General features: G+C 71.1%; 51 protein-coding genes and 1 riboswitch (2 of these 52 only partly in view). Of the genes, 31 read left to right on the forward strand and 20 right to left on the reverse strand.

The window, feature by feature from the left end; all coding sequences use genetic code 11:
* The 3 genes from sucB to OG276_RS27375 all read right to left on the reverse strand — a co-directional run.
* Positions 1-686, reverse strand: partial view of a 2-oxoglutarate dehydrogenase, E2 component, dihydrolipoamide succinyltransferase gene (sucB, locus tag OG276_RS27365; protein ID WP_266909355.1) — the start only. It extends 1,060 nt beyond the left edge of the window; 686 of the gene's 1,746 nt are visible here — the first part of the coding sequence; the start codon lies at positions 684-686; its stop codon lies beyond the left edge, outside the window.
* A gap of 54 nt (positions 687-740) precedes the next feature.
* On the reverse strand, positions 741-2,129 hold the full coding sequence (lpdA, locus tag OG276_RS27370; protein ID WP_250742547.1) for a dihydrolipoyl dehydrogenase: 1,389 nt from the start codon (positions 2,127-2,129) through the stop codon (positions 741-743).
* A 305-nt stretch (positions 2,130-2,434) separates the two neighbouring features.
* A complete protein-coding gene (locus OG276_RS27375) occupies positions 2,435-3,964 on the reverse strand; it encodes a leucyl aminopeptidase (RefSeq protein ID WP_266909356.1) in 1,530 nt (509 codons plus the stop codon).
* 344 nt (positions 3,965-4,308) lie between these two features.
* Here OG276_RS27375 and OG276_RS27380 point away from each other — a divergent pair, with 344 nt between their 5' ends.
* The 5 genes from OG276_RS27380 to OG276_RS27400 all read left to right on the forward strand — a co-directional run bounded on the left by OG276_RS27380 (position 4,309) and on the right by OG276_RS27400 (position 11,227).
* Positions 4,309-6,333 carry a hypothetical protein gene (locus OG276_RS27380; protein ID WP_266909357.1) on the forward strand — a complete coding sequence of 675 codons (2,025 nt, stop codon included), beginning with the start codon at positions 4,309-4,311 and terminating at the stop codon, positions 6,331-6,333.
* A 122-nt stretch (positions 6,334-6,455) separates the two neighbouring features.
* Complete coding sequence (gene pelF / locus OG276_RS27385) at positions 6,456-7,970, forward strand: GT4 family glycosyltransferase PelF (RefSeq protein WP_266909358.1); 1,515 nt, start codon at positions 6,456-6,458, stop codon at positions 7,968-7,970.
* Positions 7,967-9,601, forward strand: coding sequence for a hypothetical protein (locus OG276_RS27390; protein WP_266909359.1), 1,635 nt, complete (start codon positions 7,967-7,969; stop codon positions 9,599-9,601). The genes pelF and OG276_RS27390 overlap by 4 nt, the downstream gene beginning before the upstream one ends.
* A gap of 88 nt (positions 9,602-9,689) precedes the next feature.
* Positions 9,690-10,352 carry a spherulation-specific family 4 protein gene (locus OG276_RS27395; RefSeq protein ID WP_266913145.1) on the forward strand — a complete coding sequence of 221 codons (663 nt, stop codon included), beginning with the start codon at positions 9,690-9,692 and terminating at the stop codon, positions 10,350-10,352.
* The gene (locus OG276_RS27400; protein ID WP_266909360.1) at positions 10,349-11,227 is read left to right on the forward strand and encodes an endo alpha-1,4 polygalactosaminidase; all 879 of its coding nucleotides are present in this window, start codon (positions 10,349-10,351) and stop codon (positions 11,225-11,227) included. The genes OG276_RS27395 and OG276_RS27400 overlap by 4 nt, the downstream gene beginning before the upstream one ends.
* A 62-nt stretch (positions 11,228-11,289) precedes the next feature.
* On the opposite strand, the gene OG276_RS27405 is transcribed toward OG276_RS27400, so the two are convergent.
* Entirely contained in the window at positions 11,290-12,285 is a 996-nt protein-coding gene (locus OG276_RS27405; RefSeq protein ID WP_266913146.1) for a helix-turn-helix transcriptional regulator, read from the reverse strand.
* A 342-nt stretch (positions 12,286-12,627) separates the two neighbouring features.
* Between OG276_RS27405 and OG276_RS27410 the strand changes: the two genes are divergently transcribed.
* From OG276_RS27410 to OG276_RS27420, 3 genes are all read left to right on the forward strand, one after another.
* The gene (locus tag OG276_RS27410; RefSeq protein ID WP_266909361.1) at positions 12,628-12,813 is read left to right on the forward strand and encodes a hypothetical protein; all 186 of its coding nucleotides are present in this window, start codon (positions 12,628-12,630) and stop codon (positions 12,811-12,813) included.
* A gap of 59 nt (positions 12,814-12,872) precedes the next feature.
* On the forward strand, positions 12,873-13,157 hold the full coding sequence (locus tag OG276_RS27415) for a hypothetical protein (RefSeq protein WP_266909362.1): 285 nt from the start codon (positions 12,873-12,875) through the stop codon (positions 13,155-13,157).
* A 103-nt stretch (positions 13,158-13,260) separates the two neighbouring features.
* On the forward strand, positions 13,261-14,757 hold the full coding sequence (locus OG276_RS27420; RefSeq protein ID WP_266909363.1) for a VCBS repeat-containing protein: 1,497 nt from the start codon (positions 13,261-13,263) through the stop codon (positions 14,755-14,757).
* Positions 14,758-14,819: 62 nt separating this feature from the next.
* Here the strand turns inward: OG276_RS27420 and OG276_RS27425 are convergent, their stop codons facing one another.
* The 5 genes from OG276_RS27425 to OG276_RS27445 all read right to left on the reverse strand — a co-directional run bounded on the left by OG276_RS27425 (position 14,820) and on the right by OG276_RS27445 (position 21,230).
* The gene (locus tag OG276_RS27425; protein ID WP_266913148.1) at positions 14,820-16,001 is read right to left on the reverse strand and encodes a sensor histidine kinase; all 1,182 of its coding nucleotides are present in this window, start codon (positions 15,999-16,001) and stop codon (positions 14,820-14,822) included.
* Between the two features lie 71 nt (positions 16,002-16,072).
* The gene (locus OG276_RS27430; RefSeq protein ID WP_266909364.1) at positions 16,073-16,816 is read right to left on the reverse strand and encodes a hypothetical protein; all 744 of its coding nucleotides are present in this window, start codon (positions 16,814-16,816) and stop codon (positions 16,073-16,075) included.
* Complete coding sequence (locus OG276_RS27435; RefSeq protein ID WP_266909365.1) at positions 16,813-18,741, reverse strand: phosphatidylglycerol lysyltransferase domain-containing protein; 1,929 nt, start codon at positions 18,739-18,741, stop codon at positions 16,813-16,815. Before OG276_RS27435 ends, OG276_RS27430 begins: the two co-directional genes overlap by 4 nt.
* An 82-nt stretch (positions 18,742-18,823) precedes the next feature.
* Entirely contained in the window at positions 18,824-19,885 is a 1,062-nt protein-coding gene (gene cobT / locus OG276_RS27440; RefSeq protein ID WP_266909366.1) for a nicotinate-nucleotide--dimethylbenzimidazole phosphoribosyltransferase, read from the reverse strand.
* 139 nt (positions 19,886-20,024) lie between these two features.
* A complete protein-coding gene (locus OG276_RS27445) occupies positions 20,025-21,230 on the reverse strand; it encodes a bifunctional adenosylcobinamide kinase/adenosylcobinamide-phosphate guanylyltransferase (protein ID WP_266909367.1) in 1,206 nt (401 codons plus the stop codon).
* A gap of 104 nt (positions 21,231-21,334) precedes the next feature.
* Here OG276_RS27445 and OG276_RS27450 point away from each other — a divergent pair, with 104 nt between their 5' ends.
* Positions 21,335-21,547, forward strand: coding sequence for a hypothetical protein (locus OG276_RS27450; RefSeq protein WP_266909368.1), 213 nt, complete (start codon positions 21,335-21,337; stop codon positions 21,545-21,547).
* Between the two features lie 137 nt (positions 21,548-21,684).
* Here the strand turns inward: OG276_RS27450 and OG276_RS27455 are convergent, their stop codons facing one another.
* Positions 21,685-22,407: a bifunctional 2-polyprenyl-6-hydroxyphenol methylase/3-demethylubiquinol 3-O-methyltransferase UbiG gene (locus tag OG276_RS27455; protein WP_266913150.1), complete on the reverse strand. Its 723-nt coding sequence runs from the start codon at positions 22,405-22,407 to the stop codon at positions 21,685-21,687.
* A gap of 89 nt (positions 22,408-22,496) precedes the next feature.
* Positions 22,497-23,096 (reverse strand): DUF3043 domain-containing protein, encoded by a 600-nt coding sequence (locus tag OG276_RS27460; RefSeq protein ID WP_266909369.1) that lies wholly within the window; start codon positions 23,094-23,096, stop codon positions 22,497-22,499.
* A 241-nt stretch (positions 23,097-23,337) separates the two neighbouring features.
* On the opposite strand from OG276_RS27460, the gene OG276_RS27465 reads away from it, so the two are divergent.
* Together OG276_RS27465 and OG276_RS27470 are read left to right on the forward strand one after the other, a co-directional pair.
* Positions 23,338-24,132 (forward strand): PspA/IM30 family protein, encoded by a 795-nt coding sequence (locus tag OG276_RS27465; protein WP_266909370.1) that lies wholly within the window; start codon positions 23,338-23,340, stop codon positions 24,130-24,132.
* 13 nt (positions 24,133-24,145) lie between these two features.
* Entirely contained in the window at positions 24,146-24,424 is a 279-nt protein-coding gene (locus OG276_RS27470) for a hypothetical protein (RefSeq protein WP_266909371.1), read from the forward strand.
* 81 nt (positions 24,425-24,505) lie between these two features.
* Here OG276_RS27470 and OG276_RS27475 read toward each other — a convergent pair whose 3' ends face one another.
* Entirely contained in the window at positions 24,506-25,273 is a 768-nt protein-coding gene (locus OG276_RS27475; RefSeq protein ID WP_266909372.1) for a hypothetical protein, read from the reverse strand.
* Between the two features lie 70 nt (positions 25,274-25,343).
* On the opposite strand from OG276_RS27475, the gene OG276_RS27480 reads away from it, so the two are divergent.
* From OG276_RS27480 to OG276_RS27490, 3 genes are all read left to right on the forward strand, one after another.
* Entirely contained in the window at positions 25,344-26,165 is an 822-nt protein-coding gene (locus OG276_RS27480; protein ID WP_266909373.1) for an adenosylcobinamide-GDP ribazoletransferase, read from the forward strand.
* 62 nt (positions 26,166-26,227) lie between these two features.
* Positions 26,228-26,944: a response regulator transcription factor gene (locus OG276_RS27485; RefSeq protein WP_266909374.1), complete on the forward strand. Its 717-nt coding sequence runs from the start codon at positions 26,228-26,230 to the stop codon at positions 26,942-26,944.
* 210 nt (positions 26,945-27,154) lie between these two features.
* Positions 27,155-30,286 (forward strand): efflux RND transporter permease subunit, encoded by a 3,132-nt coding sequence (locus OG276_RS27490; protein ID WP_266909375.1) that lies wholly within the window; start codon positions 27,155-27,157, stop codon positions 30,284-30,286.
* A gap of 80 nt (positions 30,287-30,366) precedes the next feature.
* On the opposite strand, the gene nadA is transcribed toward OG276_RS27490, so the two are convergent.
* The gene (nadA, locus tag OG276_RS27495) at positions 30,367-31,569 is read right to left on the reverse strand and encodes a quinolinate synthase NadA (RefSeq protein ID WP_266909376.1); all 1,203 of its coding nucleotides are present in this window, start codon (positions 31,567-31,569) and stop codon (positions 30,367-30,369) included.
* A gap of 318 nt (positions 31,570-31,887) precedes the next feature.
* Between nadA and erpA the strand changes: the two genes are divergently transcribed.
* Positions 31,888-32,244: an iron-sulfur cluster insertion protein ErpA gene (gene erpA, locus OG276_RS27500; protein WP_243330017.1), complete on the forward strand. Its 357-nt coding sequence runs from the start codon at positions 31,888-31,890 to the stop codon at positions 32,242-32,244.
* A 99-nt stretch (positions 32,245-32,343) separates the two neighbouring features.
* On the opposite strand, the gene OG276_RS27505 is transcribed toward erpA, so the two are convergent.
* The 3 genes from OG276_RS27505 to OG276_RS27515 all read right to left on the reverse strand — a co-directional run bounded on the left by OG276_RS27505 (position 32,344) and on the right by OG276_RS27515 (position 35,250).
* Entirely contained in the window at positions 32,344-33,846 is a 1,503-nt protein-coding gene (locus OG276_RS27505; protein ID WP_266909377.1) for a hypothetical protein, read from the reverse strand.
* Positions 33,847-33,941: 95 nt separating this feature from the next.
* Complete coding sequence (locus tag OG276_RS27510) at positions 33,942-34,925, reverse strand: IS481 family transposase (protein WP_266909378.1); 984 nt, start codon at positions 34,923-34,925, stop codon at positions 33,942-33,944.
* Positions 34,926-35,031: 106 nt separating this feature from the next.
* A complete protein-coding gene (locus tag OG276_RS27515) occupies positions 35,032-35,250 on the reverse strand; it encodes a hypothetical protein (RefSeq protein ID WP_266909379.1) in 219 nt (72 codons plus the stop codon).
* 131 nt (positions 35,251-35,381) lie between these two features.
* Here OG276_RS27515 and OG276_RS27520 point away from each other — a divergent pair, with 131 nt between their 5' ends.
* Positions 35,382-36,359, forward strand: a complete 978-nt coding sequence (locus tag OG276_RS27520; protein WP_266909380.1) for a carbohydrate kinase family protein — start codon at positions 35,382-35,384, stop codon at positions 36,357-36,359.
* Between the two features lie 182 nt (positions 36,360-36,541).
* On the opposite strand, the gene OG276_RS27525 is transcribed toward OG276_RS27520, so the two are convergent.
* Positions 36,542-37,924, reverse strand: coding sequence for a cysteine desulfurase/sulfurtransferase TusA family protein (locus OG276_RS27525; RefSeq protein WP_266909381.1), 1,383 nt, complete (start codon positions 37,922-37,924; stop codon positions 36,542-36,544).
* Positions 37,925-38,218: 294 nt separating this feature from the next.
* Here OG276_RS27525 and coxB point away from each other — a divergent pair, with 294 nt between their 5' ends.
* The 4 genes from coxB to OG276_RS27545 all read left to right on the forward strand — a co-directional run bounded on the left by coxB (position 38,219) and on the right by OG276_RS27545 (position 42,701).
* Positions 38,219-39,193, forward strand: coding sequence for a cytochrome c oxidase subunit II (coxB, locus tag OG276_RS27530; protein WP_266909382.1), 975 nt, complete (start codon positions 38,219-38,221; stop codon positions 39,191-39,193).
* A complete protein-coding gene (gene ctaD / locus OG276_RS27535) occupies positions 39,190-40,920 on the forward strand; it encodes a cytochrome c oxidase subunit I (protein WP_266909383.1) in 1,731 nt (576 codons plus the stop codon). The genes coxB and ctaD overlap by 4 nt, the downstream gene beginning before the upstream one ends.
* On the forward strand, positions 40,917-41,315 hold the full coding sequence (locus OG276_RS27540; protein WP_266909384.1) for a cytochrome c oxidase subunit 4: 399 nt from the start codon (positions 40,917-40,919) through the stop codon (positions 41,313-41,315). Before ctaD ends, OG276_RS27540 begins: the two co-directional genes overlap by 4 nt.
* A 138-nt stretch (positions 41,316-41,453) precedes the next feature.
* A complete protein-coding gene (locus OG276_RS27545) occupies positions 41,454-42,701 on the forward strand; it encodes an Ig-like domain-containing protein (RefSeq protein WP_266909385.1) in 1,248 nt (415 codons plus the stop codon).
* A 147-nt stretch (positions 42,702-42,848) separates the two neighbouring features.
* On the opposite strand, the gene OG276_RS27550 is transcribed toward OG276_RS27545, so the two are convergent.
* The gene (locus OG276_RS27550) at positions 42,849-43,250 is read right to left on the reverse strand and encodes a hypothetical protein (RefSeq protein WP_250742508.1); all 402 of its coding nucleotides are present in this window, start codon (positions 43,248-43,250) and stop codon (positions 42,849-42,851) included.
* Positions 43,251-43,474: 224 nt separating this feature from the next.
* On the opposite strand from OG276_RS27550, the gene OG276_RS27555 reads away from it, so the two are divergent.
* The 6 genes from OG276_RS27555 (at position 43,475) to OG276_RS27580 (ending at position 50,810) form a co-directional block, all read left to right on the forward strand.
* The gene (locus OG276_RS27555; RefSeq protein WP_008738823.1) at positions 43,475-44,095 is read left to right on the forward strand and encodes a heme-copper oxidase subunit III; all 621 of its coding nucleotides are present in this window, start codon (positions 43,475-43,477) and stop codon (positions 44,093-44,095) included.
* Between the two features lie 76 nt (positions 44,096-44,171).
* Positions 44,172-44,981, forward strand: a complete 810-nt coding sequence (locus OG276_RS27560; protein ID WP_243330033.1) for a c-type cytochrome — start codon at positions 44,172-44,174, stop codon at positions 44,979-44,981.
* Positions 44,978-46,039 carry a Rieske 2Fe-2S domain-containing protein gene (locus tag OG276_RS27565; protein WP_266909386.1) on the forward strand — a complete coding sequence of 354 codons (1,062 nt, stop codon included), beginning with the start codon at positions 44,978-44,980 and terminating at the stop codon, positions 46,037-46,039. The genes OG276_RS27560 and OG276_RS27565 overlap by 4 nt, the downstream gene beginning before the upstream one ends.
* On the forward strand, positions 46,036-47,664 hold the full coding sequence (locus OG276_RS27570; protein WP_266909387.1) for a cytochrome bc complex cytochrome b subunit: 1,629 nt from the start codon (positions 46,036-46,038) through the stop codon (positions 47,662-47,664). The genes OG276_RS27565 and OG276_RS27570 overlap by 4 nt, the downstream gene beginning before the upstream one ends.
* A gap of 212 nt (positions 47,665-47,876) precedes the next feature.
* Positions 47,877-48,941 (forward strand): anthranilate phosphoribosyltransferase, encoded by a 1,065-nt coding sequence (trpD, locus tag OG276_RS27575; RefSeq protein ID WP_266909388.1) that lies wholly within the window; start codon positions 47,877-47,879, stop codon positions 48,939-48,941.
* A 115-nt stretch (positions 48,942-49,056) separates the two neighbouring features.
* Positions 49,057-49,173, forward strand: a riboswitch (SAM riboswitch).
* Between the two features lie 251 nt (positions 49,174-49,424).
* A complete protein-coding gene (locus OG276_RS27580) occupies positions 49,425-50,810 on the forward strand; it encodes an aminotransferase class V-fold PLP-dependent enzyme (protein WP_266909389.1) in 1,386 nt (461 codons plus the stop codon).
* A gap of 218 nt (positions 50,811-51,028) precedes the next feature.
* Here OG276_RS27580 and OG276_RS27585 read toward each other — a convergent pair whose 3' ends face one another.
* Positions 51,029-51,310 carry an Lrp/AsnC family transcriptional regulator gene (locus OG276_RS27585; RefSeq protein ID WP_266909390.1) on the reverse strand — a complete coding sequence of 94 codons (282 nt, stop codon included), beginning with the start codon at positions 51,308-51,310 and terminating at the stop codon, positions 51,029-51,031.
* Positions 51,307-52,041 (reverse strand): rhomboid family intramembrane serine protease, encoded by a 735-nt coding sequence (locus OG276_RS27590; protein WP_266909391.1) that lies wholly within the window; start codon positions 52,039-52,041, stop codon positions 51,307-51,309. Before OG276_RS27590 ends, OG276_RS27585 begins: the two co-directional genes overlap by 4 nt.
* A gap of 135 nt (positions 52,042-52,176) precedes the next feature.
* Here OG276_RS27590 and OG276_RS27595 point away from each other — a divergent pair, with 135 nt between their 5' ends.
* From OG276_RS27595 to OG276_RS27615, 5 genes are all read left to right on the forward strand, one after another.
* Positions 52,177-52,416 carry a hypothetical protein gene (locus OG276_RS27595; protein ID WP_008738811.1) on the forward strand — a complete coding sequence of 80 codons (240 nt, stop codon included), beginning with the start codon at positions 52,177-52,179 and terminating at the stop codon, positions 52,414-52,416.
* A 40-nt stretch (positions 52,417-52,456) separates the two neighbouring features.
* Entirely contained in the window at positions 52,457-53,821 is a 1,365-nt protein-coding gene (locus OG276_RS27600; RefSeq protein WP_266913152.1) for an NYN domain-containing protein, read from the forward strand.
* Positions 53,822-54,074: 253 nt separating this feature from the next.
* Positions 54,075-55,106 (forward strand): C40 family peptidase, encoded by a 1,032-nt coding sequence (locus tag OG276_RS27605; RefSeq protein WP_266913154.1) that lies wholly within the window; start codon positions 54,075-54,077, stop codon positions 55,104-55,106.
* Positions 55,107-55,355: 249 nt separating this feature from the next.
* The gene (locus OG276_RS27610) at positions 55,356-56,408 is read left to right on the forward strand and encodes a C40 family peptidase (protein ID WP_266909392.1); all 1,053 of its coding nucleotides are present in this window, start codon (positions 55,356-55,358) and stop codon (positions 56,406-56,408) included.
* 103 nt (positions 56,409-56,511) lie between these two features.
* A protein-coding gene (locus tag OG276_RS27615) for a hypothetical protein (RefSeq protein WP_323182366.1) crosses the window boundary here: on the forward strand, positions 56,512-57,455 show its 5' portion. 184 nt of this gene lie beyond the right edge of the window; 944 of the gene's 1,128 nt are visible here — the first part of the coding sequence; its start codon is at positions 56,512-56,514; its stop codon lies off the right edge, out of view.

Raw genomic sequence — 57,455 nt, forward strand, 5'->3', positions numbered from 1 at the left:
ACGGGAGCCGGAGCGGCGACCGGAGCCGGGGCAGCGGCCGGAGCCGGAGCAGCGGCGGCCGGAGCGGCCGCGGGAGCCGCGCCCGCCGCGCCGATGACGGCCAGACGCGCGCCGACCTCGGCGTTCTCGTCCTCGGCGACCAGGATCTCCAGCAGGACGCCGGCGACCGGGGCGGGGATCTCGGTGTCGACCTTGTCGGTCGAGACCTCCAGCAGCGGCTCGTCGGCCTCGACCGACTCGCCGACCTGCTTCAGCCAGCGGGTGACGGTGCCCTCGGTGACGGACTCGCCCAGGGCGGGGAGCACGACATCGGTACCGGCCGTGGCCGGTGCGGCGGCGGCCGGGGCCGCGGGGGCCTCGGCGACGGGGGCCGGAGCGGCCGGAGCCTCGGCGACCGGGGCCGCGGGGGCCTCGGCGGCCGGAGCCGCGGCAGCGGCCGGCGCGCCCGAACCGTCGTCGATGACGGCCAGCTCGGCGCCGACCTCGACGGTCTCGTCCTCGGCGACCTTGATGGAGGCCAGGATGCCCGACACGGGGGACGGGATCTCGGTGTCGACCTTGTCGGTCGAGACCTCGAGCAGCGGCTCGTCGGCCTCGACGCGCTCGCCCTCGGCCTTCAGCCAACGGGTGACAGTGCCCTCAGTGACGCTCTCACCGAGCGCCGGAAGGGTTACGGAAACCGACATGGTTTCAGTTGCTCCTAACGAATGTGCGGAAGTGGTCGTCGCGCCCAGTGACGATTAGTCGTGTGCGTGCAGGGGCTTGCCGGCGAGTGCCAGGTGAGCCTCGCCCATCGCCTCGTTCTGCGTCGGGTGCGCGTGGATGAGCTGCGCGACCTCGGCCGGCAGGGCTTCCCAGTTGTAGATCAGCTGGGCCTCGCCGACCTGCTCGCCCATCCGGTCACCGACCATGTGGACGCCGACCACGGCACCGTCCTTGACCTGGACGAGCTTGATCTCGCCCGCGGTCTTCAGGATCTTGCTCTTGCCGTTGCCCGCCAGGTTGTACTTGAGGGCCACGACCTTGTCCGCGCCGTAGATCTCCTTGGCCTTGGCCTCGGTGATGCCGACGGAGGCGACCTCGGGGTGGCAGTACGTGACGCGCGGGACGCCGTCGTAGTCGATCGGGACGGCCTTGAGGCCGGCCAGACGCTCCGCGACCAGGATGCCCTCGGCGAAGCCGACGTGCGCGAGCTGCAGGGTCGGGGCGAGGTCACCGACGGCCGAGATGGTCGGCACGTTGGTCTGCATGTACTCGTCGACCACTACGTAGCCGCGGTCCATCGCGACGCCCTGCTCCTCGTAGCCCAGGCCCTGGGAGACGGGGCCGCGGCCGATCGCGACCAGCAGCACCTCCGCCTCGAAGGTCTTGCCGTCGGCCAGGGTGACGCGTACGCCGTTCTCGGTGTACTCGGCCTTGTCGAAGAAGGTGCCGAGGTTGAACTTGATGCCCCGCTTGCGGAACGCGCGCTCCAGCAGCTTGGAGCTGTTCTCGTCCTCCACCGGCACGAGGTGCTTGAGACCCTCGACGATGGTGACGTCGGTGCCGAAGGACTTCCACGCCGAGGCGAACTCGACGCCGATGACGCCGCCGCCCAGGACGATGGCGGACTCCGGCACGCGGTCCAGGACCAGCGCGTGGTCCGAGGAGATGATGCGGTTGCCGTCGATGTTCAGGCCCGGCAGCGAGCGCGGCACGGAGCCGGTCGCCAGGAGCACGTGGCGGCCCTGGATGCGCTGGCCGTTCACGTCGACGGACGTCGGCGAGGAGAGGCGGCCCTCACCCTCGATGTAGGTCAGCTTGCGGGAGGCGACCAGACCCTGCAGGCCCTTGTACAGGCCCGCGATGATGTCGTCCTTGTACTTGTGCACACCCGCGATGTCGATGCCCTCGAAGGTGGCCTTGACACCGAACTGGGCGGCCTCGCGAGCCTGGTCCGCGATCTCACCCGCGTGCAGCAGAGCCTTCGTGGGGATGCAGCCGTTGTGCAGGCAGGTGCCGCCGAGCTTGTTCTTCTCGATCAGGGCAACGTCCAGACCCAGCTGGGATGCGCGCAGCGCCGCGGCGTAACCGCCACTGCCGCCGCCGAGGATCACTAGGTCGAAAACGGTGCTGGCGTCGTTCGCCACGTCACGTCCTCCATGCATGTGCGCCGAGCACCGGTCCTCTGTGACCGGGCGGCGGCTGGTATACGGCCGCTTTTTCTTCGGCCCTGTGGTGGGGGCCCTGTCCTGCCGAGAACCCATCTTCGCATTTGTCGGCGGAACGCGGGACGCCGGGCCTGCCCTGGGGCAGGTCGTTCTGCCCGAACCGGGGGTTACCGCAGCGTAGAAACCTACGGATTTCGTTGTCAGTGAACAGGCCCCGGGCATGATCAGAAAAACTGATCATGCCCGGGGCCCGTGGATGCCGGTGCCCGGCTACGCCCTCGGCGTCAGCCCAGGTCGCCCGTGGCGGTGCGCTCGGCCAGTCGCACCAGGGTGCGTACGGCCGATCCGGTGCCGCCCTTGGGGGTGTAGCCGTACGGGGCGCCCTCGTGGAAGGCGGGGCCCGCGATGTCGAGGTGGGCCCAGGTGATGCCCTCGCCGACGAACTCCTGGAGGAAGAGGCCGGCCACCAGGCCGCCGCCCATCCGGACACCCATGTTGGCGATGTCGGCGGTGGGGGAGTCCATGGACTTGCGCAGGTCCTCGGGGAGCGGCATCGGCCAGGAGGCCTCGCCGACCTCCTCGGCGATCTCGTGGATCGAGGTGCGGAAGGCGTCGTCGTTGGCCATGATGCCGAAGGTGCGGTCGCCCAGGGCCATCACCATGGCGCCGGTCAGGGTCGCCACGTCGACGATCGCGTCCGGGTTCTCCTCGGAGGCCTTGGTCAGCGCGTCGCCCAGGACCAGGCGGCCCTCGGCGTCCGTGTTGAGCACCTCGACGGTCTTGCCGCTGTACATGCGCAGCACGTCGCCGGGCTTGGTGGCCGAGCCGGAGGGCATGTTCTCCGCGAGGGCGAGCCAGCCGGTGACGTTGACCTGGAGGCCGAGCTTGGCGGCCGCGACGACGGAGGCGAAGACGGCGGCGGCGCCGGCCATGTCGCACTTCATCGTCTCGTTGTGGCCGGCCGGCTTCAGGGAGATGCCGCCGGAGTCGTAGGTGATGCCCTTGCCGACGTAGGCGAGGGTCTTCTCCGCCTTGGGGTGGGTGTAGGAGAGCTTCACCAGGCGCGGCGGGTTCTCGGAGCCCTTGCCGACGCCCATGATGCCGCCGTAGCCGCCCTTGATCAGGGCCTTCTCGTCCAGGACCTGGACCTTGATGCCGTTCTCCTTCGCGGCCGCGCCGGCGACTGCTGCGAAGGCCTCGGGGGTGAGGTCGTTCGGCGGGGTGTTGACCAGGTCACGGGCGATGTTGATCTCGGTCGCGACGATCGTGGCGCGCTCGGCCGCGGCCTTGTGCTCCTTGTCGCGCGGCTTGGCGCCGAGCAGGGCGATCTCGGCGAGCGGCTGCTTCGGTCCGCCGTTCTTGGAGGCCTTCTTCTCGCCGCCCTGGTACGCGGTGAACGCGTACGCGCCCAGCAGGGCGCCCTCGGCCACGGCCGTGACGGCGGAGGCGTCGTCCAGGGGGAGCGCGAAGGCGGCCTTCTTGGTGCCGTGCAGTGCGCGGGCGGCGGCGCCGGCGGCGCGGCGCAGCGCCTCCTCGTCGTAGGACTCGTCCGTGTCGGGAAGGGCGCCCAGCCCGACCGCCAGTACGACCGGGACCTTGAGGCCGTCCGGGGCCGGCAGCTTGGTGGTCTCGCCTTCGGCGCCCGAGGCACCGAGCGCGTCGAGCACGGCGGCGAGCTTGCCGTCGTACGCCTTGTCCACGGCCTCGGCGCCCGCGGCGACGACGGGGCCCTTGGGGCCCTTCGCCACGCCGACGACGAGGACGTCGGCGCGCAGCGTCGCCGGTCCGGCAGTGCTGAGAGTCAGAGCAGTCACGGTGGTGAATTCTCGCTTCCGTTTTGGTGGTGTGGGCCGAGTGGGTGGACGGCCGTCCGTAGCGATCGTATTCGGGCCCGATGGCCGCCGGAAATGAGCCTACGCGCACGCACTCGTCCGCACGTCACTCGAAGGTTTGGCAAGTTGTTCGATCAAGAGGCGGGCAGGTTCACCCATCTGTGGCTTCTGCTCCAGGTTTGCCTCTTAGACCTGACGAGGTCCGAAACACTCGGACCACTCTCGCAAGGGGACGCGGGGTCCCTTTGCATCATTTCCACAGAGCCTCCCCGGTCTGGCCCAACGCCACAGGCCGAAGTCGAGGATCTGCGGGGGGAAAGGCCGAAATGGTCCACAAGAACCGGATGAACAGGCTCGCCGCCGTCTGCCTCGCGGCCGCCATAGCATCCGTCGCGGTACCCGGAGCGGCCGCGCAGGCGGCGGTCGCTCCGCGAGTCGACCTGCGGGTCCTCGTCGTCGACGACGGCGGGAGCTCGGTCGAGGCGATCACGGCGGAACTCCGCGACACGGGGGTTCCGTACACCCGCATCGACCTGGGCAGCGGGAGCCGTCCGGTCGTCAACGCGGCGTTCCTCGCCGACACGGTCGACGGGCGGCCGCGCGCCAAGTTCCAGAGCGTGGTGCTGCCGAACGAGAACCCGTTCGGGGCGGGCTCGGCCGAGATGGCGGCGCTCGCCGCGTACGAGACGACGTACGGGATCCGCCAGGTCGACGCCTACACCTGGGCGCACCCGGGCGTAGGCCTGGAGTACACCGACAACGGCGGCTACAGCGGCACCCTCGACGGCACCCAGGCCGCCGTCACCGCCGCCGGCCAGGCGGGCCCCTTCGCCTACCTCGGGGGGCAGGTGGCCTTCGAGGACAACTCGCCGCTGATCCCCGAGAGCTACGGGTTCATGGCCAAGCCGCGGCCGGGCTACACCAGCTACCTCGACGCCCCGGTCGGCTCCGGACGGGCCTCGCTCGTCGGCGAGTACACCCACGACGGGCGCAGCGAACTGGTCGTCACCTTCGGCTACAACCAGTACCAGCAGCAGTTCCGGCTGCTGGCCCGGGGCATCGTCGAGTGGATGACCCAGGGCGTCCACCTGGGCCAGGAGCGCAACTACTTCGCGGTCCACGTCGACGACGTCTTCGCCCCGGACGCCCGCTGGAACAAGGACCTCAACTGCACCCCGGGCGACTACGCCTGCGCCGGCGGCGAGGGCCAGGAGTCCACGATCCGGATGACGGCCGCCGACGCCGTGTACGCGGCGCAGTGGCAGACGTCCAAGAACTTCAAGCTCGACATGCTCTTCAACGGCGGCGCCGGTGAGGAGTGGAAGGCGGAGCACGGCGGGGTCGACGCCCTGACCGCCCAGCTCGTCGCCGACCGGGCGAAGTACCGGTGGATGAACCACACCTACACCCACCCCTTCCTCGGCTGCGTCCAGGACACCACCACCGTCCCGTGGACCTGCACGAAGAACAGCGCCGGCGCGATCAACTACATGAGCCGCGCCGAGATCTCGGCGCAGATCCGGGACAACAACAACTGGGCCGCCGCCAAGGGCATCACCACCGACCGCACCGAACTGGTCACCGGTGAGCACTCCGGCCTCAAGACGCTTCCGCAGCAGCCCCAGGACAACCCCAACCTGGCCGGCGCGCTCGCCGACAACGGCGTGAAGTGGGCGGGCAGCGACAACTCCCGCGAGCCCGCACAGCGGGCGGTCGGCGCCGCGCTGACCGTCCCCCGGCACCCGATGAACGTGTACTACAACACGGGCACCAACGCCGAGATGGCCGACGAGTACAACTGGATCTACACCAGCCGGGCCGACGGCGGCAGCGGCATCTGCGAGGACAACCCCGGCACCTCCACCTGCCTGCCGGCCCCGCTCGACGCCACCACGGGCTACCTGAACTACATCGTCCCGGCCGAGGCCAGGACCGCCATGCGGCACGTCCTGAACAACGACCCGCGCCCGCACTACGTCCACCAGTCCAACCTCGCCGAGGACCGCACCCTTTACCCGGTGCTCAACCAGGTCCTCGACACCTACCGCACCCTCTACGCGCCCTCCGCGCCGATCGTGAACCAGAGCATGAAGGACACCGGCGTCGAGCTCCAGCGCCGCGCCGCCTGGAACGCGGCCGTGGCCGCCAACCAGGTCACCGCCTACCGCATCGGCAAGGTCGTCACCGTCAAGGCGCCCTCCGGAGTCGTGGCCCCGGTCACCGTGCCCACCGGCACCAAGAAGCAGCTCCTGCTGGGCACCGCGGACTTCGGCACCGCCTACGCCGGATCCCGCTCCACCTGGACGGCTCCCGAACTGCTGCAGAGCGCCGTCACGCTCAACACGCCCTGACGTTCCACCTGCCCTGACCAGCCGGGCGGGCACGTACAAGACAGCCACGCGTACCACCTAGCGCCGGCGCTCCGCGAACCACGGGCGCCGGCCCCTTTTCCGTCCTTGGGGGGACACACCGCATGAGCCATGGGCGCCATGTCACCATGCTCACCGAAGGCACCTACCCGCACGTCCACGGGGGCGTCAGCACATGGTGCGACCAACTGGTCCGCGGCATGCCGGAGGTCGACTTCAACGTCATAGCCCTGACCGGCTCCGGACGCGAGCCGGTCACCTGGGAGTTGCCGCGCAACGTCTACCGCCACACCAGCGTTCCCCTCTGGGGTGCCCCGCCGGCCCGCAGACTCCGCTCCGGACTGCGGGGCAAGGCCCGGCGCGGTTTCGCCGAGACCTACGAGACCTTCCTGCTCTCCCTGCTCGACCCCGCCCGCGGCGGATTCTCCGAATCCCTGCGCGAACTGGCCCGCCTCGCCCGCTCCGGGCGGCTCGCCGCGGCCCTGCGCTCCGAATCGGTGCTGCGCCTGCTGATGACCGTCTGGACCCGCCCCGGCCTGGTCACCGCCGACGCCGAGCCCACCATCCACGACGCGCTCACCGCCACCGACCTGCTGGAACACGCGCTGCGCCCGCTGTCCGTGCGGATCCCGCCCGACAGCGTCGCCCACGCGGTGAGCAGCGGACTGGCCACCCTCCCGGCGCTCGCCGCCAAGTACCTCGACGACGTGCCCTTCCTCCTCACCGAGCACGGCATCTACCTGCGCGAGCGCTACCTCGGCTACCGCAGCGCCGAACAGCGCTGGCCCGTCAAGGCGCTCATGCTCGGCTTCTACCGCGAGCTCAACACCGAGGGCTACCGGCAGGCCGACCTGATCACCCCGTGCAACCAGTACAACCGCCGCTGGGAGGAGCGCGGGGGCGCCGACTCCGAGCGGATCCGCACCGTCTACAACGGCGTCGACCCGCACGCCTTCCCCGAGGCCGGTCCCGAACCGGAGGTCCCCACCCTCAGCTGGTGCGGACGCATCGACCCCATCAAGGACCTCGAAACCCTCATCCGCGCCTACGCGTTCATGCGCGAGGAGCTCCCCGCCCTGCGGCTGCGCCTCTTCGGCCCGGTCCCGGCCGGCTGCGAGGAGTACAAGCTGCGGCTGGAGAAGCTCGCCGCCGAACTGGGCGTGAGTGACGGGATCTCCTACGAGGGCCGCATCGAGCAGGTCGCGCAGGCCTACGCGGCCGGCTCCATCGTGATGCTCTCCTCCATCAGCGAGGGCTTCCCCTTCTCCATCATCGAGGCCATGTCCTGCGGCCGCACCACCGTCTCCACCGACGTGGGCGGGGTCCGCGAGGCCGTCGGCGACACCGGTCTCGTCGTCCCGCCGCGCGAGCCCGAGACCATGGCCCGCGCCACCCTCGCCCTGCTCCGCGACGACGAACGCCGCGCGGAACTGGGCCGGATGTCCCGCAAGCGGGTGGTGGAGAAGTTCACGCTCCACCAGTCCGTGGACGGCTTCCGCCACATCTACCGCGAGCTCGCCGGCCAGCCCGTCCTGCCCGTCCACGTGGGCGACGAGTGGACCCAGCGCCTCGCCGACCCCTGGTACAAGGAACTCGCCGCCGACGGGAGCATGTGGTGAGCGGATCCCTGTGGCTCAAGCCGCCCGGCCCGGACGGGACCTGGGTGCCGGTCGGCCACGCCGCGGCTGCCGGGCGCGGTACGGCGCCCGCCGCGGACGCGGCCGACGCCCTGCCCGGCATCCCCCGGCCGCGCCGCGAAGGGCGCGACGGGCGCGACGGGCGCGGCGATCTCGTCGGACCGGCCGCCGACCCGATGGACGAACTCGCCGAGCGCCTCGACGTGTTCATCGCCGCCGCCGTCCACCCCGACGAGATCGCCGCCGTCCTGGAATCCGACGGCATGACCGACGAGCACATCCGCCTCGCCTACGGACGCCAGGACTCCTTCGGCCTCGCCGAGGAGCTCTACGCCCGGGTGCCGCGCTCCTTCCCGGAACCCGACCGGGTCCCCGACCCCTGGAAGGTCCCCCTCACCGCCTGCCTCCTGCGCGGGGTGATCTTCGCCCTGCCCGGGCTCGCCTATCTGCTGGGCGCGCCCCTGCTGGACGGGCCCCAGGACCGGCTGGGGCTGCCCGCCGGGACGCTCACCCTGCTCGCCGGGGCGCTCATCGGCTGGGTCTGGGACCAGACCCTGTCCCACCGGGCGTACTCCTGGCTGGGCCTCGGCGACCGGGCCGCCGCCGGGCGGACCCTGCTCGCCGGAGCTCCCGCGGGGGCCCTCCTGGGCACCGCCGCCGCGCTCGCGGTACCCGGCGGGCCCCCCTTCTCCTACGCCTTCGCCGCCGGTCAGGCCCTCTACGTCGGGGCCGCCACCGTGCTGCTCGTCCTCGGGCGGGAGCGGCTGCTGCTGGCCGCGCTCGCACCGATGGCCGCCGGGGCGCTGCTCTCGCTCTTCCTGGAACTTCCCATCCCGGTCCGGGTGTTCCTGCTGACGGCCTCCCTCCTGGCCGCCTGCGTCCTGGCCGGACGGGAACTGCCGCTGGCCGACGGCCTACGGGCCCTCGCGCTCCGCGTCCGAGGCTGGACGGAGCACCGGCCGGGCCAGCGGGGCCCGGTGCGCTGGCAGATGCTGCGCGGCGCCGAGGAGGAGTACGCGCCGCGCGGGCCCCGGCTCGGGGACTCCGTCCCGTACGGGGTGTTCGGCCTGGGCACCGGTCTGCTCGTGCTGTACGCGGCCCTGGGGGAGGTGCTCGCCGGCGGCCCCGCCGAGGCGGTCGCCGCCCCCTCGGCGGTGGCGCTCACCCTCAGCATGGGCCCCGCCGAATGGCTGCTCCACCGGTTCCGCAGCGGCAGCCTCGCCGGGCTGCGGGCGGCCCGCTCGCCCCGGCAGTTCCGACTGCGCATGCTCTCCACCCTGGCCCGGTGTCTCGCCACCTACCTGGCGGTGCTGCTGGCCCTCGGCCTCACCGGAACCCTGCTCTGGCCCGGTGCGCCCGGCCTGACCGGGGTCCGCGTTGCCACCCTGCTGCTCCTCGGGGCCGTGATGTGGACCGGGCTGCTCCTGCAGTCCTTCGGGGCGGTCCGGCCCGCCGCCGTGGTCTGCGCCTCGGCCGCCGTCGCGCAGAGCCTGGCCCTGCTCCTGGACCTCGGCCGGCCGCGCGCCGTGCAACTGGCCGTCGCCGCAGCCGCGGCCCTCGCCCTGGGCGCGCTGGTCTGCCTGCTGCTCGGCCGCGCGACGGCACACCGCTGACCCCCGCTGCCCGGGCCGCCCCCTTGAAGCGCCGCCCCGCCGTGCGTCACCGCCGCCGCACGTGACCCCGTACGAGAAGAAGGACCTCATGCTCCTGGTGCCCCTCTACGAGCACCCCGCAGACCGCCCCGAGTACTGGGAGCGGCTCATCCGCGCCGCGGGCCGGCTGCACTCCGTGGTGCTCAACCCCGCCAGCGGGCCCGGCGAGGCCCCCGACGAGCGGTTCGCCGCCGTCGCGGAACGGCTCCGCGGGGCCGGGGTGCCCGTCCTGGGGTACGTCGACACCGACTACGGGCGCCGCCCGCACGCCGCCGTGGTGCAGGACCTGCTGCGCCACCGCGACTGGTACGGCACCGACGGGACCTTCCTGGACCAGGCCGCGGCCGGTCCGGAGTTCCTGCCGCACTACCGGCGGCTCGGCGTCGCGGCGCGGGCCGCCGGGGCCCGTACCGTCGTCCTCAACCACGGAGTGCACCCGCACCCGGGCTACGCCGAACTCGCCGACCTGCTCGTCACCTTCGAGGGACCCTGGGACGCCTACCGGGACGCGGCCGCCGTTCCCCCGTGGACCGCGGACCACCCCGCCCACCGGTTCTGCCACCTCGTCTACGCCGTCCCGCCGGGCGCCCCGGCCGCCGAACTCGCCGAGCGGCTGGCGGCGCAGCGGGGGGCGGGGGTGCACTGCGCGGTCCCGGGGACCGGCGCGCACCCGTGGGGGACCCTGCCGTACGCCCTGGAGGCCGCCGGATGAGACGCCCGTCCACCCACTCGTCCACCCGCCCGTCCTGCGGCCGGTCCGTCCGCCGCCGCCTGCTGTTCCTCGTACCCCTCCTGCTGCTCGCGGCCTGCACTTCCGGACCGGACGGGGACGGGGACGAGGAAGCCCGCCCCGACGACCTCTCGCCCGCCCCCGCGCCGGGGGAGCGCTGGCAGCCGGCCCCCGGGGTCAGCTGGCAGTGGCAGCTCACCGGGAAGCTCGACACCTCGGTGAAGGCGGCGGTCTACGACATCGACGGGTTCACCACCACCAAGGAGCAGGTCGCCGAGCTGAAGGCGGCCGGCCGGCGGACCATCTGCTACCTCTCCACCGGCGCCTGGGAGGACTTCCGGCCCGACGCCGGGGCCTTCCCGGCGTCGATGCGCGGGGAGGGCAACGGCTGGGAGGGCGAGCGCTGGCTCGACATCCGGCGGCTCGCGGAACTGGAACCGCTGATCGCCAAGCGGTTCGACATGTGCCGGGACAAGGGCTTCGACGCGGTGGAGCCGGACAACATGGACGCCTACCGCAACACGTCCGGCTTCCCGCTCACCGCCGGCGACCAGCTGAACTACAACCGGCTCATCGTGCGGCTCGCCCACGACCGGGGCCTGTCGGTCGGGCTGAAGAACGACCTGGACCAGATCCCGGAGCTGGTGGGGGACTTCGACTTCGCGGTCAACGAGCAGTGCGCCCAGTACGACGAATGCGGACGGCTGACCCCGTTCATCGCGGCGGGCAAGGCGGTCTTCCACGTGGAGTACGAGCTCCCGGCGAGCCGGTTCTGCGAGGCCACGCGGGAGCTGAAGCTCAGCTCGCTGGAGAAGAAGTACGACCTCGGGGTCTGGCGCCGGACCTGCCCGGCCTAGGGCGAAAGGGACGCCCTGGGCGGTCCCTTTGCAACAGGACCGCGGAGGCCCGTCGGGCACGGTCAAAGCCAGCCGCGCTGGGCCGCCTTGAGGCCCGCTTCGAAGCGGCTCGTGGCGTTCAGGCGTTCCATCAGGGCAGCCATCTGCCTGCGCACCGTGCGCAGTGACACGTTCAGCCGCTTGCCCGCCGCCTCGTCCGTCAGACCGGAGGCCAGCAGTTTGAGGAGTTCGCGTTCGGTCAGGGTGAGGCCGTCGTTGCCGTCCGGCGCCCGGTGGGGCCGGTCCGCACCGAGCGGGACGGCGGCTTCCCAGGTCTGTTCGAAGAGAGCGGTCAGGGAGGCCACGACGCCCGGTGCGCTGGTGCACAGCGCACCCAGGCGGGTGTTGGCCGGGTCGATGGGCACGATCGCGGTCCGTCTGTCGATGATCACGAGCCGGGGCGGCAGCATGGGGCTGCTGCGCACCTCGCCGCCGTTCTCGCTCATCCAGCGGGCGTAGGCGAGGGTCGCGGGGTCGTTGCGCGCGCTGTCCTGATAGACCGACAGGAGCTTGATGCCCCGGCTCATCGCGTCGCTGTCGAGGGGGCGCGAGGCATCCATGCTGCTCTGCGACTGCGCGCCGCCCGGCATGATGGACAGGCACTCGCCGGTGAGGCTTCTGCCGAGGTCTTCCAGCCGGCTCTGGATGGCGTCGAGGCCGACCAGCCGTTCGGTGCCGTCCACGCTGGTGTTGGGCCGCAGCGTGGCGTACTCGGCGACCGTGCGCGCCATCGCCTCCTTGCTCTGGAGCAGTTCCTGCTGGCGCTTGAGGAGGTCGGCCTCCTGACGGCGCACGATTACCTGGAGCCCGACCTCGGGGCTCACGGCGCGCAGCAGCCCGGAGCCCTCGCGGGACGGCTGCAGCAACCCCAGGTCGAGCAGCCGGTCGAGGCCGTCGCGCACCCGCGTCTCCGGCAGGGCGAGGTGTTCGCTCAGCTCGGCCACGCCCGCGTTGGACCGGGTCAGCAGCGCCCGGTAGACGGATTCGACCTCCGGATCGAGCCCCAGTGCTTCCAGCATGCAGTCCCCCCGGACCTTGGGCTCCGTCACGGAACGCCCACTTGGCTCACACGGATCGTGTACCCCCTGCGCATCCTCGACGAAGACCAGATCAACTCGCAAGCGCGAAGGCCGGTGGCCGGGGCCCGCCGGGTGCGGGTGCGCCGGGACGGCTCTGGCACCAAGAGGCCAGCCACCTTGGTGCCACCCGCAAGGGCTTCCGGGGGTGTGGGCGCCCGGACAGGATGGTGCTCACCGCAAGGGCGGCGAAAGCAACGACCGCCCACCAACGGGGCAAGGGCTCCGAACCATCCACATCGGCCGAAAGTGCCGACAGTGCTGTCGCCGACCAGGGGGAACGCCATGTCCACGACTGCCCGTCTCATCGCCACCGCAGGTCTCGCACTCGTGGCTTCGGTGGCCGGCTTCGGCGCACTGGCGCAGCAGGCCGGGCACCCGGCCGGGCACCCGGACCACGTGAACGTGGCAGGTCTCGCATGGGACTCCGCAGGTGCCCGTGACGCATCCGCCCCGGCCCCCCGGCACTGAGCCGCCGCAACCGGGCCACCTGCTCCCGGCTCCCGGCCTGACCCGACGGGCTGATCAGGATGTACATCGTCCGCGTACTGCTCATCGACTCCCGGCCGCACGGCGCCGCGCGGGTTGCGGACCGTCCCCCAGGACTCCTCGGTGACCTGCTGTGGGCGCACGCCCGGCCGTCGGACCGGTTCGAGCACATCTCGATCCGCTCCACGGGAACCGGCCTGGAGGCCGTGATCTTCCTGCGGGCCACCTCCGAGAGCTCGGCTCTCACCGGCGTACGCGAGTTCTTCCTGCGGGTACGGGGACCGCTGGCCGCCCACGACTACGCGCCCGTGGTGCCCACCTTCTGACACCGCGCCCGCTCGTCCCTCAACTCCCCTGTCGCGCGGCAGTGTTGTTCACCGACCCCCTGTCGCCATCCCAGGCCTGCCCGCACAACTTGGAGACGCCTTCATGTCCCGCGTACCCCGTCGTACGGCCGTCGTACGTGCCACCCTGCTCGCCACCTCGCTGGCCTCGGTCGTCCTCGGCGTGACCGTCCCGGCGGGCGCCGCCGAGCCGACCCCGGTCGCCCCGCTCTCGGCGCCGGCCGCGGACCTGAGCGGCATCACGCCGTTCACCCCGACGGTGCCCAACCCGACCAACGCCACGCGGGCCGAGCTGGACGCCGCGGCGAAGAAGAACGGCCTGGCCGCGGCCCCCCAGGCGAACACGCTGGCCGCGAGCGCGGTGGGCGGACGGATCAGCCGTGCCGAAGTCATAGCCCGGGCCAAGACGTGGACCGATGCCGGCGTCCCCTACAGCCAGACCTCCTACCTGACGTCCTTCGGTCAGCGCTACCGCACGGACTGCTCGGGCTTCGTCTCGATGGCCTGGAACCTCGCCACCTCCGCGTCCAACAACTGGGGCGAGACCACCCCCACGCTGCCGAGCTTCTCCTCCTCGATCTCGAAGTCGGAGCTGAAGCCGGGCGACATCCTGCTGAACCCCTCGCCGGGCAACGACGGCCACGTGGTGATCTTCAACGGGTGGGCCAACGCCGAACGCACCAAGTACCACGGCCTGGAGGAGGCCGGTGGCCGGGGTGCCGTCGCACGCACCGTCGACTACCCGTACTTCGCCGGTCACGGCACCTTCAGCCCCCGCCGCTACGACAACATCACCGACTCGACGGGCGGTGACCTGACGGGTGACGGCAAGGCCGATCTGGTGGCTCTGGAGTCGGACGGGTCGATCACCGCCGCCGATGGCACGGGCAATGGGTTCACGAACTATCACAAGATCGCGAGTGGTTTCGGTCTGCACATGACTGCCGACCGGCTGAACTACGTGGACGCGGACGGTGATGGCAAGGCGGATCTGATCGGTCTGGAAACCAATGGGACGATCACCCTTGCCAAGGGCACGGGGAGTGGTTTCACCAACTACCACACCATTTCCAGCGGTTACGGCGAATACGTCAACAACAGCCGGCTCAAGGCCGCCGACATCACCGGTGACGGCAAGGCCGACCTGCTGGCGGTGGAGAGCGATGGATCGCTGACCCTCGCGGTGGGTACCGGCAACGGCTTCACCAACTTCCACAAGGTGGCCTCTGGCTTCGGCGAGTACGTGACCGGCAGCCGGCTCAAGCTCGCCGATATCACCGGTGACGGCAAGGCGGACCTGATCGCCCTGGAGAACAACGGATCGCTCACCCTCGCCGTCAGCAATGGCGATGGCTTCTCCAACTACCACACGATTTCCAGCGGATACGGCGACTACGTCACCATGGACCGCCTCCGCTTCGGTGACATCACCGGTGACGGCAAGGCCGACGTCCTCGCGGTCGAGATGGACGGCAGCCTGACCCTCGGCGTCGGGACCGGGAACGGCTTCAAGGACTTCCACAAGGTCGCCACCGGCTTCGGCACCTTCGTCAACGACCACCGCCTCCAGCTCGCCGGCTGACCCTCAAGGCATTCAGCCCACACGCCCCGCCGCACCTCGCCGGCGGGGCCTGAGGCGTCGGCCTAGCCCACCGGCAGGATCGCGTGCACCCGGTAGCCGCCCCCGAAGCGGGGCCCGGCGAAGCAGGAGCCGCCCAGGGCCACGGCCCGTTCGCGCATGCCGAGCAGGCCGTGCCCGCCGCCGGGATCGCGGGGTTCCGGCGAGGGGTCGGCCGCGGAGCCGCCGTCGTCCAGCACGGTCACCTCCACCGAGCCGCCCACCCGCACCACGCTGACCTCGGCTCCGGCCCCCGGACCCGCGTGCTTGCGGACGTTGGTCAGCGCCTCCTGGATCACCCGGTACGCCGCCAGGTCCACGGCGGCCGGCAGCGGAACCGCGGCTGCCGGGCCCAGCTGGACCATCACCTTCACCGGGAGCCCGGCGTGCCGGAAGGTGCCCACCAGATCGTCGAGGACGGCCAGACCGGGCGCCGGTTCGGTCGGAGCCTCCGGGTCGCCGGACTGGCGCAGCAGGCCCAGGGTCGCCCGCAGCTCGTTCAGGGCCGAGCGGCTGGCGTCCCGTACGTGTGCCAGGGCCTCCTTGGCCTGGTCCGGGCGCTTGTCCATGACGTGCGCGGCCACCCCGGCCTGCACGTTGACCAGGGCGATGTGATGGGCCACCACGTCGTGCAGGTCCCGGGCGATCCGCAGCCGCTCCTCGGCGACCCGGCGCCGGGCCTCCTCCTCGCGGGTCCGCTCGGCGCGCTCGGCCCGCTCCTGGATGGCGTCGATGAAGGCCCGGCGGCTGCGCACCGCGTCCCCGGCGGCCGCGGCCATGCCGGTCCAGGCGAAGATGCCGAGGTTCTCCTGGGAGTACCAGGGCAGCGGCCCGGCCAGCATGGCCACGCCCGTCAGCCCGGCCATGGTGAGCAGGCCGAGCTTCCAGGTGGTGGGCCGGTCGGTGCGGGAGGCCACCGTGTACAGGGCGATCACCGTGCACATGGCGACGGGCGCCCGCGGCTCCCCGGTGGTCAGTTCCAGCAGCGAGAGCCCGACGGCCACGGCCAGCACCGCGCGCGGCCGCCGGCGCCGCAGCACCAGGGTGGCCGCGCCGAGCACCATGAGGACCAGCGAGAACGGCTCGGGGGTGCGGGTCCCGAAGGTCGGCCCGTACTCCCCGTGCGGGTCGGCGAAGGACGCGACGACCATGGCGACGAGCGCCCCGAACGCCAGTACGGCGTCGGTGGCCAGCGGATGGTCCCGCATCCACTGCCGTGTGGGGGCGAACGGCCCGAGGTCTGTCGTCACCCCGATACGGTACGGCCCCGCGCGCGTTCTCAGACCCGGGGCGGCGCCGCGGGAGGCGTCCCGGGCGGAGCCGGAGGCTGGCTCGCGGCCGGGGGCCGCCCCAGCGGGGCGCGGGAGCGCTCCGGGCCCCACTTGGCGCGGACCAGGCAGATCAGCATCACCGAGGCGATGGCGGCCAGGTGCTCCTTGCCCGCCAGGTTGTCCTTGAAGAGCAGTTCGCCGATCATGACCAGGATCACGACGGAGCCGGTCAGGTACGCCCGGTAGCGCCAGCAGACGTACACGGCGAGCCCGACCACCGCCGCCGAGGGCCCGGTGTCGTTGACGATCCGGTCCGACGCGGGCAGGCCGAAGGGGTGGTCCGGGCCCAGCGAGAGCCCGATCCGCGCGTACGTGGTCCCGGCCAGGGTGGCCACGTAGCCGATGAGCAGCGTGCGCCACCAGCCGATGCAGATCTCCGAGATCCCGAAGACGAGCAGGATCTGCGCGAGCGCCCCCCACACCGGCAGGTCCAGCGCCGGGACGAACAGCGACAGCGGGGTCCGCAGCAGGGCCAGCCAGAACGGGTCGACGGCCTTGACCGACCCGAGGTCCTGGACCGGCTGGAAGCCCCACGAGGTCTGCTGCACGATCTGGAAGACCGCGGTCAGGCAGACCGCGCCGAGGGTCATCGGGATCGCCCGCCACTTGTCGCGGACGAGCGCGTCCCGGACCGTCCGGTAGAGGGGTCCCCACTCGCGGCGGGCGAACCGCCGCAGTGAGCCGGTGCTCAACGCTTGCTCTCCAGATGTCTGCGGTGCATCCACTTCGGCAGCCCGGGTGCTTCCAGGAAGCCCTCGGCCCGGCCCGCCGCGATTCCGATCCGCAGCAGGTCCGAACTCTTCTCGAAGAGCATGAACCGCGGTTCCCAGATCGGCCGGTATTTGGCGTTGGCCCGGTAGAGGGACTCGATCTGCCACCAGCGCGAGAAGAAGCTCAGCAGCGAGCGCCACAGACGCAGCACCGGACCGGCGCCGAGCTTCGACCCGCGCTCGAATACGGACCGGAACATCGCGAAGTTGAGCGAGACCTGGGTGACCCCGATCTCCTTGGCGCGTTCCAGGAGTTCGATGACCATGAACTCCATCAGGCCGTTCTCGGAGTCCCGGTCACGGCGCATCAGGTCCAGCGACAGACCCTTGGGGCCCCAGGGCACGAAGGACAGCACGGCGCGCAGTTCGCCCTCGCCGTCGAAGCACTCCAGCATCACGCACTGGCCGTCGTCGGGATCGCCCAGCCGGCCCAGCGCCATCGAGAAGCCGCGCTCGGTCGCGCCGTCGCGCCAGTCGTCGGCGCGCACCAGGAGCACGTCCATCTCCTCGGCGGGGATGTCGGCGTGGCGGCGGATGCGGACGGTGTACCCGGCCCGCTTGACCCGGTTGTACGCCTGGCGGACGGTCCGCATGGCGCGGCCCTCCAGGGTGAACTCGTCGGTCTCGACGATGGCCTCGTCGCCCAGCTCCAGCGCGTCCAGTCCGTGCCGGGCGTAGATCTGCCCGGCTTCCTCGCTGGCGCCCATGACGGCGGGGACCCAGCCGTGCTCGCGGGCCTCGGCCAGCCAGGGTTCGATCGCGCCGGGCCAGGCCTCGGGGTCCCCGATCGGGTCGCCGGAGGCCAGGGAGACCCCGCCGACGACGCGGTAGGTGACCGCGGCCTTGCCGGTGGGGGACCAGATGACGGACTTCTCGCGGCGCAGCGCGAAGTAGCCCAGCGAGTCGCGGTCGCCGTGCCGGGCGAGCAGCAGGCGCAGCTTCTCCTCGTCCTCCTCGCCGAGCGGGTCCACGGCGCGGCGCGAGCGGAAGGCCGCGAACAGCACGGCGAGCAGCAGCAGCGTCGACATCACGTTGATCGTCACGTCCACCCAGCCCGGGGTGGTGATCGTGTTGTACGCCTTGTCGTCCGGGGCCAGGGTGACCAGCCGCATCACGCCGTACCGCCAGCGGGCCAGGAACGTGGCGTCCGCGGCGTCCGGGTCGGTGTTGGTCGCGCCGACGAGCAGGGCGGCGACCAGCGAGGTCACCAGCAGGCCGACGGAGGCGACCAGGCTGGCCAGCAGCGGGTTGGAGCGGTCGCCCTTGGCGTAGAACTCCCGGCGGCCCAGCAGGAGGGCGCCGACGAAGAGCGCGGTCAGCCCGAAGGCCACCCAGTTCTGGGGGTGGACGCGGAACTCCGGGTAGCAGAACTCGTGGGAGCCCCCCGAGCACGGGGTGAAGGAGGCGACGGCGGCCATGGCGAAGGCCGCCAGGAGCAGCCCGCTGAGCACGAGGTTGAGGATCCACGCCGCGCGTTTGCGGCGGCCCATGGTGACGGTGAGCAGCAGCGAGAACGCCGCGGAGGCGAAGCCCGCCGTGAGCAGGTACGGGGTGTAGAAATCGGCGGTGCTGTGCCGGCGCAGGTCCTGGCCGAGCGAGAACCACACCGCGCTGAGCAGGTTGACGAAGGTGACGGCACGCAAGTACCACACCGCGAAGGCGGCGCCGCGCCGCGAGCGGGCGCTTCCCCGGCCGGTCTCCCGGGTGTCCCCCTGGGACTTCTCCTGGGTGCCGGCCTGGGCGTTCCCCCGCCCGCCCCCCGGATTGTTTCTGCCGTTCGGATCCCCACCGGTTCCTCGGTCGGTCTTCCGATCGGTCTCTGCGCTGGTCAAACGGACCTCTCCCATAAAAAGCGATCATATGGGGCATTGCAGTCCGTGGTGATGTCCGGAGGGCCGCGGCCTGGTCAGGGCCGCGGACCCCGGCGACTCATTCGGTGGGCTCGACCACTCGTTCGGGGAGTTCCGCCGCGAGTGCGGCGGCCGCCTGGACGAGGGGAAGAGCCAGCAGGGCCCCGGTTCCTTCTCCCACAGTGACGCCGTGATCGAGCACGGGGTTGAGCGCCATCCGGTCCAGTGCCTTGGCCTGGCCGGGCTCGCCGCTCGCCTGTCCGGCCAGCCACCAGTCCGGGGCCCGGAAAGCGGCCCGCTGGGCCACCAGCCCGCAGGCCGCCGAGACGACCCCGTCGAGGATCACGGGGGTACGGCGCACCGCGCACTGGAGCAGGAAGCCGGTGATCGCGGCCACGTCGGCGCCGCCGACGGTGGCGAGCAGCGCGACCTGATCCCCGAGGACGGGCCGGGCGCGTCGCAGCGCGTCGCGGATCGCCGCGCACTTGCGCATCCAGGTCAGGTCGTCGATCGGCATGCCGCCGCGGCCGGTGACCACGGAGGCGTCGGTGCCGCACAGGGCGGCGACGAGGGTCGCGGCGACGGTGGTCCCGCCGACGCTCAGGTCGCCGAGGACGACCAGGTCGGTCCCGGAGTCGGCCTCCTCGTCGGCGATCTGGATCCCGAGGCGCAGCGCGGCCCGGGCCTCCTCGGTCGTCAGCGCGTCCTCCACGTCGATCCGCCCGCTGCCGCGCCGGACGCGGTGCTTGGTGATCTCCGGAGGCAGCAGGTCGAGATGACAGTCCAGGCCGGCGTCCACGATCCGTACGGAGGCGCCGAGCCGCGCGGCCAGGATCGCCACCGGGCTCCGGCCGTCCAGGACGGCCCGCACCAGCTCGTGGGCGCTGCCGGCGGGACGCACGGAGACCCCCTCGGAGGCCACTCCGTGGTCGGCGGCGAACAGCACGACGCGGGGCCGCTCGATCGGCTTGACCGGCACATGGCCCTGCGCGGCGGCGAGCCACTCGGCGAGTTCGTCGAGCCGCCCCAGCGCCCCGACCGGCACGGCCAGCCGTTCACGGCGTTCCTCGGCGTCACGCCGGACGCCCCCGTCGGGGCGCTCGATCAGATCGGAGAAGTCGTCGAGATTCAGCGTGGTCATTTGCCAGAGGGTACAGCGGCCCCTAGGGCCTGTCGTCAAACCCCCGTCTGCCCCGCGACGCCTGGCACGCGAGTTTGACGACAGGCCCCAGCGGCGCCCGAACGGTCCGTGCGCCGCGTTTCGTTGCAGGTGCCCGCGGCTACTGCTTCAGGACCAGCGCCTGCCCCGCCACCACCAGGAGGACGTGCTCGCACTCCCCGGCGACCCCCGCGTTCAGCCGCCCCAGCTCGTCGCGGAACCGGCGCCCCGACGCGGTCGCGGGGACCACGCCCGAGCCGACCTCGTTGCTCACCAGCACCACCGGCCTGCGGGTCGCGCGGACGGCGGCCACCAGCGCTTCGGTCCGTTCCCGCAGCTCCGCGGCGCCCTTGTCCGCCCAGACCGCGTCCTCCCAGGCACCGGCCCGGTCCATCGCGTCCGTGAGCCACAGCGCCAGGCAGTCGATGAGCAGCGCCGGGCCCTCCTGTTCCAGCAGCGGCACCAGATCGCAGGTCTCCACCGTCCGCCAGGACGAGGCCCTGCGCTCGCGGTGGAGCCCGATCCGTGCGGCCCATTCCGCGTCGCCCTCGCGCGTACCGCCCGTGGCCACGTAGACGACCTCCGGGTAGCCGGTCAGCCGGCGCTCGGCCTCGTACGACTTGCCGGACCGGGCCCCGCCCAGGACCAGGGTCCGCCGCGGCACTTCGGGCGCCGGCCGGTACTCCCCGGCCGCCACCGTGGTCCCGTCCGCCACCGTCCGCGCGCCCGCGGCGGCGCACCGGCGCTCCAGTTCCGCGCCCGGCGGGGTGTCGTGGTCCAGGTGGACGGCGATCACGTCCGTCGCCGGGCCCACCGCCCCGCTGGCCCGCAGCCGCGCCAGCGCCTCCGGCCGGCCGAGCACGTCCGCGAGGACCACGTCGTACGGACGCCGCCCGCTGGTGCCCGAGGTCCCGGCCGGGGCGCCGCCCGGCGGCAGGTACAGCATCCGGGCACCGTCGGGCCCGGTCACCTCGTACCCGGTGCCCGGCGCGTCCATCGGCACGGCCCGCACCCGGTGCCCGGAGATCACCGCGAGCTCCCGCCCGTCCGGCACCCGCCCGGCCGCCGGCAGCCCCGGCGGCAGCTCCACGGGGGGCCCGTCGTGCGGGTGGGTCAGCAGGACCTGCCGTACGGCGGCCAGCGAATGCCCCGCCCGGGCGCCGGCGAGCACCGCCCCGGGGGTCAGGTCCAGCAGCAGCGCCCCGTCCACGAGCACGGAGGTGGCGGCGCGCGCCCGGGGCCCCACGGAGAGCGCGCAGGCGGCGCAGGGACAGCCGGGGCGGGGCAGTCCTTCGGGTGTGCCGGTGCCGAGCAGAGTGAGTTCCACAGGATGATCCTCCCGCGTCGCCGGGACTGCTGCGCGCCCGGTTAGTCTGCGGGCACACTCAAGGCGAGAAGCGTGTGAGAAGCGGACGAGCAACGGAGGCGGACATGGCGTGGACGTGGCGGTTCGAGACGGCCGACGGCGATGAGACGAGCCCGTCGGTGGTGCCGGAGGAGTTCACCACGCAGGGGGACGCCGAATCCTGGATCGGCGAGTACTGGAAGGACCTGCTGGAGGGCGGTACCGAACAGGTGAAGCTGTCCGACGACAACGGGGTCCAGCTCTACACGATGAGCCTGCGCGAGGCCGCGGAACTCTAACCGGCGCGGACCGGCGCCGACCGGCGCTGACCGGTCAGGCCGGATCAGGCCGGATCAGGCCGGGGCGCGCGAGAGCCCGGACCCCTCAGGGGGTCCGGGCTCTGCCGTGTCGTGGTGCCCGGGGGCCGCCCGGGCGCTCAGCCCCGTACGCCGCACAGGTGCAGCAGCGCGGCGACCCCGCGGTAGGGGTCGGTCCGCCCGGCGCGGTCCTCGGCGGCGAGCAGCCCCTCCAGTTCCGCTTCGTCGGGGAGCTTGTCACCGGCCTCGGTGCCGTCGGTGAAGACGCGTACGCCGTACCAGGTCTGCAGCGGGGCGCCGATCCCCGACAGGGTCGCGGTCAGCGTGGCCAGCCGGTCGGCGCGTACGTCCAGGCCCAGCCGGTTCGTATAGTCGACGCCGTCGAAGGCGGCCAGCGCGGCCGTCCAGTCGCCGTGCAGGCCGGGCCGCATCGCGAGGGCGTCGCCGTTGCGCACCAGCAGGGACAGCAGTCCGCCGGGCGCCAGCATCCGGGCGAGCCCGGCGACCATGGCGTCCGGCTCGGGCAGGTACATGAGGACGCCGTGGCAGAGCACGACGTCGAAGCTGCCCGGCAGGAAGTGCGCGCCGGTCTCCCGGCCGTCGCCCTCCATGAGGCGGACGCGGTCCCGGATCCCGGGGGGCTCGGCGGCCAGCACCTCACGGGCGACGGCCAGCATGGCCGGGTCCTGCTCCAGACCGGTCACCATGTGCCCGGCGCGGGCCAGGCGCAGTGCCTGGGTGCCCTGGCCCATGCCGACGTCGAGGACGCGCAGCCGCTGCCCCACGGCGAAGCGCTGCGCGATCTGCTCGTCGACCTGACGGCCGACGAGCTCTTGGCGCACCACGTTGCGGAGCCCGCCCAGGCCTTCGAGCCAAAGACGGGCCCCGTCCGTGAAGCCACCCCCGCCGAACGCTCCGGGCGTTCCTCGGCTCAGGGCCGTTCCCCGCGCTTGACCTGCGGCTTCGGCAGACGCAGCCGGCGCATCTGGAGGGTGCGCATCAGGCCGTACGCGACGGCGCCGCGCTTGGGCTCGTTCGGGAAGCGCTCGTTCAGGGCCTTGCGCAGGCGGATGAACATGCCGACGGAGTCGACGATGATCAGCGCGATCACGCCGAGCCACAGCAGGAGCGCGATGTTCTGGATGGACGGAACCCGCACCATGCTCAGCACCAGGATGATCACGGCCAGCGGCAGGAACATCTCGGCGACGGAGAAGCGGGAGTCCACGAAGTCGCGCACGTACCGGCGCACGGGACCCTTGTCGCGGTTGGGCAGATAACGCTCGTCGCCATTGGCGAGGGCCTCGCGCTGCTTGGTCATCTCGACCCGGCGGCGCTCACGAGCTCGCTTGGCATCCTCCTTGCGGTTGCCGGTCGAGGCCACCACGGCCTTGCGCTGCGACTGGGCCACAGCACGCTTCGGCGTCGGGCGGCCCTTCGGGGCCTGAGGGTCACGGGACTGCGAGAGGTCGGCGCTCACCTTGTCGGTGGCGGCGTCCTTCTCTTCCTTGGAGGATCGGCTACCAAACACAAACCCAAGGGTACGTGGTTGTGGCCACGCGCCCCATCCCGGCGGGGAACGATCCGGCAACGGCGGGCGTCCTTACCTGGGGGAGCACCTACTCCTTACGCCTGACACGGAGGACGAGCAGTCGTCCTGGAGGAGGAGCGCATCCCCGCTCGAACAGTGCGGTAATAGAGACAGGGCCCGTACTGTGGGTCTTGTTGGTGACCTGGAGCACAGTCCGTCTAGAAGGGGGCGCGCGAAGCCCATGAGCGGTGTCATGAAGCGTATGGGGATGATCTTCCGCGCGAAGGCGAACAAGGCCCTGGACCGGGCCGAGGACCCGCGCGAGACCCTCGACTACTCGTACCAGAAGCAGCTGGAGCTGCTTCAGAAGGTGCGCCGCGGCGTTGCCGACGTGGCGACCTCCCGCAAGCGGCTGGAGCTGCAGCTCAACCAGCTCCAGGGCCAGTCCAGCAAGCTGGAGGACCAGGGCCGCAAGGCGCTGGCGCTCGGCCGCGAGGACCTGGCCCGCGAGGCCCTGTCCCGTCGCGCCTCGCTGCAGCAGCAGGTCAGCGACCTGGAGGTGCAGCACCAGACCCTCCAGGGCGAGGAGGAGAAGCTGACCCTCGCCGCGCAGCGGCTGCAGGCCAAGGTGGACGCCTTCCGCACGAAGAAGGAGACCATCAAGGCCACGTACACGGCCGCCCAGGCGCAGACGCGGATCGCCGAGTCCTTCTCCGGCATCTCCGAGGAGATGAGCGACGTCGGCCTCGCCATCCAGCGCGCCGAGGACAAGACGGCGCAGCTCCAGGCCCGCGCCGGCGCGATCGACGAGCTGCTCGCCTCCGGCGCGCTCGACGACCGCAGCGGCCTCGGCTCCAAGGACGACATCCAGGCCGAGCTCGACCGTCTCTCCGGCGGGACCGACGTGGAGCTGGAGCTCCAGCGCATGAAGGCCGAGCTGGCGGGCGGCCCCTCCGCCCAGCAGTCGGCCATCGAGGGCGGCACCCCCGGCGCCGGCCAGCAGTCGCAGACCCAGCACCGGTTCGACAAGCAGTAGGACGGGGCCCGTCATGATTGTCCGCATCATGGGGGAAGGTCAGGTGGAGCTGGCGGACAGCCACTTCACCGAGCTCAACAAGCTGGACGACGAACTGCTCGCGGAGATGGAGAGCGGTGACGAGGCGGGCTTCCGGCGCACGCTGGGCGAGCTCCTCGAAGCCGTACGGCGCCTCGGCGAACCGCTGCCCGACGAGGCGCTGGAGCCCTCCGAGCTGATCCTGCCCGCCCCCGACGCCTCACTGGACGAGGTGCGGGAGATGCTCAGCGACGACGGGCTGATCCCGGGCTGAGACGTGAAGGAAGGGCCCACCCCCGTCGGGGTGGGCCCTTCCTCCGTTCCGGCCGCGTCCGTGCTGTCGCTGTCCGTGCCGTCAGTGCTTCTCGCTCTTGGAGACCTTCCGCTCCGGGTCCGGGGTCCCGCCGATGAAGTTCTCGAACCTGCGCCGCGGCGAGGCCCAGCGGCGGTCGTGGTGGAAGGCGCGCAGCCCCGCCTTGGCGCGGGCCTTCGGGCGGTTGACGTAGAACTTCTTCGCGTACGGGGAACCGGGCCGGGCGAGCCGGATCGCGCCGATCAGCGCGACGAAGGGGATGACCGTGCCGAAGAACGCGGTGCGCGGTTTGCCCTTCCACAGGGCGATCAGGGCCAGGAAGAAGTTGGTCGCCGTGTTCATGGCGACCAGCCCGCGGTTGTGCCGTTCGTCCTCGGTGAGGTCGTTGACCCCGAAGGGCAGGAAGCCGCCCAGCACCAGCGCCACGATCGCCGCCGTCAGGACCACGATCTCCACGCTCGTGCGCCCCTGCTCGCTCCAGTAGACGTCGTCCAGGTGCAGGATCAGCGCGAACTCGTCCAGCACCAGCCCCGCTCCCAGCCCGAAGATCACGGCTGACACGCCCGCCCCGAAGCTGTGCCGGGCGCTGCCGATGGCGCCGAAGCCGCCGATGATCACGAGGATCACACCGGGGACCACGTGGTGGATGTGCATGCCGCCCGGGGTGACGTTCTTGAAGGGCCCCCGGCCCGCCCGGATCATGCGGGTGATCATGCGGGTGACCAGGAAGGACAGGACGAAGGAGAGCAGTGCGAGGAGCAGCGGGAGCTTCCCCGGCTCCACGATGTTGCGATACCACCAGTGACCCATGCCACCACCTCCCGATTTGGGGCGTTATGGGTAACTTACCGGTCCCGTCGAGCGGGTAGCGTTCGCGCCGATGACAGATTCGTACGACGGCTCGCCCCTGACCCCGCCCACGGACCGGGCCTCCCTGCTCGACGGGGTCCGCTTCGCCTTCGGCACGCTCACCGTGCTGCCCGCGCGCATCACCCGCTGGGACCGCCCCGCCGCCCGCACCGGCATGGCCTGCGCCCCGCTCGCCGGGCTCGTCGTGGGGCTCCTCGCGGCCGTGCCCGGGGTGCTCCTGCTGCTGGGCGGCGGAGGTCCGCTGCTCGCGGCTGCCGTCACCGTGGCCGTACCGGCGGCCCTGACCCGCGCCCTGCACCTGGACGGCCTCGCCGACACGGTGGACGGACTGGGCAGCGCCAAGCCGGCCGACGCCGCGCTGCGCATCATGAAGCAGTCCGACATCGGCCCCTTCGGGGTGGTGGCACTCGTGTTCGTGCTGCTGGTCCAGGTCGCGGCGCTGGCCGACGCGTACGCCGACAGCTGGATCCGGGGGGCGCTGGCCGCCGTGGTCGCCGCCGTCACCGCCCGGCTCGCCATGACCCTGGCCTCCCGCGACGGGGTCCCCCCGGCCCGCCCCGAGGGGCTGGGCGCGGCGGTCGCCGGAGTCGTCCCGCTGGGCACCGCCACCCGGGTCGCCGCGCTCACGGTGGTGCTGTCCGGCGCGGCCGCACTGCCGCTGGGCCTGCCGGCGGTCGCGCAGCACGCGGTCGCGGTCCTGGCCGCCCTGCTGGCCGCGGAGGCCCTGCTCCGCCGCTGCGTGCGCCGCTTCGACGGGGTCACGGGTGACGTGTTCGGAGCCCTGGCCGAGGTCTCGGCGACGACGGCCCTGGTGGTACTGGCCCTGGGCTGAGGCCTCGCCACCGGCCGGGCCCGCCCCGGACCGCGCCGCGGGGGACGACGTAGGGTCAGGGCGTGGAAAAGACCCCGAACCAGGCCCCGACGCCCATCCGGGTGCTCCTCGCCGACGACCAGGCCCTGCTGCGCAGCGCGTTCAAGGTGCTCGTCGACTCCGAGGCCGACATGTACGTCGTCGGGGAGGCCTCCGACGGGGCGCAGGCCTTCGAGCTGGCGCGCACGGAGCGGCCCGACGTCGTGCTCATGGACATCCGGATGCCCGGCACCGACGGCCTCGCCGCCACCCGGCTGATCAGCGCCGACCCCGAACTGGCCGACGTGCGCGTGGTGATGCTGACGACCTTCGAGGTGGACGAGTACGTGGCGGCGGCCCTGCGGGCGGGCGCCTCCGGCTTCCTCGGCAAGGGCGCCGAGCCCGAGGAACTGCTCAACGCCATCCGCGTCGCGGCCGCCGGCGACGCACTGCTCTCCCCGGCCGCCACCAAGGGGCTCATCGCCACCTTCCTCGCGCAGGGCGGCGGCGACGGAACCACCCCCGCGGCCGGCGCCGCCCACGCGCAGCGCCTCGCCGCGCTGACCGGACGCGAGCGCGAGGTCCTCGTCCTCGTGGCGGCGGGCCTGTCCAACGACGAGATCGCCCGCCGGCTGGAAGTCAGCCCGCTCACCGTCAAGACCCACGTGAACCGGGCCATGTCCAAGCTCGGCGCCCGGGACAGGGCGCAATTGGTGGTCATCGCCTACGAATCGGGACTAGTCCGGCCCAGGGTCGAGTAGGCCGGCGCGGCTCGGAGCGGTTCTGCGCGGTTCGGGAGTAGTCCCGCCTACTGCGGACGCGGTATGCCCCGGATAAGGACGGGACCTGGGGGCGACGTCGGCGTGCCCGTGCGCGGGAGAGGCTGAGGGGCCCCGCGCGTGCCCGAAGGCACGGCCGTCCGTCATGCCTCGTCGACGTCACCGCGTCCCTGCAGAGAGATCCCCATACCCATGTTCCGGCTGTCCCGCTTCAGCCTCGCCCAGAGGGCGCTGATCGGCCTCGTGTCGCTCGTCGCGCTCCTCTTCGGCGCCATTGCCATCCCGCAGCTCAAGCAGCAGCTGCTGCCCTCCATCGACCTGCCGATGGTGACCGTGCTCGCGCCGTACCAGGGCGCCTCGCCCGACGTGGTGGAGAAGCAGGTCGTCGAACCGATCGAGGCCCTGCTCAAGGGCGTCGACGGCATCACCGGCATCACCTCCACCGCCAGCGAGGGCAACGCCCTCATCATGGCGACCTTCGACTACGGCGACGAGGGCACCAAGCAGCTCGTCGCCGATGTCCAGCAGGCCGTCAACCGGGCCCGCGTACGGCTGCCCGCCGAGGTCGACCCGCAGGTGATCGCCGGTTCCACCGACGACATCCCGACGGTGGTCCTCGCCGTGACCTCCGACAAGGACCAGCAGGCGCTTGCCGACCAGCTGACCAAGTCCGTCGTCCCCGCGCTGGAGGACATCGCGGGCGTCGGCCAGGTCACCGTCGACGGGGTCCGGGACCTCCAGGTCACCGTCACCCCCGACAACGCCAAGCTCGCCGCCGCCGGCCTCGACGGCGCGGCCCTGGCCCAGGGCCTCCAGGCGGGCGGCGCCACGATCCCCGCCGGCTCCTTCGACGAGGCGGGCAAGAACCGCACCGTGCGCGTCGGTTCGGGCTACACCTCGCTCGCCCAGCTGGAGGACCTGCGCCTCACCGCCGGACCGGGCAAGCCGGCCGTCCGCCTCGGCGACGTGGCGAGCGTGAAGCAGGAGCCGGCGAAGGCCGACTCCCTCACCCGCACCAACGGCAAGCCCAGCCTCGCCCTGGTCCTCACCATGGACAAGGACGGCAGCGCCGTCGCCATCTCGGACGCGGTCAAGGACAAGCTGCCCGAGCTCCGCACCACCCTCGGCTCCGGCGCCGACCTGGCCGTGGTCAGCGACCAGGGCCCGGCCGTCGCCAAGTCCATCTCGGGCCTGACCACCGAGGGCCTGCTCGGCCTGGTCTTCGCGGTCGTCGTGATCCTGGTCTTCCTCGGCTCGCTGCGCTCGACGCTGGTCACCGCGGTCTCCATCCCGCTGTCCGTCGTCCTCGCGCTGATCGTGCTGTGGACCCGCGACCTCTCCCTCAACATGCTGACGCTGGGCGCGCTCACCATCGCCATCGGCCGGGTCGTCGACGACTCGATCGTGGTCCTGGAGAACATCAAGCGCCACCTCGGCTACGGCGAGGAACGACAGAGCGCGATCATCACCGCGGTCAAGGAGGTGGCCGGCGCGGTCACCTCCTCCACGCTCACCACCGTCGCCGTCTTCCTGCCGATCGCCTTCGTCGGCGGCATGGTCGGCCAGTTCTTCGGCCCGTTCTCCATCACCGTCACCGCGGCCCTGCTGGCCTCGCTGCTCGTCTCCCTGACGGTCGTGCCGGTGCTCTCGTACTGGTTCCTGCGCGCGCCGAAGGGCGTCAGCGAGGGGGACGCCGCGAGCATCGAGAAGGCCCGCCGCGAGGCCGAGGAGAAGGAGTCCCGCAGCAAGCTCCAGCAGTTCTACGTACGGGCGCTGGGCCTGGTCACCCGCCGCCGGGTCGCCACCCTGGTGGTCGCCGTCGTGGTGTTCATCGCGACGCTGGGCATGACCCCGCTGCTCAAGACGAACTTCTTCGACCAGGGCGAGCAGGAAGTCCTGAGCATCAAGCAGCAGTTGCCGCCCGGCACCTCGCTGGCCGCCGCGGACGAGGCGAGCCGCAAGGTCGAGAAGGTTCTGGACGGGACCGACGGGGTCAAGGACTACCAGGTCACCGTCGGCTCCTCCGGCTTCATGGCCGCCTTCGGTGGCGGTACGGGCTCCAACCAGGCCTCCTACCAGGTCACCCTGGAGAACTCGGGCAAGACCGAGGCGGCCAAGAAGCACATCGAGACCGCCCTCAAGGGGCTGAGCGGCATCGGCGAGACCACCATCGCCGCCGGCGACGGCTTCGGCAGCCAGAACCTCAGCGTCGTCGTCAAGGCCGGTGACGGGGCCGTCCTGGCCCAGGCCGCCGAGCAGGTCCGCGCCGAGGTCGCGAAGATCGAGGACGTCACCGACGTCCAGAGCGACCTGTCCCAGTCCGTGCCCCGGATCTCGGTCACCGCCACCCCCAAGGCCGCGGAGTTCGGCCTGAACCAGGCCGCCCTCGGCGCCATCGTCGGCCAGGCCGTACGCGGCAACCCGGCGGGCAAGGCGGTACTGGACGACACCGAGCGGGACATCGTCATCAGGTCCGCGCAGCCGGCCACCACCCTGGCCGAGCTGCAGGCGCTGCCCGTCGGCCCCGTGAAGCTCGGCGACATCGCCGAGGTCAAGGAGGTCCCCGGCCCCGTCGCGATGACCCGGATCGACGGCGCCCGCGCCGCGACCATCAGCGCGAAGCCGGTCGGCGACAACACCGGCGCCGTCAGCTCCACCCTGCAGTCGAAGATCAAGGCCCTGGACCTGCCCGCGGGCGCCACGGCCACCATCGGCGGCGTCGGACAGGACCAGAGCGAGGCCTTCGGCCAGCTGGGCCTGGCCATGCTCGCGGCCATCGCGATCGTGTTCATGCTGCTGGTCGCGACCTTCCGCTCGCTGGTGCAGCCGCTGATCCTGCTGGTCTCCATCCCGTTCGCGGCGACCGGCGCGCTCGGCCTGCTCCTGGTCACCGGCACCCCGCTCGGCGTCCCGGCGCTGATCGGCATGCTGATGCTCATCGGCATCGTCGTGACCAACGCGATCGTCCTGATCGACCTGGTCAACCAGTACCGGGCCCAGGGCTACGGAGTGATCGAGGCGGTCGTCGAGGGCGGCCGCCACCGTCTGCGCCCGATCCTGATGACGGCACTGGCGACGATCTTCGCGCTGCTCCCGATGGCGCTGGGCGTCACCGGCGAGGGCGGCTTCATCTCGCAGCCGCTGGCGGTGGTCGTCATCGGCGGCCTGATCAGCTCCACCCTGCTGACCCTGCTCCTGGTGCCGACCCTCTACACGATGCTGGAGCTCCGCAAGGAGCGCCGCAGCGCGAAGAAGACGGCCCGCCTGACCGTGGTCCCGGCCCCGGCCGCCCCGGCGGAGGACGAGAGCCCCGTCAAGGTCTGACGGACGACGCAGGACCCGTACAGGCCGAAGGGCCGCCCCTCGCAGGAGGGGCGGCCCTTCGGGCGTTGCGGCAAGGTCCGCTACGGAAGCGCGAGCATCCGCTCCAGGGCGAGCTTGGCGAAGTCCGCGGTCTCCTTGTCGACCTGGATCCGGTTGACGAGGTTGCCCTCGGCCAGGGACTCCAGGGTCCACACCAGGTGGGGGAGGTCGATGCGGTTCATGGTCGAGCAGAAGCAGACCGTCTTGTCGAGGAAGACGACCTCCTTGTCCTCCGCGGCGAAACGGTTCGCCAGACGCTGGACCAGGTTCAGCTCGGTGCCGATGGCCCACTTGGAGCCGGCCGGGGCCGCCTCCAGCGCCTTGATGATGTACTCGGTGGAGCCGACGTAGTCCGCGGCCGCCACGACCTCGTGCTTGCACTCGGGGTGGACCAGCACGTTCACGCCGGGGATGCGGGCGCGCACGTCGTTGACCGAGTCGACCGAGAACCGGCCGTGCACCGAGCAGTGACCGCGCCACAGGATCATCTTGGCGTTCCGCAGCTGCTCGACGGTCAGGCCGCCGTTCGGCTTGTGCGGGTTGTACAGCACGCAGTCGTCGAGGGTCATGCCCATGTCGCGGACGGCGGTGTTGCGGCCCAGGTGCTGGTCCGGCAGGAAGAGCACCTTCTCGCCCTGCTCGAACGCCCACTCCAGGGCCTTCTTGGCGTTGGACGACGTACAGATCGTGCCGCCGTGCTTGCCGGTGAAGGCCTTGATGTCGGCCGAGGAGTTCATGTACGAGACGGGGACCGTGGCTCCGGCGATGCCGGCCTCGGTCAGCACGTCCCAGCACTCGGCGACCTGCTCGGCGGTGGCCATGTCGGCCATCGAGCAGCCCGCGGCCAGGTCCGGCAGGACCACCTTCTGGTCGTCCGAGGTGAGGATGTCCGCGGACTCGGCCATGAAGTGGACGCCGCAGAAGACGATGTACTCGGCCTCCGGCCTGGCGGCCGCGTCCTTGGCGAGCTTGAAGGAGTCACCGGTGACGTCGGCGAACTCGATGACCTCGTCACGCTGGTAGTGGTGGCCGAGGATGAAGACCTTGTCCCCGAGCTTCTCCTTGGCGGCACGGGCGCGCGCCACGAGGTCCGGGTCCGACGGCGAGGGCAGGTCGCCGGGGCACTCCACCCCGCGCTCGCTCTTGGGGTCGGCCTCACGGCCGAGCAGCAGCAAGGCAAGGGGCGTCGGCTGGACGTCCAAAGGCTGGTTGTCCAAAGGCTGGGCGGTGGTCACGACACGCACCCTTTCTGTTCTGCGACAAGGGACTTCTGAAGCCACTCTGAAGCCTTCGCTTCGACTTCTCGTCTATTTGACGTTATCTATCATAACTGCTTCACGTCACTTTGACGATGCCGATAGTGTCGATGTGACGAATTCGCCCGCCCGCCGCGGGCGCCTCGCGGGGACCCACCACCGCGCGGCGGTGTGCGAGCATGGAATTTCTGAAACACGCGTCGGGTCCCGGAATGAATCCGCGGTCCCGCTCGTTGCCACCGACGGCAAGAGTCCGACGTTTCCCCGCCTTGGGTGGGGAGCCGCCCACTTCGGGAGTGAATGCAGATGTCCGTACAGGACGAAAAGACCACCGTGAGCGACGGCATCCTCCTGTCCGACGCCGCCGCCGAAAAGGTCAGGACCCTGCTGGAGCAGGAAGGCCGCGATGACCTGGCGCTGCGCGTCGCCGTCCAGCCCGGCGGCTGCTCCGGCCTGCGCTACCAGCTCTTCTTCGACGAGCGCTCCCTCGACGGCGACGTCGTGAAGGACTTCGACGGTGTGAAGGTCGTCACGGACCGGATGAGCTCTCCGTACCTGCACGGCGCGTCGATCGACTTCGTCGACACCATCGAGAAGCAGGGCTTCACGATCGACAACCCGAACGCCACGGGCTCCTGCGCCTGCGGCGACTCGTTCAACTAAGCCCCGCAGGGCCTCACGGCCCGGCTGAGCTCGCAGAGCAGACGAGAGGGGCCCGCCCGCGGACATCCGCGGACGGGCCCCTCGCGCGCGTCCCGGCGGCTACTGGCGGGGGACGGCCTTGCCCGTGGTCGCGTCGACCACCTTGCGGTCGCCCAGCGGCTGCTGGAGCGTGCCCGTCACCGTCATCTCCTGCGCCAGCATGATGCAGGACTGCCCCGGCTTGTTCGGGGTGTCCGTGATCCTCACCATCACCGACCCGGGCTGCTCGCGGACCTCCAGGGCGTACGCGCTGCACACCCCGCCCCAGAAGTTCACGGTCAGCGTCCGGTCCGCCGCGGAGTACGAGAAACCGGGCACGGTCTGCCCCTTCGCGGGCGGGTCGACCGGGGCGGGCGGGTCGAGCGGGGGAGCCTCCTGGGTCAGGGACGCAGGCTGGGCCACCGTGTGGCCCGGACCGCCGCTCTTGCCCTCCACCGCGAACAGCCAGGCCGGCACCAGGCCGCGGCCCGCTTGGACCGTGCCCGGGACCAGCCCGAGCTCGGCGCCGCGCACCGACTCCGTCCGCGTCGGCTTCATCGGCCGGGGCTCCGGGTTGCAGGGCAGCGTGTCCGTGGCGCCGTCCGGGGTGTCCGGGGTCAGCGGGACGCTCGTGGCGCAGCCGCTCGGGCCGGGGTCCGTGGCGCCGGAGCCCCGGGACTTGTCGTTGAGCCGGGCCAGCGCGTCCACGGCGCCGATCACCGGCTGCTCGCCGGCCCGCTCCGGAACCTTCAGCTCGCCACTGCCCGACACCACCCGGGAGTCCACCCCGACACCGATCCGGGTGGACCACCCCTGCGTGCGCAGGCCCCCGATCACCGGGTCGGCCGTCACCAGGCGTACGGAGCCCTGGGCGACCCGGGCGTCGAGCGCGGCCGCGCCCTGGCCCACGGCCGCCAGCACGGGCGCGGCGGCGGCCTTGGCGGCCTCCTCGGAGACGGGCGTCCCGGCGGTGCCGCCGTGCTCCTGGCCCAGGTCCTGGGGGAGGGTGGCCGGTCCGCAGGTGTCCTTGCCGCGCACGCAGTCGTCCCCGGTGCCGCCGACCTGGAAGCGGGAGAAGTTCCAGGTCCCCGGAGCCTTCAGGTTCACCGTGAGCCGGGGCCCGGAGCCGTCCGCGGTCTCCCCGGCCTGCCAGGTCTCCCCGACGAGCCGGGGCGCACCGGAGATCCCCAGCGCCGTCGCGAGCCGCGCCACCTCGGCGGAGGTCACCTCACCGCTCGCGGCGAAGGCCGGCGCCGTGGCCGGGCCGTCCGGGAGGGGGACATCGGCGGTGTACGTGACCCCGCCGCCGGCGGGGTCGGGCTCGCCTGGGGCGATGCCGGGCCCGGGTGGAGTGGGCGCCGAGCGGGGCGCGGAGGCCGCGCTGACATCCGTACGCCCCTCCCCGTGGGCGGTCGACGCCCAGATGGCGGTGCCGCCGCCGGTGAGCAGGACGGCGGCCGCGATCGAACCGACGACCCAGACCTGCCGCCGTCGTGTGGCACGTGACGCACCGGGTGCCTCAAGCACCTCGGGCGTCTTGGGTGCACCGGGTGCTTCCAGTCCATCGGGTTGTTCGCTGGTCACCGCATCGCTCCTTTGCCCGTCCCGCATGGGGTGATGCGGGTGTGACGGAACAGACGCGGATCCGGTTCCGCCGGGGCCGGTCAGGGCCGGACGGCCTAGTTGTATTGACCCGCAGGGTTGTTGACTCGGGTGATGGGTGGGTGTCCGCCCAGTGCGGTGTGGCTGCGGTGGTGGTTGTAGGTGTGGAGGAAGTCTGCCAGGGCCGCTGTCCGTTCCTGGTTGGAGGTGTAGGGCCGTAGGTAGGCCCATTCGTCCAGGAGGGTGCGGTTGAAGCGTTCGACTTTCCCGTTGGTTTGTGGCCGGTAGGGCCTGGTCTTCTTGTGGGCGATGCCGGCCGCGGCCAGGGCCTGGGTGAACAGCTTCGACTTGTAGCAGGAGCCGTTGTCGGTCAGGACGCGTTCGACGGTGATGCCGTGGCGGGTGAAGAAGACGTTCGCCCGTTGCCAGAACCCGGCGGCGGTTTCCTTGCGTTCGTCGGTGAGGACTTCGCTGTAGGCCAGACGGGAGTGGTCGTCGACCGCGGAATGGACGTAGGAGTAGCCGATCACTGGCGTGGAGCTTCTGCGCTCGGTGGTGCTGCTCTGGCGGTTTCGGTCGCCTGCCGTCCGGCCGACCGTGCGCCAGCCGCCACCGTCCGGGATGTTCCCGAGTTTCTTGATGTCGACGTGGATGAGTTCGCCCGGGTGCTCGCGTTCGTAGCGGCGGATCGGCTGCCCGGTGGGCCGGTCCAGCCAGGCCAGGCGGCCCAAACCGTGGCGGGTCAGGATCCGGTGCACGGTCGAGGCGGGCAGCCCCAGGATCGGGCCGATCCGGGCAGGGCCGAGCTTTCGGGTTCTGCGCAGGTCACAGACCCGGGCTTCGACCGCTGCGGTCGTGCGGTGCGGTGTTGTGCGCGGCCGGCTGGATCGGTCGTGCAGGCCCGCTTCGCCCTCGGTCCGCCATCGGCGGACCCACTTGTGGGCGGTGGCCCGCGAGATACCCATCTCGGCCGCGACGTGCGCGACGGGGCGGCCCGAGCGGACTCGTTCGACCAGCAGGCGCCTACCGAAGACGGTCAGCCGGGCATTACGGTGGGACACGAAGACCTCCGTCGTGCAATGGGTTCCTAGACAGCTCCCACCACACCGGAGGTCTTCGCCATGTTCAAGACCTCGGCAGTGTCAACAACGCTCGTGATCAATACACCTAGTAGCCGTAGACCGCCGTGGAGGCGATGAGGCGGGCCGAGTCCGCCGGGACGCGGATCCCGCTGATCTGGGAGGGCGCGACCCTATCCGGCCGCGGATCCGCGGGAACCGGCCAGTGCGGGGCCATCCGGGCGCAGTCGCCCAGCAGCTGCTCGAACTCGGTGCCCGCCGTGATCCCGGCGGGCCGGACGGGCCCGAAGCCATCGGTGTAGGTCATGGGGCACGGTAGGCACGTCACCTCGGGTGAAGAAAGAGCTACTACGGGGTAGTTTCTGCCGGTCGGCCTCGGCCCGCCGACCGGGTAGTTTTGAATGTCCCCTTGCCTTCCCTCGCAGGAGCGTCCACGCCGTGCGTATCGCAGTCACCGGCTCCATCGCCACTGACCACCTCATGACCTTCCCCGGCCGCTTCGCCGACCAGTTGGTCGCGGACCAGCTGCACACGGTCTCCCTCTCCTTCCTCGTCGACAACCTCGACGTACGGCGCGGCGGCGTCGGCCCGAACATCTGCTTCGGCATGGGGCAGCTCGGTGCCCGGCCGATCCTCGTCGGCGCGGCCGGCTCCGACTTCGACGAGTACCGCGCCTGGCTCGACCGGCACGGCGTCGACACCCAGTCCGTGCGGATCTCCGAGGTCCTGCACACCGCGCGCTTCGTCTGCACGACGGACGCCGACCACAACCAGATCGGCTCCTTCTACACGGGCGCGATGAGCGAGGCCCGCCTGATCGAGCTGAAGTCGGTCGCGGACCGGGTCGGCGGCCTGGACCTCGTCCTGATCGGCGCGGACGACCCCGAGGCGATGCTGCGCCACACGGAGGAGTGCCGCACGCGGGCGATCCCCTTCGCCGCGGACTTCTCGCAGCAGATCGCCCGGATGGACGGCGACAACATCCGCACCCTGATGGAGGGCGCGACGTACCTCTTCTCGAACGAGTACGAGAAGGGCCTCATCGAGGCGAAGTCCGGCTGGACCGACGCGGAGATCCTGGCGAAGGTCGGCACCCGGGTCACCACGCTCGGCTCGAACGGCGTCCGCATCGACCGGGTCGGCCACGACCCGATCGTGGTCGGCTGCCCGGAGGAGACCGCGAAGGTCGACCCGACGGGTGTCGGCGACGCGTTCCGCGCGGGCTTCCTTACGGGGCTCGGCTGGGGCGTCGGCCTGGAGCGGGCCGCGCAGGTCGGCTGCATGCTGGCCACGCTCGTCATCGAGACCCTCGGCACCCAGGAGTACACCCTGGGCCGGGCCCACTTCATGGAGCGCTTCACGAAGGCCTACGGCGACGAGGCGGCGACGGAAGTCCAGTCCCACCTCCCGGCGTAGCCCCTCGCGGCCCGGTGGACGGGTGCGGGTGGTCCGGCCCTGCGGGGCGAAGTCCCCTACCCACCCTTCCACCGTTCCCCGGGGCTCCGCCCCGGACCCCGCGCCTCAAACGCCGGCGGGGCTGGACATATCCAGCCCCGCCGGCGTTCCGCCCCGCAGGGCAGCCCCCGACGCGACCCGGGTCAGACCGCCCGGCGGACCGTGTACGCCGTACCGAGGGGACGCGGGGCTTCGCCCACGTAGATCTGCCCCCGCATCGCGCACCACGCCGGAATGTCCAGTCGCGCGACCTCGTCGTCCGACAGGACGGTCACCGTGCCACCCACCGGAACCCGCCCGATGGCGCGCGCCAGCTCGATCACCGGCTGCGGACACCGCAGGCCGAGGGTGTCCAGCTCCAGGGATTGCGCATCCGGATCGGCGGCCATCACCGGTTCCACCACGCCGAGTTGCTCGCGGACCCCCGCCACCAGCCCCGGCAGGACCTCCAGGAAGCCGTTGACCTCCGCCGCGGTCGTACCGGCCGGCAGGGACACCCGTACGTTCCCCTCCGACAGCACCCCCATCGCCCGCAGGACATGGGACGGCGTCAGCGTCGAGCTGGTGCACGAGGAGCCGGAGGAGACGGAGTACCCGGCCCGGTCCAGCCCGTGGAGCAGGGTCTCCCCGTCGACGTACAGGCAGGAGAAGGTGACCAGGTGCGGGAGCCGGAGGTCGGGATGGCCGACCACCTCCACGTCCGGCACCAGGCGGGCGACCCGCCGCCGCAGCCGGTCCACCAGGATCCGCAGGCGGGCCGCCTCCGCGTCCGCCTCCGCGCGCACCGCCCGCAGGGAGGCCGCCGCCGCGACGGCCGCGGGGAGGTTGACGAAGCCGGGGGAGCGCCCCGACTCCCTTTCGTCGGACGGGCCTTGGGGGGCGAAGCGCACTCCCTTGCGGACCACCAGCAGGCCGACCCCGGCCGGGCCGCCCCATTTGTGGGCGCTCGCGCACAGCACGGACCAGTTCCCGGGGACCGGCCCCCAGCCCAGCGACTGCGCGGCGTCCACCAGCAACGGGACCCCGGCGGCGGCGCACACCTCGGCGACCTCGGCCACGGGCTGGACGGTGCCGACCTCGTGGTTGGCCGACTGGAGGCAGGCCAGCGCGGTGGAGGGGCCCACGAGTTCCCCGTAGGAAGAGGCCGCGACCCGGCCGAACCGGTCCACCGGGACCTCCTCGACCCGCCCGCCGCCCGCTGCGTGGACCTCCGCCGCGTGCAGTACGGAGCTGTGTTCCACCGCTGATACGACCAGATGCCCGCCGACGCGCCGACGCCCCGCCAGGACCCCGGCCATGCCCGAGTGAACCGAGTGCGTCCCCGAAGGAGTGAACACGAGCTCGTCGGGACGGCAGCCCACCGCCTCCGCCGCGGCCTCCCGCGCCGCGTCCAGCAGCAGCCGGGCCCGGCGCCCTTCGCGGTACAGCCGGGCCGGGTCGGCCCAGCCTTCGTCAAGGGAGGCCTGGAGAGCCTGCCGGGCCACGGGGTGCAGCGGGGCGGCGGACGCGGTGTCGAAGTACGGCATCCGGCCACGCTAACGGGCCGCCACGCCGGCGCCGCGCCCGACCGAGGTCAGGGGCCGTCAGATGCCTTCGGGACCCCGCCATTCGGGGCCCGTTGGGCCGTCCCCCGTACGGCGGATCCATCCCTTCGGGGTCAGTAACGGCGCGTTGGGCACCCTCCCCGCGCGACCCCAAATAGCGTCCAGTAGGGTTTGGTCCGCATAAACATCCAAACCCCTGCCTGCGTCAGGGCCGGCGACCGACCCGAATGCGGCCGCGGCCGGCCGCGCGGGCCGAGACTCTCGGGAAGGCGCTACGTGAGTCCCTACGGCTCCGACCGCTCGCCGCGGCGCCCGATGCGGCGGAAGCTGCTGCAGGCGCTGACTGCGGGCGTGGTCCTGGCGACCGCCACTGGTTGCTCGTATACATGGAAAGACTTCCCCCGCCTCGGATTGCCCACCCCGGTCACTGAAGAGGCGCCTCGCATCCTCTCCCTGTGGCAGGGGTCCTGGGCGGCCGCTCTGATCACCGGCATCCTCGTGTGGGGCCTGATCATGTGGAGCGTCATCTTCCACCGGCGCAGCCGGACCAAGGTCGAGGTTCCCCCGCAGACCCGGTACAACATGCCCATCGAGGCGCTGTACACCGTGGTCCCTCTCATCATCGTCTCGGTGCTCTTCTACTTCACCGCGCGTGACGAGTCGAAGCTGCTCTCCCTCTCCGCCAAGCCGGCGCACACGATCAACGTGATCGGCTACCAGTGGAGCTGGGGCTTCAACTACGTCGAGGACGTCGACGGCGATGCGGCGACTCCGAAGGCGGGCGAGGTTCCCAAGGAACTCGCCGCCATCCCGGACCGCTACACCAAGGACTTCCCGGCGGGCGCCGAAGGCGTCTACACCAAGGGCGTCCCGAGCGACCGGAACGCGGAGACCGGCAACCCGGGCCCGACGCTCTGGCTGCCGAAGGGTGAGAAGGTCCGCTTCATCCTGTCGTCGAACGACGTCATCCACTCCTTCTGGGTGGTCCCCTTCCTGTTCAAGCAGGACGTCATTCCGGGGCACACCAACGTCTTCGAGGTCACCCCGACCGAAGAGGGCGTCTTCATGGGCAAGTGCGCCGAGCTCTGCGGTGTCGACCACTCCCGAATGCTCTTCAACGTCAAGGTCGTCTCCCCGGAGGCGTACAAGGCGCACCTGAAGGAGCTCGCGGAGAAGGGTCAGACCGGCTTCCTCCCGGCCGGCATCCAGCAGACCGACCCGGCCCGCAATGCTGAGGTGAACAAACTGTGAGCATCCTCAACCAGCCTCAGGGTGCCGAGGCCGACTCGTACGAGAACGAGTTGCCGGTACGGAGCAAGCAGCCGGGCAATGTCGTCGTGAAGTGGTTGACCACTACCGACCACAAGACCATCGGCACGATGTACCTGCTCACGTCGTTCGTGTTCTTCCTCATCGGCGGTCTCCTGGCGCTCTTCATGCGCGCCGAGCTGGCCCGTCCGGGTACGCAGATCATGTCGAACGAGCAGTTCAACCAGGCGTTCACCATGCATGGCACGATCATGCTGCTGATGTTCGCCACCCCGCTGTTCGCGGGCTTCGCGAACTGGATCATGCCGCTGCAGATCGGCGCGCCCGACGTGGCGTTCCCGCGGCTGAACATGTTCGCGTACTGGCTGTACCTCTTCGGTTCGACCATCGCGGTGGCCGGCTTCATCACCCCCTCGGGTGCCGCCGACTTCGGCTGGTTCGCCTACTCCCCGCTGTCGGACGCCGTCCGCTCGCCGGGCATCGGCGCCGACATGTGGATCATGGGTCTGGCCTTCTCCGGCTTCGGCACGATCCTCGGTTCGGTCAACTTCATCACCACGATCATCTGCATGCGCGCCCCCGGCATGACGATGTTCCGCATGCCGATCTTCACCTGGAACGTGCTGCTGACCGGTGTTCTGGTCTTGCTCGCCTTCCCGGTGCTGGCCGCCGCGCTCTTCGCGCTGGAGGCCGACCGGAAGTTCGGATCGCACATCTTCGACGCGGCCAATGGCGGCGCGCTCCTATGGCAACACCTCTTCTGGTTCTTCGGACACCCAGAGGTGTACATCATCGCGCTACCGTTCTTCGGAATCGTTTCCGAGGTCATTCCGGTCTTCTCGCGCAAGCCGATGTTCGGTTACATCGGCCTGATCGCCGCGACGATCTCGATCGCCGGCCTTTCGGTGACGGTGTGGGCGCACCACATGTACGTCACCGGCGGTGTGCTGCTGCCGTTCTTCTCCTTCATGACGTTCCTCATCGCGGTTCCGACCGGTGTGAAGTTCTTCAACTGGATCGGCACCATGTGGAAGGGCTCGCTGTCCTTCGAGACCCCGATGCTCTGGACGATCGGCTTCCTGGTCACCTTCACCTTCGGTGGCCTGACCGGCGTCATCCTGGCCTCGCCCCCGATGGACTTCCACGTCTCCGACTCGTACTTCGTCGTCGCGCACTTCCACTACGTCGTCTTCGGCACCGTGGTGTTCGCGATGTTCGCCGGCTTCCACTTCTGGTGGCCGAAGTTCACGGGCAAGATGCTGGACGAGCGCCTCGGCAAGATCACCTTCTGGACGCTGTTCATCGGCTTCCACGGCACCTTCCTGGTGCAGCACTGGCTGGGCGCCGAGGGCATGCCGCGTCGTTACGCGGACTACCTCGCGGCGGACGGCTTCACGCTGCTGAACACGATCTCGACGATCAGCTCGTTCCTGCTGGGCCTGTCGATGCTCCCCTTCATGTACAACGTCTGGAAGACGGCGAAGTACGGCAAGAAGGTCGAGGTCGACGACCCGTGGGGCTACGGCCGTTCGCTCGAATGGGCGACGTCTTGCCCGCCCCCGCGGCACAACTTCCTCACCCTGCCGAGGATCCGGTCCGAATCCCCGGCATTCGATCTGCACCACCCCGAGATCGCGGCCCTCGACCACCTTGAGGACCACGCCGTGGCCGCCAAGGCCGTCGCGGGTGGCAAGGAGGCCGGCAAGTGAAGATCCAGGGCAGGATGTTCCTGTGGCTCGCCGCCTTCATCCTGATCATGACCGTCGTGTACGGCGTGTGGTCCAAGGAGCCGGTCGGCACCACCGCGCTCGCACTGGCCTTCGGCCTGAGCGCCATGATCGGCTACTACCTGGCCTTCACGGCCGCGCGCGTGGACGAGATGGCCCAGGACAACCTGGAGGCCGACGTCGCCGACGAGGCGGGCGAGCTGGGGTTCTTCTCCCCGCACAGCTGGCAGCCGCTCTCGCTGGCCATCGGTGGCGCCTTCGCCTTCATGGGCGTCGTCTTCGGCTGGTGGCTGATGTACTTCTCGGCGCCGCTGATCCTGATCGGTCTGTGGGGCTGGGTGTACGAGTACTACCGCGGCGAGAACCAGAACCAGTAGCCGCACCCGTGCCGCCGCTCCTTTCGGCGGCCACAGCGTGAGACCAGGGGCCCGGACACCTCCAATGGAGGAGTCCGGGCCCCTCGTTTGCAGTCACCCCGCGCGCCGTAATTGTCATATCTTCATAGCGTTGGCTTCATGAACCAGTCACCGCGTCTTTGGACGGTTATCGGCTGCTCCCTGCTGGTCGCGTCCCTCGGGGCCGGCGCCACCGCATGCGGGTCGGGCGACGACAACCCGCTGTCCGCCCGCCCCTACGACGCGGGCGACCAAGTCGCCCTCAACCAGTCGTCCGGCAGTCGCCCGGTCGACCCGGACCGGCCCCTGGAAGTCACCGCCAAGAGCGGCGAAGGCCGGATCACCGACGTGAGCGCCGTGGACACCCACGGCCGCCGCCTGGCGGGCGAGTTGTCCGCCTCGGGAGACCGCTGGCACAGCACCGTCCCGATGGCCGCCGGCGTCCGCTACACCGTCCTCGTGAGCACCGAGGACGAACGGGGCGCCCCCGGGCAGCGCACGCTCACCTTCGACACCACCCCGGCGCAGAAGGTCCTCAAGGTCGAATTCGGCCCGGACGAGGGCAAGTACGGCGTCGGACAGCCCCTGACGGCCGAACTCAACGAACCCGTCAAGGACAAGGCCGCCCGCGCCGTCATCGAGCGGGGCCTGGTGGTCGACGCCCCGGCGGAGGCCGTGGGCGCCTGGCACTGGGTGGACGACAAGAAGCTCCACTACCGGCCCAAGGAGTACTGGCCCGCCAACACCACGGTCTCCGTACGGAGCAACCTGGAGGGCATCAAGATCTCCGACGACCTGCACGGCGCCGCCTCCAAGCCGCTGAAGCTGGAGATCGGCGACCGCGTCGAGGTCACCACGGACGCCTCCTCGCACTGGCTCACCTTCAAGCGCAACGGAGAAGTGATCAATTCCATCCCGGTGACCACCGGAAAGCCGGGCTTCTCCACCCGAAACGGCGTCAAGGTGGTCCTCGGCAAGCAGTACTACGTCCAGATGCGCGGCGACACCGTGGGCATCGGGGGCAGCGAGTACTACAACCTGCCCGTCTACTACGCGACCCGTGTCACCTGGAGCGGTGAATACGTCCACGCCGCGCCGTGGTCCGTCGGCTCCCAGGGCTACGAGAACGTCAGCCACGGCTGCACCGGCATGAGCACCGGCAACGCCGCCTGGTTCTACGAGAACATCACCGAAGGCGACATCGTCCGGGTCATCAACAGCATCGGCGACGACATGGACACCTTCGGCAACGGCTTCGGCGACTGGAACATGGACTGGAAGGACTGGCGCGAGGGCAGCGCCCTGCTCAAGGGCACCCAGGAGGGCCGCAGCCCGGTCGACCAGGCGCGCCTGCGCCCGCAGGTGTAACCACCGGGCCAGGAGCGCCAAGAGCGCCGGGAGGGGCCGGGAAAGGGGCACGGGTGCCCGTACGGACCGTACGGGCACCCGTGCCCCGGTATGCGCCGGTAAGGCGCTGTGCGGGGCGCACAGGCCCCGCAGGCCCCACGGCCCCCGTTACGCCGCCGGGGAGAGCCGCGCGCGCAGCAGACCCGCCAGGGCCTGCGCGAAGTCCACCGGATCAACCGGAAGAGTGACGGCGGCGTCCGCGCGGCTCCAGGTGGCCAGCCAGGCGTCCTGCGGACGGCCCATCAGGAGCAGTACGGGCGGGCACTGGAAGATCTCGTCCTTGATCTGCCGGCACACGCCCATGCCCCCCGCCGGAACCGCCTCGCCGTCCAGGACGCACACGTCGATGCCGCCCGCGTCCAGTTCCTTCAGGACGGCCGGCAGCGTGGCGCACTCCAGGAACTCCACCGGCGGCAGGTCGGCGGCAGGCCTGCGCCCGGCCGCCAGCCGCACCTGCTCCCGGGTGCCCGCGTCGTCGCTGTAGACCAGAACCCGCGCAGTCGCCCGCATTTCGTTCCTCCACGTGTCCCGTGAATCACGTTGATGTTGCGCGGGATGCTACTCCGTCCGACCCGGTGTCAACATCGGTTCGCACAGCCTCGCCCGAGGGACGGCCGGCGGGCGTCCGAAGGGCGATCTGATGGGCGATCTGATGGGCCGTTCGGGCCTTGCACACGCCCCTGACACTCCGAACGGCACCCCCCGGGGTGAGGGCGGGATAAGGGACCGACATAATGTCGGTCGTGGCGACAGCAACGACAGTAGATACCGGGCACGCGCACCCGACGGTCAACAGGCCGAACCTCGTCAGCGTGGGAACCATCATCTGGTTGAGTTCCGAGCTGATGTTCTTCGCGGCCCTCTTCGCGATGTACTTCACCCTGCGATCCGTGACAGGCGCCGAGTACTGGACAGAACAGGCTTCGGCCTTGAATCTGCCCTTCTCGGCGACGAACACGACGATCCTGGTGCTTTCCTCGCTCACCTGCCAGCTCGGCGTATTCGCCGCCGAGCGCGGGGACGTGAAGAAGCTCAGGACGTGGTTCATCATCACGTTCGTCATGGGTGCGATCTTCATTGGCGGCCAGGTGTTCGAGTACACCGAGCTGGTCAAGCACGAGGGCATGAGCCTCTCGTCCGGTCCGTACGGCTCGGTCTTCTACCTGACCACCGGCTTCCACGGTCTGCACGTGACGGGCGGTCTCATCGCCTTCCTGCTGGTCCTCGGCCGGACGTACGCGGCCAAGAGGTTCACCCACGAACAGGCCACGTCGGCCATCGTCGTGTCCTACTACTGGCACTTCGTCGATGTCGTCTGGATCGGCCTCTTCGCAACGATCTACCTGATCAAGTAGCGAACACGTCGCCGGGCCGAGCCCGGCACTCCATCCAGACACACCGACGCAGAAGATCCTGACACCGGGGTAATCCGTGAAAAAGCTCTCCGCACGACGACGCCATCCGCTGGCGGCGGTCGTCGTTCTACTCTTCGCGCTGGCGGTTACCGGGGGGCTGTACTCCGCCTTCGCGCCCGCGGGCAATGCGAAGGCCGACGAAACCGTCCAGTCCCTCGCCATCGAGGAGGGCCAGAAGCTCTACGCCGTCGGCTGCGCAAGCTGCCACGGAACCGGCGGGCAGGGTTCCTCTGACGGCCCCAGCCTGGTGGGCGTCGGCTCCGCTGCCGTCGACTTCCAGGTGATGACGGGCCGTATGCCCGCCCAGCAGCCCGGCGCCCAGGTGCCGAAGAAGCCCGTCATCTACACCCAGGCGCAGACCGACCAGCTCGCCGCGTACATCGCGTCCCTCGGAGCCGGCCCGATCGTGCCGACCGAGAAGCAGTACGACCCGGCGGGTGCCGACATCGCGAAGGGTGGCGAGCTGTTCCGCAACAACTGCGCGCAGTGCCACAACTTCACCGGCGAGGGCGGCGCACTGACGAACGGCAAGTACGCCCCCAACCTTGAGGGTGTCGAGCCGAAGCACGTCTACGAGGCCATGCTCACCGGCCCGCAGAACATGCCCTCCTTCCCCGACAGCACCATGCCGGAGAAGCAGAAGAAGGACATCATCGCGTACCTCCAGCACGTCAACGGCGAGAAGTCGACCAGCCCCGGTGGCCTCAAGCTCGGTGGCCTCGGCCCCGTCTCCGAGGGTCTCTTCGGCTGGATCTTCGGACTGGGTGCGCTGATCGCTGTCGCCGTCTGGGTCGCGGCCCACACCGCTAAGGCCAAGAAGTCATGAGTAGCCAAGACATTCCCGAAGAGAAGCACCTGCCGAGCGAGCAGGTCGACGCGCACCACGGTGCCGCGGCAGTGCCGGACGGCGACCCGTTCGCCGACCCCGGTCTGCCGGTCCACCGGCCGCGGATCCAGGACATCGACGAGCGGGCCGCGAAGCGCTCCGAGCGCACGGTGGCCTTCCTGTTCACCCTGTCGATGCTGGCGACGATCGCCTTCATCGCCTCGTTCGTGATCCTGCCGGTCGACAAGATCGTCTACATCTTCCCCATCGGGAAGGTGAGCGCTCTCAACTTCGCCCTGGGCGTCAGCCTCGGCGCGGCCCTCTTCTGCATCGGCGCGGGCGCGGTCCACTGGGCCCGCACCCTGATGTCCGACGTGGAGGTCGCCGCCGAGCGCCACGAGATCGCGGCCCCGCCCGAGGTCAAGGCGCAGGTCATGCAGGACTTCGCGGACGGCGCGCGCGAGTCGGCCATCGGCCGCCGCCCGCTGATCCGCAACACGATGTTCGGTGCGCTGGCCCTGCTGCCGCTCTCCGCCGTCGTGATCCTGCGCGACCTGGGCCCGCTGCCCGAGGACAAGCTGCGCAAGACCATCTGGGCGAAGGGCAAGATGCTCATCAACCAGAACACGATGGAGCCGCTCCGTCCGGAGGACATCGTCGTCGGTTCGCTGACCTTCGCCATGCCGGAAGGCCTGGAGGAGGACGCGCACGACTTCCAGACGCAGATCGCCAAGGCCGCCCTGATGATCGTCCGCATCCAGCCGGAGAACATCAAGGACAAGAAGGAACTGGAGTGGTCCCACGACGGGATCGTGGCCTACTCCAAGATCTGCACCCACGTCGGCTGCCCGATCAGCCTGTACGAGCAGCAGTCGCACCACGTGCTCTGCCCGTGCCACCAGTCCACCTTCGACCTCTCCGACGGCGCCCGAGTCATCTTCGGCCCGGCTGGTCACGCGCTCCCGCAGCTGCGGATCGGCGTCAATGACGAAGGTTTCCTCGAGGCGCTCGGCGACTTCGAAGAGCCCGTCGGTCCCTCTTTCTGGGAGCGCGGATGAGCACTGCCACCGAAACCAAAGAGCGCAAGGCTCCGGCCGGCGAGCGCGTAGCCGACTGGGCCGACGGCCGGCTGGGCATCTACAGCCTCGCCAAGGCCAACATGCGCAAGATCTTCCCGGACCACTGGTCCTTCATGCTGGGCGAGATCTGCCTCTACAGCTTCATCATCCTCATCCTCACGGGTGTGTACCTGACGCTGTTCTTCCACCCGAGCATGAACGAAGTGCACTACGACGGTTCGTACATCCCCATGCAGGGTGTCGCGATGTCGGAGGCCTTCAAGTCGACCCTGGAAATCAGCTTCGACGTCCGCGGCGGTCTGCTCATCCGGCAGATCCACCACTGGTCGGCGCTGATCTTCATCGCGGCGATGCTCGTGCACATGATGCGCGTGTTCTTCACCGGCGCGTTCCGCAAGCCCCGTGAGGTCAACTGGGTCTTCGGCTTCCTGCTGCTGGTCCTCGGCATGTTCACCGGTTTCACCGGTTACTCCCTGCCGGACGACCTGCTCTCGGGCACCGGTGTCCGCTTCATGGAAGGCGCGATGCTGTCCGTGCCGATCGTGGGCACGTACCTGTCGTTCTTCTTCTTCGGCGGGGAGTTCCCCGGCGGCGACTTCGTGGGCCGGCTCTACTCGGTGCACATCCTGCTGCTGCCCGGCATCATGATGGGCCTGCTGGTGGCCCACCTGATCCTGGTCTTCTACCACAAGCACACCCAGTTCGCGGGCCCCGGCAAGACCGAGAAGAACGTCGTCGGCATGCCGCTGCTCCCGGTCTACATGGCCAAGGCGGGAGGCTTCTTCTTCCTGGTCTTCGGCGTCATCGCGCTGATCGCGGGCATCGCCTCGATCAACCCGATCTGGGCGCTCGGCCCGTACCGTCCGGACCACGTGTCCACCGGTGCGCAGCCCGACTGGTACATGGGCTTCTCCGAGGGCCTGATCCGTGCCATGCCGGGCTGGGAGATCAACCTGTGGGGCCACACCCTGGCCCTGGGCGTGTTCATCCCGTTCACGATCTTCCCGCTGGTCCTGGCCACGATCGCGGTCTACCCGTTCATCGAGTCCTGGGTCACCGGGGACAAGCGCGAGCACCACATCCTGGACCGCCCGCGCAACGCCCCGACCCGTACGGGCTTCGGCGTGGCATGGCTGACGTGGTACGTCATCCTGCTGATCGCCGGTGGAAACGACATGTTCGCGCAGTACTTCCACCTGTCGATCAACTCGATCACCTGGTTCGCCCGCATCGGGTTCTTCGTCGGTCCGGTCATCGCGTTCATCATCACCAAGCGGATCTGCCTCGGCCTCCAGCGCCGGGACCGGGACAAGGTGCTGCACGGTCGCGAGACCGGCATCATCAAGCGCCTGCCGCACGGTGAGTTCGTCGAGGTCCACGAGCCGCTCTCGCAGGGCAAGCTGCACACGCTCACCTCGTACGACCAGTACGAGCCCGCCGAGATCGGCCCCACGGTCGACGAGAACGGTGTCGAGCGCAAGGTGAAGCCGCTGGAGAAGCTCCGCGCCAAGCTCAGCAAGGGCTACTACGGGGAGAACAACCAGATCCCGAAGCCCACGGTCGAGGAGTACAAGGAGATCCAGAGCGGCCACGGCCACCACTGATCTCCCGCATCACGGCTTCACATGCTTCACACGCTTCACGCAGTACGCACCACGCATGACTGCTTGAGGGACTGATTTCGGTCAGTCCTGGTGTCGCCACGGCGAGAGCCCCGTCCAGTGTCTGGACGGGGCTCTTTGCCGTCCCCGGGGCTGGATAGGCTGAAGCCCTTCCCATTCGACGTGGAATCCTCGACGAGCAGCAGGAGCGGACCATGAACCTGGTGACCCCGGCAGGCGGCGACAGCGCGGCGGCCCGCGGCTGGCCGGGCGTTCTGGAGGCCCTGCTGACCGGCCGCGACCTCGGCGCCGACGACACGGCCTGGGCCATGGACAGGATCATGCGCGGGGAGGCCACCGACGCCCAGATCGCCGGCTTCGCCGTCGCGCTGCGGGCCAAGGGGGAGACCGTCTCCGAGATCAACGGCCTGGTCCGCGCCATGTACGAACACGCCAACCTGATCGAGGTGCCGGGCCGGACGGTGGACATCGTCGGGACCGGCGGCGACGGGGCCAAGACGGTCAACATCTCCACGATGTCGGCGATCGTGGTGGCGGGTACGGGCGCCAAGGTCGTCAAGCACGGCAACCGGGCCTCGTCCTCCGCGAGCGGCTCCTCGGACGTCCTGGAGAAGCTGGGCGTCAACCTCGACCTCACCCCCGCACGGGTCGTGGAGGTGGCCGAGGAAGCCGGGATCACCTTCTGCTTCGCGGTCAAGTTCCACCCCGCGCTGCGGCACGTGGCGGCGGCCCGCCGGGAGCTCGGCATCCGGACCACCTTCAACTTCCTCGGCCCGCTCACCAACCCGGCGCGGGTCCGCGCGCAGGCCACCGGTGTGGCCGACGCGCGGGTGGCCCCGATCGTCGCGGGCGTCCTGGCGGAGCGGGGCTCCTCGGCGCTGGTCTTCCGCGGCGACGACGGGCTCGACGAGCTCACCACCACGGCGACCTCCCGGGTCTGGTGGGTCCGCGACGGCGAGGTCCGGGAGCAGGGCTTCGACCCGCGCGACATCGGCATCCCGCTGGTTCCGGTCTCCGCCCTGGCCGGCGCGGACGCCTCGTTCAACGCGGACGTGGCCCGGCGCCTGCTGGCCGGCGAGACCGGCCCCGTGCGCGACGCGGTGCTCCTCAACTCGGCGGCGGCCCTGGTCGCGCTGGACCCGGGTACGGGCACCCTGGAGGAGCAGCTCGCCGCCGGTGTCGTACGGGCGGCGGAGTCCGTGGACTCGGGCGCGGCCCGGGCGGCGCTGGCCCGCTGGGCGGCTGCGAGCAACGCGTAGCCCTTGCGGTGGATGGCCATTGCGACGGGATCCGGCCATGATCCGACAACGACCCCGGTCCGCCATGTGGACCGGGGTCTTGCGTTCGGAAGATCATGTGGCAGGATGCTCCTCAGGTCACGAGTGACAGCGTTTAGGCCCCGGCTTGCTGTCCGGCAACCCTCCTTCCGTGGCGGGGTGCCCCGGGTGATGACCAGGTCGTAGGCAGTGAGGTCTACGGCAAGCGCGGATCCCTCGAACACCAGGGGTCCTGGTCTTCTGAGGAGCGTTTTCCGTGAGCAAGCGAATGCGATAGGGCGACTCCGCCCCTTCTTCACCCCTCGGAACAGGGTCACTTCCGCGTACCCGCAGCACACCTGCGCACTACGCCGGCCGATCCGCTTTCCGGGGCACTCCCGTACCCCGAACGGCCGCAGCGCCGTAGCCGTGTCGGCGGACGGGCACACCGAAGCCATTCACACCTGCCTGCCGGGAGATACCGCCATGTCCGCAACCCTGAACGCCGCCGCCACCGCCAACGCCGCCGCCGTCGAGCCCGCCTGTGCCGAGCCGCTGCCGGTCCTGGGCCGTGACGTCACCGTCCCGCTCGTCACCGGCGGCGAGGTCACCTACGCCGCCCTCGACTACGCCGCCAGCGCCCCCGCCCTGCAGCGGGTCTGGGACGACGTGGCCGCCTACGCCCCGTACTACGGCAGCGTCCACCGCGGCGCCGGGTACCTCTCGCAGCTCTCCACCGACCTGTTCGAGCAGAGCCGGGTCACGGTCGCCGAGTTCCTCGACTGCCGCCCCTCCGACCAGGTGATCTTCACCCGGTCGACCACCGACTCCCTCAACCTGCTCGCCGCGGTGCTCCCGGCCGACTGCCAGGTCTTCGTCTTCGAGACCGAGCACCACGCCTCGCTGCTCCCGTGGACGAACGCCCGGGTCACCTACCTCAACGCCCCCCGCACCCCGGACGAGGCCGTCGCCACCCTGGAGCGCGCCCTGGCCGACCGCGACCCCTACGGCCCGGCGCTGGTATGCGTCACCGGAGCCTCCAACGTCACCGGCGAGCTGTGGCCCGTCAGGGAACTCGCCGCCGCCGCGCACGCCCACGGCGCCCGCATCGTCCTGGACGCCGCCCAGCTGGCCCCGCACCACCCCGTCTCGGTCCAGGACCTCGACGTGGACTGGGTCGCCTTCTCGGGACACAAGCTCTACGCGCCCTTCGGCTCGGGCGTGCTCGCCGGCCGCGCGGACTGGCTCCAGGAGGCGGACCCGTACCTCGCCGGCGGTGGAGCCTCCCGCAAGGTGGCCCGCCGCGAGGACGGCGGCGTGGACGTCGAGTGGCACACCACCGCCGCCCGCCACGAGGCCGGCTCCCCGAACGTCATCGGCGTCTACTCCATCGCCTCCGCCTGCAAGGCGCTGAACGAGGCCGGCTTCGAGAACCTCGTCGCCCGCGAGCAGCACCTCATCGCCAAGGTCCGGGGCGGCCTCGCCGAGGTCCCGGCGGTCCGCGTCCTGTCCCTCTTCGGCGACGACGCCCCGCGCGTGGGCGTGATCTCCTTCGTCGTCGACGGCTGGAACAGCTCGCACTTCGCGGCCGCGCTCTCCGCCGAGTACGGCATCGGCGTCCGCGACGGCCTGTTCTGCGCCCACCCGCTGGTCCGCACCCTGCTCGGCAGCGAGCCGCAGGCCCAGGGCGAGTGCGGAGCCCCGGAGGCGGCCCCGGGGGAGCGCTCGCTGAACGCGATCCGCGTCAGCTTCGGCGCCGGCACCCCCGACGAGCACGTCGACCGCTTCGTCCGCGCCGTCAAGGAGCTCGTGGCGGACGGCGCCAAGTGGCAGTACCGCACCGAAGAGGGCCGCTGCGTCCCGGCCGTCTGACAGGCGTGACCGCGGGGGCCGGCTGCCCTGCGGGGGCTGTCCCCTACCCGCCCTTCCACCGTTCCCAGGGCCCTGCCCTGACCCGGTCCTCAAGCGCCGGACGGGCTGGAGGGGTCCCGGGCTGCGCCCGGACCCCCTGGGGCTCCGCCCCGGACCCCGCGCCTCGAACGCCGGCGAGGCTGGATTTGCCCGGCCGGTGTTCCCCGGCCGGCCAGGCCCTACGCGTCGAGGCCGATCGCGAAGGCCGCTTCCAGGTCGTGCTGGGAGTACGTGCGGAACGCCACGTGCGTGTCCGTCGCCTCGACGCCCGGGATCTTGCTGATGCGGCCGGGGATGATGTCGGCCAGGTCCTCGTGCCGGGGGACCCGGACCATCGCGATGAGGTCGTACGTACCCGTGACCGAGTAGACCTCGCTGACGCTGTCCAGCGCGGCGATGGCCTCGGCGATCTCGGGGATCCGGTCCACGCTGGTCTTGATGAGCACGAGTGCGGTGATCACGGTTGGCTGTCTCCCTCGCCTACTGTCACTGGTCGACCCACTCTAGTCCCACCCCGGTAGCGGGCCCATGCGTAGAGGAAGCCCACCGAGAAGCCCACCACGTGGGCCAGATAGGCCACTCCGGGGCCGCTCGCCGCGCGGTGTGCGGCCAGCCACTGCAGGCCGAACCAGAACATCAGCACGATCCACGCCGGGAAGCGCAGCGGCAGGAAGAACAGGAACGGGAACAGGCTCGTCACCCGTGCCTTGGGGAACAGGTACAGGAAGGCCCCCAGGACCGCGGAGATCGCCCCGGAGGCCCCGACCAGGGTCTGGTCCGAGGAGGCGTAGGCCGCCGCGTACGCCGCCAGGGCCAGGTAGCCCGTACAGACGTAGAAGCAGAGGAACCCGGCCCGGCCCATGCGCCGCTCCGTCATCGCCCCGAAGACGTAGAGGAAGAGCATGTTGCCCAGCAGGTGCAGCCAGCTCCCGTGGACGAACAGGGCCGTGAGGGGGGTGAGCGCCGCCCGGCCCGAGCCGGTGAAGAGCTCGTCCGGGACCACGCCCCAGCGCCGGAAGTACGCCGTGCCCGTGGTCAGGAGCTGATCGCCCGTCCCGTAGACCGGGTTCAGCCCCGACGCCGGGCTCAGTACGAACACCACGCAGCAGCCGGCGATCAGCGCGTGGGTGACCACCGGGCCCCGGGCGGCCTCGCGTACGGCCTGCCACCTTACGATCATGCGACCGAGCATGACCCAGCCGGGCCCACCAGCGGGTGCGGCAGGCCGTAGGGTTACGAGCTACGCACGCACGCGCGCGCCACCCGTGACGACACGGGAGGGTGCGGTGCTTGCTCCATGTGAGCGATAGAAGGAGAGAGCGGCCTGATGACGGTTCCCCTGCCGACCGACACCACCCGGTGGCGCTGCACCCTGTGCGGCAACCTCACGCGCTTCGACGTCACCCGTTCGTCGAAGGTAGTGGAGTACGTCCACCTGGACCTCGCCGGGGAGCCCAAGGTCGAGGAGCGCGAGGTGGTCAATGAGACCATCGAGTCGGTCCGCTGTCGCTGGTGCAACGCGGTGGACCAGATCGAGCTCGTCGACAGGCCGGGCGCGGACTCCTGACGGAGCCCCGCCCACAGGTGAATGACGGTAGGGGTGACGGATTGTGGAGCCAGCAAGCGGCGCTGAGCCGGCCGACGGGCCCGGCGACGCCGCGGAGGTCCTCGACCGACCGCTGCCGGAAGGCGTGCGGCGCCGGGTCGTCGCGCTCGTCTCGGACGCCTTCGGCGGGCTGACGGTCGCGGACCTCCCGGCGCAGCTGCGTCAGTACGCCCGTTTCACCCCGACCCGGCGCGCCAAGTTCGCGGGCAACGCCATGGCCACGGCCGTGGAGAGCGACCCCGTCTTCCGGGGCCGGGTCGCCGAGAAGTTCCGCGAGACGCAGGCCGACCTGGCCTCCGCGCTGGAGTCGGGCGCCCCGCCCGCCGCCGCCGATCCGCTGGACGTGGCGGCCGCCGCGTACGTGCTGCGGCCGGCCGGCTGGGTCAAGCTCGTCGCCGCCGCGGGCGAGGAGGCGCAGCGCGCCGACGCCGAGCGGGTCGACGAGGAGGCCCGCCGCGAGATGGAGCGGCTCCGCGAGGAGCTGGCCCACGTACGGGAACTGCAGCGCACGGGCGTCGACCAGGTACGGGCCGAGCTGGACGCGGCGCGCAAGGAAGCGGAATCGCTTCAGCGCAAGCTGCGCAGTGCCCTCAGCGACGTCAAGCGGGGCGACGCCGCCCTGCGCAAGATCAACGCGGAGGTCGACGGCATCCGCGCCGAGGCGGCCGCCCAGGTGACCACCGCGGAGAGCGAGACCCGTCGGCTCAAGTCCCGCCTCGCGGAGGTGGAATCGGCGCTGGAGACCTCGCGCCGGGCCACCCGCGAGGGGCGCAGCATCGAGGACATGCGGCTGCGGCTGCTGCTGGACACCGTGCTGGACGCGGCCGCGGGACTGCGCCGGGAGCTCGCGCTGCCGCCGGTCTCCACGCGGCCCGCCGACACGGTCGAGGCGGTGGAGCCGGGCCGGATGACCCCGAAGGACATCGCGGCGCGCGCCCTGTCGGAGACCGACCCGGCGCTGCTGGACCAGCTGCTGGCGCTGCCCCAGGCCCATCTGGTGGTCGACGGCTACAACGTCACCAAGACCGGCTACCCGACGATGCCGCTGGAGAAGCAGCGCCTGCGGCTGCTGGGCGGGCTGTCGATGCTCGCCGCGCAGACGGGCGCCGAGATGACCTGTGTCTTCGACGGGGCGGAGCTGGCGGCCCCCGTGCTGCTCGCGCCGCCGCGCGGGGTGCGGGTGCTGTTCTCCAAGGCCGGGGTGACGGCGGACGAGCTGATCCGCCAGCTGGTGCGCGCCGAACCGGCGGGCCGTCCCGTGGTGGTGGTCTCCACCGACCGCGAGGTCGCCGACGGTGTGGCCAAGGCCGGGGCGCGGCCGGTGACGTCCGCCTTGTTGCTGAAGCGGCTTTCGCGCGTTTCGTAACTACTGGGCCCAATGCCGGAATTGATAGGGCGCCGCGGGAACGTACCGTCAAGTCATCGACACAGAGCGTGCGCTGTAGGTAAAGAACCTGGTCGGACGGCGAGTTTTTTGCCGACAGGATTTGAACTGATCACAGAAGGGTCACTAGGGTCAGTCAAACCTTCGTGCGGTAGTTCACTCATTCGGGGTGGCAGCGAAGGTGTCGCCGAGTCATGCGTTCTTCGGCGGCTCTAGGAAGAAGGAGATCGCCTTCGTGGCGTCCCACCGTCGACCCAAGCCGCCGACCCGCATGCGCACCACCGTGCTCGGCGTCACCGCGGCAGCCGCCGTGGTCCTCTCGGGGCAGGCCGCTCACGCCGCCCCGGCCAAGCCCAGCAAGGACGAGGTCAAGGCCAAGGTCGACGCCCTCTACGAAGAGGCCGAGCAGGCGACCGAGAAGTTCAACGGGGCCAAGGAGCGCCAGGACAAGCTCGAAACCGAGATCGGGCAGCTCCAGGACCAGGTCGCCCGCGGCCAGGAGGACCTCAACGCGCTGCGCGGCACGCTCGGTTCGATGGCCAGCGCCCAGTACCGCAGCGGCGGCATCGACCAGTCCCTCGCGCTCTTCCTCTCGGCCGACCCGGACAGCTACCTCGACAAGGCCTCCACCCTGGAGCAGTTGAGCGGCAAGCAGGTCGAGGCGGTCCAGAAGATCCAGGCCAAGCAGCGCACCCTCGCGCAGCAGCGCCAGGAGGCCGCGGGCAAGCTCACCGACCTCGACGCCACCCGCAAGGAGCTCGGCGAGAAGAAGAAGGCCTCCCAGGACAAGCTCGCCGAGGCCCAGGCGCTCCTCAACACCCTGACGGCCCAGGAGCGGGCGCAGATCAAGGACGAGGACAGCCGCGCCAGCCGCAGCGCCGGCGAGCGCGTCCCCGACCTCGGCAACGCGAAGCCCTCCGGTCGGGCCGGCGCCGCCCTCGCGGCCGCCCAGACCAAGATCGGCAGCGCGTACATCTCCGGTCACGAAGGGCCCAACACCTTCGACTGCTCGGGTCTGACCCAGTGGGCGTACAAGCAGGCCGGCGTGAACATATCGCGCACCACCTTCACGCAGATCAACGACGGCACCCGGATCGGCAAGAGCCAGCTCCAGCCGGGCGACCTGGTGTTCTTCTACGGCGACCTGCACCACGTCGGCCTGTACGCGGGCGGCAACCAGGTGCTGCACGCCTCGAACCCGCGCAGCGGCGTCAAGTACGAATCGATCAACAACATGCCGTTCCAGTTCGGCGTGCGAGTGGGCTGACGCCCCCTGCGCCCAGGGCTCGACCGGACGCGCCGCACACCGCCCATCCGGGCGAATTCCGAGGCCCCGCTCTGACCACACGCCCCGCCGGTGACCTGCGTCTCCGACGGGGCGTCACTGTGCGTGCCCGCCGCGGGTCGTTGGCCGGTGCCCTCCCGCGCGGCTACTGTCTGCCAGCGCGGAACCCCGGCACACGGCCGTCCACGGAGGGCGGACCCGGTCCCGCCCAGCAGGAGGGAGCGGTTTCACGTGGCGTCCCATCGCCGGTCCGGGCCCAGCGCCCTCGACCGGAACACCAAGGTCACCGTCCTCACCGCCGCCGCGGCGGGAGCAGCGGTAGTCATGTCGGGCGCACCCGCCGGTGCGGCCCCCGGCCTCCCGCAGGAGCCCTCCGCGGGCACCCGCGCCCAGGTCGACCGGCTCTTCGAAGAGGCCGAACAGGCCACCGAGCGCTTCAACCAGGCGGGCGAGCGCGCCGGCCGCCTGCGCACCGAAGTCGACCGGATCCAGGACGCGGTGGCCCGCGGGCAGGACCGCATCAACACCATGCGCGGGGTGCTCGGCGCCTACGCCGGAGCCCAGTACCGGGCCGGCAGCATCGACCCCGCCGTCGAGCTGATGCTCTCCGAGGACCCGGACGACTACCTCGCCAAGGCCTCCGCCCTCGACCGGCTGTCCGGCCACCAGGCCCGCCAGCTCGACGAACTGCGCTCCGAGCAGCGCCGGCTCGGTCAGGAGCGCCAGGAGGCCTCCCGCAAGCTCTCCGAACTCGACTCCCTGCGCGCCGCCGTGGCGAAGGAGAAGCGCGCCGTGACCGCCAAGCTCGCCGCGGCCCGCCGGCTGCTGAACGCGATGCCCACGCAGGAACGCGCCGACTTCGACCGCGCCTCCCGCTCCGGCGGCCGCCCCGACGCCCTGCCCGAGCTCCCCGACCCCGCCGCCTCCGGGCCCTCCTCCGGCCGCGCCGCGACCGCCGTGATGGCGGCCCGGTCCGCCGTCGGACGGCCCTACGTATGGGGTTCCACCGGCCCCTCCGGCTTCGACTGCTCCGGGCTGATGGTGTGGTCGTACCGGCAGGCGGGCGTCGCCCTGCCCCGCACCTCGCAGGCGCAACGGCACGCCGGGCGGCGGGTGCCGCTGTCGCAGGCGCGCCCCGGGGACCTGGTGACGTACCGCTCGGACGCCAGCCACGTCGGCATGTACGTCGGCAACGGCCAGGTGGTGCACGCCCCGTACCCGGGGGCGCGCGTGCGGTACGACCCCGTCGGGATGATGCCCGTGTCCTCGGTGACCCGGCCCTAGGGATCGCGCTGCGTACGATCGGGTGATGCTCCCGGTCCTGGGCCGTGCACCTCGGTGTACCCCTCCGCGCACCCCTGTCAGGCGCTCGCGCGCGCTGCCGCTGGTGCTGCTCTGCCTGCTGCTGCTCTGCGTGCCGCTGGCCGGATGCGGCTCCGGGGCTCCTTCCGGGTCCGGATCCGGGGCCCCTTCGGCTTCGGCGGACCCCGCCGGGCGGGACGTCCGGCGGGCCGTCGCCGACTGGTCGGCGGCCCCGCCCGCGGCCCTCGCCGCGATCCCGCTGGAGGGCTGGTCGTACGAGGTCTCCACGGTCCGGGTGGAAGGCGTACGGGCCTTCGCGCGCGCCGAGCTGCGCTACCGGCTCACCGGCTACGACGCCGCCCCGGCCGGCTCCGCCCGCGAGGTGGAACTCACCCGCGACGGCGGCCCCTGGACGGTGACCGCCGACCGCCCCGCCCCCGGCGCCCTGCCGCAGCTGTGGGACCAGGGCCCGGTGACGGTGGAGCGCGGGGCGCGCGCCCTGGTGCTCGGCGGCGCCGGCCAGAGCGCCGGCCCCCTCTCCGAGATCGCCGCCGAGGCCGACAAGGCGGTGCCCGCGGCGAGCGCGGCCTGGCCGCGGCCGTGGGCGGGCCGGGTGGTGGTGCTGGTCCCCGGCTCGCTGGACGCGATGGCGGCGCTGCTGGGGCGTCCCGCGGACGAGTACCGCGGCCTGGGCGCCGTCACCACCGGGCGGACCGGGGCGGGCCCCGCCCCCGCCGACCGGGTCGTGGTGAACCCGGAGGGGTACGGGCAGCTCACGGCGGAGGGCCGCCAGGTGATCCTGACCCACGAGACCACCCACGTGGCCACCCGGACGGCGACCACCGCCAAGACCCCGCTCTGGCTCTCCGAGGGCTTCGCGGACTGGGCCGCGTACCGCGACAGCGGGCGCACCCCGGCCGAAGCCGCGCCGTCCCTCGCCCGCGCGGTGCGCCGGGGCGACCTGCCGGCCGCTCTCCCGGAGCCCGGGGCCTTCGCCTTCGGCGGGGACGCGGACGCTCTGGCGCGGGC

Origin of the sequence: Streptomyces sp. NBC_00086, assembly GCF_026343255.1 — a bacterium.
In the GTDB taxonomy this organism is placed as follows: domain Bacteria; phylum Actinomycetota; class Actinomycetes; order Streptomycetales; family Streptomycetaceae; genus Streptomyces.

Coding starts and splice junctions, on each gene's coding strand:
- OG276_RS27380 (WP_266909357.1), top strand. CDS start 4,309: ATGGTCCACAAGAACCGGATGAACAGGCTCGCCGCCGTCTGCCTCGCG.
- pelF (WP_266909358.1), top strand. CDS start 6,456: ATGAGCCATGGGCGCCATGTCACCATGCTCACCGAAGGCACCTACCCG.
- OG276_RS27395 (WP_266913145.1), top strand. CDS start 9,690: ATGCTCCTGGTGCCCCTCTACGAGCACCCCGCAGACCGCCCCGAGTAC.
- OG276_RS27400 (WP_266909360.1), top strand. CDS start 10,349: ATGAGACGCCCGTCCACCCACTCGTCCACCCGCCCGTCCTGCGGCCGG.
- OG276_RS27405 (WP_266913146.1), bottom strand. CDS start 12,285: ATGCTGGAAGCACTGGGGCTCGATCCGGAGGTCGAATCCGTCTACCGG.
- OG276_RS27410 (WP_266909361.1), top strand. CDS start 12,628: ATGTCCACGACTGCCCGTCTCATCGCCACCGCAGGTCTCGCACTCGTG.
- OG276_RS27415 (WP_266909362.1), top strand. CDS start 12,873: ATGTACATCGTCCGCGTACTGCTCATCGACTCCCGGCCGCACGGCGCC.
- OG276_RS27420 (WP_266909363.1), top strand. CDS start 13,261: ATGTCCCGCGTACCCCGTCGTACGGCCGTCGTACGTGCCACCCTGCTC.
- OG276_RS27425 (WP_266913148.1), bottom strand. CDS start 16,001: ATGCGGGACCATCCGCTGGCCACCGACGCCGTACTGGCGTTCGGGGCG.
- OG276_RS27435 (WP_266909365.1), bottom strand. CDS start 18,741: ATGGGAGAGGTCCGTTTGACCAGCGCAGAGACCGATCGGAAGACCGAC.
- cobT (WP_266909366.1), bottom strand. CDS start 19,885: ATGACCACGCTGAATCTCGACGACTTCTCCGATCTGATCGAGCGCCCC.
- OG276_RS27450 (WP_266909368.1), top strand. CDS start 21,335: ATGGCGTGGACGTGGCGGTTCGAGACGGCCGACGGCGATGAGACGAGC.
- OG276_RS27465 (WP_266909370.1), top strand. CDS start 23,338: ATGAGCGGTGTCATGAAGCGTATGGGGATGATCTTCCGCGCGAAGGCG.
- OG276_RS27470 (WP_266909371.1), top strand. CDS start 24,146: ATGATTGTCCGCATCATGGGGGAAGGTCAGGTGGAGCTGGCGGACAGC.
- OG276_RS27475 (WP_266909372.1), bottom strand. CDS start 25,273: ATGGGTCACTGGTGGTATCGCAACATCGTGGAGCCGGGGAAGCTCCCG.
- OG276_RS27480 (WP_266909373.1), top strand. CDS start 25,344: ATGACAGATTCGTACGACGGCTCGCCCCTGACCCCGCCCACGGACCGG.
- OG276_RS27490 (WP_266909375.1), top strand. CDS start 27,155: ATGTTCCGGCTGTCCCGCTTCAGCCTCGCCCAGAGGGCGCTGATCGGC.
- erpA (WP_243330017.1), top strand. CDS start 31,888: ATGTCCGTACAGGACGAAAAGACCACCGTGAGCGACGGCATCCTCCTG.
- OG276_RS27515 (WP_266909379.1), bottom strand. CDS start 35,250: ATGACCTACACCGATGGCTTCGGGCCCGTCCGGCCCGCCGGGATCACG.
- OG276_RS27525 (WP_266909381.1), bottom strand. CDS start 37,924: ATGCCGTACTTCGACACCGCGTCCGCCGCCCCGCTGCACCCCGTGGCC.
- OG276_RS27545 (WP_266909385.1), top strand. CDS start 41,454: ATGAACCAGTCACCGCGTCTTTGGACGGTTATCGGCTGCTCCCTGCTG.
- OG276_RS27550 (WP_250742508.1), bottom strand. CDS start 43,250: ATGCGGGCGACTGCGCGGGTTCTGGTCTACAGCGACGACGCGGGCACC.
- OG276_RS27555 (WP_008738823.1), top strand. CDS start 43,475: ATGTCGGTCGTGGCGACAGCAACGACAGTAGATACCGGGCACGCGCAC.
- OG276_RS27565 (WP_266909386.1), top strand. CDS start 44,978: ATGAGTAGCCAAGACATTCCCGAAGAGAAGCACCTGCCGAGCGAGCAG.
- OG276_RS27570 (WP_266909387.1), top strand. CDS start 46,036: ATGAGCACTGCCACCGAAACCAAAGAGCGCAAGGCTCCGGCCGGCGAG.
- trpD (WP_266909388.1), top strand. CDS start 47,877: ATGAACCTGGTGACCCCGGCAGGCGGCGACAGCGCGGCGGCCCGCGGC.
- OG276_RS27580 (WP_266909389.1), top strand. CDS start 49,425: ATGTCCGCAACCCTGAACGCCGCCGCCACCGCCAACGCCGCCGCCGTC.
- OG276_RS27590 (WP_266909391.1), bottom strand. CDS start 52,041: ATGCTCGGTCGCATGATCGTAAGGTGGCAGGCCGTACGCGAGGCCGCC.
- OG276_RS27595 (WP_008738811.1), top strand. CDS start 52,177: ATGACGGTTCCCCTGCCGACCGACACCACCCGGTGGCGCTGCACCCTG.